This is a genomic window from Paenibacillus sp. FW104-T2, from assembly GCF_058789975.1.
In genome coordinates, this window is record NZ_JBYTCE010000009.1 from 57,672 (window position 1) to 115,342 (window position 57,671).

The following is a 57,671-nucleotide window of genomic DNA, read 5'->3' on the forward strand; positions in this document are numbered from 1 at the left end:
GTAAAATTACAACATTTTTTTAAACACGTCATTTTTCTTTTCAACTTGGCTAGAATGGGGTAATGATTAACGTTATATCTATTTTCTAGGGGAAGAAGGTGATCTCTTGGCCATTCAACCATTGGCAGATCCGGCCATTTCGCCGGAGGATATCTATTTGTTTCATGAAGGAAACCTTCATCACAGTTATCGAATATTAGGCGCACAGCCTGAGACTCAGGATCATCGTCAGGGGTATCGCTTCACCGTCTGGGCTCCAAATGCCAAAGAAGTAGGGCTGGCTCTTGACCGCAATGATTGGAAAGGTGAACAGGCACCTTTATATAAGATACCCGATTCTGGATTTTGGACTCGTTTTTTTCCGGAAATCAGTGAAGGAACTTTATACAAATTCCGTATTTTAACGGAAAACGGAGTAGAACTGCTGAAAGCAGATCCGTATGCATTTCACGCCGAAGTTAGGCCTCGCACGGCTTCCATTACAAGTTCCATCCAGGGATACAAATGGAACGATGGTGCATGGAGACGGAAACAGAGGGCTGTATATAACAAGCCTTTACATATTTATGAGATGCACATCGGAACATGGAAGCGCAAGGAAGACGGCTCTTTATACAGTTATAGAGAGATCGCGGATCTGCTCGTTCCTTACTTATTAGAAATGAAATACACACATGTGGAGATGATGCCGCTCAGTGAACACCCTTATGACCTTTCCTGGGGGTATCAGAGTACAGGCTTCTTCGCCCCGACAAGCCGTTTTGGAGGTCCTAAGGATCTAATGTATTTAGTGGATACACTGCATCAGGCTGGAATAGGTGTACTGCTTGATTGGGTGCCTGCACACTTTGCCAAGGATGCCCACGGTCTGCGTTTGTTTGATGGCACACCGCTGTTCGAATATGCAGATCCATTGCTGGCTGAGAAACCAGGGTGGGGTACACTAAGCTTTGATTATTCGAAACCGGAAGTTCGTTCCTTCCTTATCTCCAATGCGCTGTATTGGATGGAAATGTATCATTTTGATGGTCTGCGTGTAGACGCGGTTACCAGCATGCTAAGGCTTGACTTTGAAAAGCATTCTGGCCAATTTCGTCCCAATGCAGACGGAGGCTTGGAAAACAAAGAAGCTGTTGCCTTCTTGCAGCAACTCAATGAAACGATCTTTAAGTACTATCCTTATGCGCTGATGATGGCCGAAGAGTCCAGTGCATGGCCGATGGTCACGTCTCCTGTGGACGTAGGCGGACTGGGATTCAATTATAAATGGAACATGGGTTGGATGAACGATACGCTGGATTATATGAAAACCGATTTCCACGATCGTCCGTCGAAGCATCATTTGCTGACATTTCCTGTGGTTTACTCCTTCTCTGAAAATTATGTGCTGCCTCTGTCGCATGACGAAGTCGTACATGGCAAAAAGTCCTTGCTGGACAAGATGCCTGGATCGTACGAACAAAAGTTTGATGGCATGCGAGCTTTCTTGGGTTACTTCATGACTTTCCCAGGCAAGAAGCTGCTCTTTATGGGCGGAGAATTTGGCCAGTTTATTGAATGGAAAGATGAGGATGAACTGGATTGGTTCTTGCTGGATTATGACAGTCACCGCAAACTCCACAAGTTTGAACGTGACCTGTCTGAGCTGTACCTGAGCGAAAAAGCTTTGTGGGAGCTTGATCATTCCCTGGACGGATATGAATGGATCACTCCGGATGACCATGGCCAAAGTGTCATTTCATATGTACGCAAAGGAAAAAAACCTGCGGATACACTCCTTGTGCTTGTTAACTTCCAGCCGGTCAAGCGGGAGCGTTACCGGATTGGTGTCATGCGTCCCGGTATGTATGCCGAAGTTCTGAACAGTGATCATCCCGATTACGGGGGATCAGGTATATTGAATGATATGCAGATAGCTACCGAAAAGATTCCTTTTCATGGCCATCCCCACAGTCTGGAGATTGTTTTGCCTCCGCTAAGCGTGGTTATTCTAAAAAAGAATACACGTCGGAAAACGGATGAGACAGCAAATGAAGTCGCTTCTGTCAGACCAAAAGCACTCAAAAATACAAATACAAATAAGACCACTGCCAAATCAAAAAGGGGGAAAAATGCGTGAAACTTTTATTCGCTGCTGCCGAGGGCCATCCATTTATCAAAACAGGTGGACTCGCTGACGTTATTGGAGCTTTGCCTCAAGCCTTGAAAAAGGCTGGGGCAGATGTTCGTGTCATTTTACCCAAATATAAAGGGATCCCTGACGAATATAAGGAGGCCATGAAGCCGGTTATCGTGACCGATGTTCCACTCGGCTGGCGCAGACAATACTGCGGCATTGAAATGCTCGTCCATGACGGAATCCCGATTTATTTTGTCGATAACGAATATTACTTTGGCCGTGACGGTGTCTACGGGTATATGGATGATGGGGAGAGATTTGCTTTCTTTAATCGCGCGGTGCTCGAGGTATTGCCGTTGCTGGACTTCAAGCCGGATGTGCTTCATAGTCATGACTGGCATGCGGGAATGATTCCGCTGCTGCTGCAGGCGCATTATGCACATGAGCCATTCTATAGTGAGATACGTACCGTATTCACCATACATAATCTGTTGTATCAAGGTGTATTCCCGCATTCGTTATTCAGCGATCTGCTTGAACTGGACGACCGATATTTCACCATGGATGGCGCAGAGTATTATGGTAATGTCAATTTTTTAAAATCAGGTATTGTCTTTTCAGACCATGTAACAACAGTAAGCCCCACCTACGCACAGGAAGTGAAAACTTCCTATTATGGCTATGGCTTGGACGGTTTGCTTAGCTCGCTTGGCGAACGTTTTACCGGAATTGTGAATGGTATTGATACCAAGAGTTACAATCCGGCGACGGATAACAAAATCCCGGTTAAGTACAGAACAAGCCTATCGAAGAAAACGGAGAACAAGATTGAGCTGCAGAAGGAGCTTGGGCTCCCTGTCCGTCCGGATGCTCCATTGATGGTAATGGTTACCCGTCTTGTTGACTCCAAAGGACTTGATCTCGTTTGTCGCATATTGGATGAGCTGTTGTACTACGACGATATCCAGTTTGCCGTATTGGGAACTGGCGATCCTGCCTATGAGCATTGGTTCCGGGAGGCGTCCTATCGTTACCCACTGAAAATGTCAGCCCAAATCAAGTTCAACGATGGATTATCCCGTCGTTTCTATGCAGGAAGTGATATATTTCTCATGCCTTCCAAGTTTGAACCGTGCGGCATAAGTCAGCTGTTAGCACTCCGATATGGCAGTGTGCCGCTTGTCCGTGAAACGGGTGGTCTTAACGATACGGTGCAGGCATACAATGAGTTCAGCGGTGAAGGGAACGGTTTCTCGTTTACCAGCTTTAACGCACATGACATGATGAATACGATCCGTCGTGCAGAGAAGTTGTATCGCGAGCCCGACCACTGGAAGAAGATCGTGAAAAATGGCATGAACGGGGATTACAGCTGGGATGTTTCGGCTGATGAATACATGGACATTTATCGCAGCATTACTGTTGAGAATACAAAATAATAATTAAACCACGGAGCCGCAGTATATATCGTACTGTGGCTTTTTTGCAGAATAAATCCGGAGCCATGTTGGATGCCCTGTAGAGGTCGAATGAAGTGAATGAGGTTGAAAATGGGATGAAAGAGAGTTGGTAAAATGGCCAATCATATTAATTTCACCTCCACTTATAATCCGAATTTGGAGGCATGGGGTGGGAATGAAACATTTGATCCTCTCAAGATGAACGCAATGTTTAGTCAGATTTTGGGGAATATTGCAGCAGTTGAATCTTCTATCCCTGGAAATATCATTGACGTTAGAAACTTCGCTCCGGGGGATGGAACTGACCAATCCGCACAGATCAAAGCTTTTTTTGACTCAGCGCAAGAAGGTGATATTTTACTATTCACGCCGGGACACTACAAAGTCATAAAATCGGGATGGTTTTATACGTTTAATGGAAAAGCGGTAACCATCAGAGCTCATCCGGGAGCCATATTGGAAGTTTCGGACCAGGGTTTACGCTTTGAGAACAGCAACCACATTGAAGTAAGCGGTCTAACCTTAAGGCGTACAACTCAGGCTGGATGGGCCAAAGGAAGAACAGGCATTTACGTAGAGAATTCAAGCAACGTTATATTACAGAATAATGATATTAGCAAATTTACGGACGGGATTGGCGTGAATGGTTCAACCAGTCAGGAAAATCCTTCAAGAAATGTTATCATTAGAAACAACAAGCTTCACCACTTGGGGGAAGAGCCCATTGCAGTGAGGACCAATCTGGCCTTTGTCATCATTAGCCAAAATGACTGCTACCGATACTTGGGTGATGGGATCCTCATTAAAGCAACCTGGAACGTATTTGTAACGACAAACTTTCTTCATACACCCGTATTGTCAACCGATGCAGACTATACTACGTTTACAGCAGGCCAGCAAGGGTCTAATGTGCCCAAAGTAGGTGGAGGCATTACATGTAACAATGAAGGTGGCGAGACAGGGGCCCGGAGCCTGCATATTCATGATAACAGTGTGATTGGAACAGCTTTTGGCGTAGGACTTATCGGTTTTAGAGGCGCATTTGTCACTTCCAACTTCTTCAGTAATATTCGAAACAGCTCTGTAGTTTCTGTCTCCTTTCTCCCTTCCCAATTCAACCCAAATGATGAGAGCAACCATATTTTTGTGATTCAGGGCAATTATATTGATACCATTTTGAGGTCGAATCCTACAGCAGCCATTGAGGCAAGAACCAATAACGGGATTGAAGGCATGGATATTGGCGTTATCTCCGATAATATCGTGATTCCTAATGGCAATCATTGGGGGATCATTGCAGATGGAAACATCATTATCAAAGGCAATTATATTGCCAAAGCAGGTATTGCTATGGACTTGAGTAATGGGGTAGTCGCCACCGGCAATATCATTCAGCCTGGTTTTGTCACGACCAATCCTGACCGGATGGTCAGCATTAATGATCATGTGACATTCACAAGCAATTCCATTTCGGGTAAAGGCACATCACTGAAAATTCGTGGATCAAACAGTGTTATAACGGGCAATCGCATGAACTATGATGGCAATTGGTGGGCAGTCCATTTTGATTATGCCAATCGGGTTGTGGAAAATAACATTATCAAAGATAATGTGCTGCTGGTATCGTCTAGTGCCACTGGTCGATATTTATTCGGGTCCAGCGCCTTTTCGAATGGAAAAAACGTCGTGATTGATGTGGTTAAGGACAACAATGGTTCTGTCTACCAACTGGTGAACGACCTTGTACTGACAGGACCCAATTCCACCCGCTGGAGAGTCACTGTCGATGCCAATGGGAATATTAAGGGGACCAAGGTTTAGCATTTATCATAAAAAAACCTCCTAAACACCAGATCGATGAAGGGTGCATGGATCTGATGAATTAGGAGATTCCTTTATGAAGGATCTAGCTGTCTGTATAGAATTCGATAACCGTAAGGATCGAGCTTAATGTTCATGATGCCATCTGTGGGAATAACCGGATCTTCGGTAAGTGCATCTCTCCAGTCCCTGGTCTCCATAGGGTGAGAGAGGGTGCGTACATCGGGAGTGTTATTCATCCAAACGGTAAAGTGAAGCTGATCATCCATTCGCTCGTATACGATACAGGGGTCGTTGTGATCCGCTTTCAGGAAGCGGAAGCGCCCTTTGCGAAGTGCCTCATTGCTTTTGCGCAGATCAATCATCAGCCGGTAGAAGTCATAGAGCTCCCGATCTTGCTTGGCAGGGTCCCATTCCATACATTTGCGGCAATCGGGATCTCCTTCACCGCTGATGCCCACTTCATCTCCGTAGAAGATACACGGTGTACCGATGTAGGTAAACAGGAATACAACGGACAGTTTTAATCGCCGTTTGTCTTCACCGCATCGGGAGAGCAGACGAGGGGTATCGTGACTGCATAACATATTGAAGATCACTTCGTTGGTTTGCTGGGGATACCGCATAATGAGGGACCCCATCTCATTGGCAAAGTTGTAGCCATCCATGGATCCGCAGAAAAACTCCAGGACCTTGTCCGCAAAAGGGTAGTTCATAACGGAATCGAACTGGTCACCCATCAGCCATGTCAGGGAATCACTCCAAACCTCGCCCACAATATAGGCTTCCGGGTTCGCCGTTTTAACTACTTTGCGGAAATCTCGCCAGAAGTGGTTATCCACTTCGTTCGCTACATCCAATCTCCAGCCGTCGAGCTTGATCTCCTTAATCCAGTATTCGGCGACATCGAGCAGATACGCTTTCACTTCCGGATTGGCCGTGTTAAATTTCGGCATATTTCCATAAAAACCGAAGGTATCATAGGTAGGTATACCGTTCTTAATACTGACAGGAAATTCATTGATATGGAACCAGTCTACATACTTTGATTGTTTTCCATTTTGCAGCACATCCTGAAAAGGCGGAAAATCTTCACTGCAATGATTAAAAACGGCGTCAAGCATAACGCGGATACCACGCAGGTGGCATTCCTCTGTGACTTTTTTGAGCAAATCATTATCTCCAAAATGCGGATCTACTTTTTTATAATCAATGGTGTCATATTTATGGTAGGAGTTGGCTTGAAAGAGGGGGGTGAAATATATAGCATTTACGCCAAGTTTGGTTAGATCATCCAGATGATCGAGGACGCCTTGCAGGTCTCCGCCAAAGTAGTTATCCAGCTCGGGCGTACCTCCCCAGGCTTGAGTTCCTTCGGGATTGAGGTCTGGATTGCCATTGGCGAACCGTTCGGTCATGATCTGGTAAAACACAGCTTCTTTGGCCCATTCGGGAACCTTAAACACATCAATTTCATGAATGTACGAGAACTCGTAATATCCTCCAGTAGGGTAAGGGGGATCGCGGTGAATCCCATTGTCGGCCAGAAAGACATTTTCATGACCCGCTGTGACTCGAAAAATATAAGTAAGTCGTTTGAATTTGGGTTTAACCGCAGCCTCCCAGTAGTCGAACATCCTATCCGAAGCAGCTTTTTCCAGTTGAATTTCCCTGTAGGTTCCGTCCCAATCATATTTATCACCAGTCAGTGCAGTCACATAGTCTACATCATCTCTCTTCGTACGTACACGCAGATGAATCGTAGACGTGTTGTAGGCGTAAGCCCACTTGTCACGGGGAACGTGATACATCGCTTCGAGCAGCATGACGGCACCTCCTGTATCAAGATGAGTATAGCATTACATAACCAAGCTAGACAGCAAATGAACCATAAAAGGTTTACATAATTAGTGAAATTTTCATTACTTTCATCGATTTCATTTCACAAGCATCTCCAGGTTAGGCTTGAATATACGTATGCAAAATAAAGAAAAGAGGTGTTTTCTGCAGACCTGGTGATATCCATTCAATCTGTAGAGAACACCTCTTTGGTTGTCTCTATTACTTAAAACTTATATTATCGTAGGGCCTGTTCAAACTCTGTTCGAATCGTTTGCAGCAGCTCAGGCTTCGTTAGCACATCATAAGCTGTTGTGGCAAGTGCTTTTGCACCCAAGACCATGCCATCCAGTGCCCGTTCCTGTAATGCCAGATCGCGGAATTCGATGGAGTGCAGGGTGTGAACCTCATCAACGACCCGAATGTAAGGATGAATTGCAGGACAGCGTAAGGATACGTTACCGATATCCATGGAGCCATGATCATCTCCGCTAACGATCTCTTCTTGTGGAATACCGAGTTCCATGAGGTTTTCAGTGAATGTTGCAGATAAAGATTCATTGGTTACCATCTCATCATATGACGTTTCATAATTTGAAGTCACAAGACGACAGCCTGTTTGGAGCGCAGAACCTTCGGCAATTTGTATGACACGCTGCGTTAGTATATTAAGCTCTTTTCTGGTTGCGGCACGTACGTAAAACTGGGCTGAAGCATAGTCGGGAATGATGTTGGCAGCCTGACCACCGCTATTAATAACACCATGGATCCGGACACTACTTCTCACTTGCTGGCGGAATGCATTAATACCGTTAAAGGTTTGAATGACGGCATCGAGTGCATTGATCCCTTCATGCGGACTGGCCGCGGCGTGGGAGGATTTGCCGTGGAATTCAAATTGCACGGCATCAATGGCCAGAGAGCTGCCCGATTTCTCATAAGCATAATAAGGATGGGCCATTAGCGCGACATCACAATCATCAAACAGACCTGCTTCAGCCATTGGAACTTTGGCGCCACGAGTTTCCTCCGCAGGTGTGCCGAATACTTTTAACGTTCCTCCAACTTCATCCAAAATGGACTTTAGACCGACAGCAGCACCCAGACTCATCATACAGATCAGATGATGGCCGCAAGCATGACCAATCTCGGGAAGTGCATCGTATTCGCATAACAGCGCTATGGTTGGTCCTTTTTTGGCAGCAGCGTAGGTGCCGAAAAAAGCCGTATCCAATCCAAGTACGGGAGCTTCTACTTCGAAACCGTGAAATATCAGTTCTTCCTTTAGGCGGGCAGAAGCAAGGTATTCCTCGTTCCCGAGTTCGGGATTGGCACCAATGTATGATGAAATCTCCTTAAAACGGGAAGCATATTGATCAATAACCGACAAAATTTGTGATTTGGTATGTGTCATCGTGAACTCCTTCGTGCAAAATGAAAATAATTTAGTCATTATATCATGTTTGCTTGGTTTTTTCAGAAACAAGTCAGGATTTGTAAGTTGAAAACTCATTGCATAATCATGCATTGTACTTTATAATGACTCAGGCATCAACATGAGGAAGCACATAATGTATTGTAAGGGGAGAACAGGGTTGAAATTGATTAGTCGTTACACCATGATGCTGTTGACCTTTGTCGTTTTATTGACAGCTGCCGTTCCTTCGGCGCTGGCAAGTGGAACTACGGGCACTTCAGACAGTAAAAAATTGGTTCTCGGCACGAGTGCCGACTTTGCACCATATGAATTCCATAAAGTTATTAATGGCAAGGATGAGATTGTCGGATTTGATATTGCCATTGCCAAAGAGATTGCTGCCGATTTGGGCGTAGAACTTGTGATAGAAGATATGGGTTTCGACGGCCTTCTGCCTGCATTGCAGAGTGGACGCGTGGATATCGTTATTTCAGGCATGACACCGACAGAGGACCGCAAAAAAAGTATCGACTTCTCGGATACCTACTATAAATCGAAACAAGTCATCATGGTTCGCAATGAGGATAAAGACAAATACCCAACCATGGCTGAACTGGAAAATGAAAAGATCGGAGCACAAAAAGGTTCGATTCAGGAAACAATCGGACAGAAGATTCCTGGAGCCAAGCTGACGTCTCTAGATAAAATCTCGGACATTGTGCTTCAACTGCAAACTAAACGGATCAACGCTGCAATCGTTGAAGATACCGTTGCTGCAGGATACCTGGATGATATGATCGGACTAGCTCCTGCTGTTCCGGACGAAGAGCAGGTAGCAGCAGCGATCGGTATTCGCAAAGGCAATACGGAATTGCTGAATGCCGTTAATGGTACGCTTGAAAGATTGAAAAGTGAAAATAAAATTGATCAGATGGTAACCGAAGCCAGTCAATTGATGGCAGACCGTGAGGTCAAATCGCCAAATATTTTTGAAGTATTTTGGCAATACAAAAGCTTCTATGCTACGGGGGTTGGTTATACCCTCCTATTGTCAGCACTTGGGGTAATCTTCGGGGTAATCATCGGTTTGATCATTTGTTTATTCCGAATGCATGATACAGCAATTTTGCGGTGGATTGGTACGGCATATGTAGAAGTCATACGCGGTACGCCGATGCTGGTTCAATTGATGATTATTTATTATGGTCTTGCCTTGACATTTGGTATTACGTTCTCGCCTCTTCAGGCGGGTATTTTAACACTTTCCATCAATAGTGGTGCTTACCTGGCAGAGATCTTCCGTGCAGGGATTCAAGGCGTTGACCGTGGTCAACTGGAAGCAGCCCGTTCGCTTGGGATGGGTAGAGCCGCGGCCATGAGATTTATTATTTTGCCTCAGGCCTTCAAAGCTGTACTGCCTGCCATCGGTAATGAATTCGTAACCATCATCAAGGAATCTTCCATTATCTCGGTCATTGGTATGGTTGATATCATGTATCAGGCAAGTGTAGTCAAAAACATTACGTACCAAGGAATGAATCCGTTCCTTATTGCAGCAGCCATATACTTTGTATTGACATTCATTTTGTCCAAGCTGCTGGGTCGACTGGAAAGGAAGTTGAGTGCAAGTGATAGACGTTAGACAATTACACAAATCCTACGACAAAAATGAAGTACTTAAAGGCATAGATGTCTCAATTGGCAAGGGCGAGGTCGTTGTCGTGATTGGTCCTTCAGGATCAGGCAAAAGTACCTTCCTTCGCTGTCTTAACCTGTTGGAGCAGCCTACTTCAGGTGAAATTAATTTCGAAGGCGTATCGATCACGGATCCCAAACACAACATTAATGCAACGCGGGAGAAAATGGGGATGGTGTTCCAGCACTTTAATCTGTTTCCGCATAAAACCGTGGAGCAAAACATTACCATTGCCCCGATCAAAGTCAAAAAGCAGTCTGCACAGGAAGCCAAGCAGATCGCCGCAGACTTGCTTAAAACCGTGGGGCTATTGGATAAAAAAGATGCTTATCCAAGTCAGCTGTCTGGTGGGCAGAAGCAGCGGATTGCCATTGCCAGAGCGCTTGCGATGCAGCCGCATGTGATGCTGTTTGACGAGCCGACGTCTGCACTTGACCCTGAAATGGTTGGTGAAGTACTCGACGTTATGAAGCGCCTGGCTGAAGGCGGCATGACGATGGTTATTGTTACCCACGAGATGGGCTTTGCCCGTGAAGTCGGTGATCGCATCATCTTTATGGATGGCGGTGTAATTGTGGAGGAGGGAACACCAGATGAAGTATTTGGTCAACCTAAGCATCCACGTACGCGTGACTTTCTCGGTAAAGTTTTGTCATAGCCTTTGAGCATGATCCAGTCAGTGAACCGGATTAAATAGAATGAACAAAAAAACGAAATTAAACAACCTTGCTCACGTCACGTTAGCAGGGTTGTTTTTTTGTGCATGGGTAAGGATCCAGTGTCGTAAAAGTAACGTTTCTGTCATTGTTCCAGAGCTGCTTGATCGCTCTTTTTTAAGAAAAATCCTTATTTTTTAAGCATCATAATGTGTTGTTATAGACAGTTGGTAACATTTACTACGGACCCTGGTTACAAAATTGTGATATATTGTTCCTGCCGAAACTTCCTGAGGAGGAAGTGTGGAGGATGTAATGATGCAGACCGTGGAGGGGAAGATTGAAACGCACGCTGCTTGGGGTGAATTAGGGGTACATAACGCAAGACGAATGTAACAGAGACCTATAGGGTGGTTTCCTCCATCCGAATCCGACAACTAACTTCGCAGGCACAATGAGGGAGGAAGACCATGATTAAGAAGAGAACTATAGCCAAAACAGCAACAGCCCTGCTGACAGCAGCAATGCTCATTCAGGCCGTTCCAGCTCACGCTGATTCTGTTCACGTGGCCAAAGAGGGGGATACCTTCTATACCTTATCGAAACAATATGGAGTTGGACTGAACACTCTGGTTAAAGCAAACAGTGATATTTCACCTTACAACATTTATGGTGGTTTGAAAATTACGATTCCTGGAAAAGCAAACACGGCCTCAGCTGCTCCAGCAGCGAAAAGCTCGACGGGTGCTAAGACGATTACGACAGCTAGCCTTGATGTGAATGCTGATGATAAAGTCGTTCAGGCCTGGGGCAAAACGTTTGATTACAGTAAATCCATTGATGTGAAAGCAACAGCGTACTCTGCAGCCGCTTCCGAAAATGGTGGATGGGGTCCTGTTGATTACTTCGGTAATCCACTTGAACTCGGCACGATTGCAGTAGACCCTAGTGTGATCCCACTGGGTACGAAGGTTCTTGTTACAGGTCACTCCCATCCGGGGCTGCCTAAGCAGGCATTTGTGGCTACTGCCCGGGATATCGGCGGGGCGATCAAAGGGAAACGGATTGATATTTTCATTCCTGGAAGCCAGAAGTCTGTGAGCACATTTGGTTTTCAGGATGTTGAACTTTATATCTTGAAATAAGTATCAGCGCCAATAAAAGGGTGCCTTTATGACACGATTAACGTGAAATAAGGGTACCCTTTTTCTTTATTAAAACGCGCAAGATTGGTAGTTCTATAACTTGTGTGTTTGGTTTACGAAGCCGAGTATTATTTGCTTTTTGGCAATTGCAGCATTTCGTCCAAAGTCACCAGATTAAAGCCCCTGCATCGAAGTTCATCTATAATCTCCGGAAGTGCTCCAATGGTACCGGACAGATTGGAGCCCACGCCTCCGCCCGCGTGTTGAAGAATGATGGAGCCTGGCTTGACTGCAGATAGAACGTTCTGCTTCACTTGCTCTTTGCTGAGGCCTTTCCAATCGAGCGAATCCACATTCCAGTTGACGATGCTGTATTGCTGTCTTGCGGCCCATTGTAGCTGTTTCTCATTAATGTCCCCGTATGGAGGACGAATCATTTTAGGTGTATACCCGGTCAGTTTACGAATAATGTCGCCGGTATGTAGAATTTGTTTGCGAAAAGCATTCAAAGACAGCTTACTGAATTCAGGGTGGTTGTAACTGTGGTTCCCAACAATGTGACCTTCCCTAACGATCCGTCTGACGAGGTCGGGATGTTTCTCAGCCCGGTTGCCGACAATAAAAAAAGTCGCTTTTACATTATATTTCTTTAAAATATCCAATACCTGCGGAGTGAAGCGCGGATCAGGCACATCATCAAAAGTCAGTGCTACCTGTCTGGTTGAAGGTCCATTGGTCTTGAACGTATCGGCATATTTCTGCCTTAGCTGACCGAGTGTCAGTTGTTCATCCTCAGATAGATCCGGCTTTGCAGCAGGCATGCTCTCTGGAACGGGTTTGGCCAGCAGTTGTCCAGGTGAATAGCTTCCACTCATAAACATAAGGATCAACATGGAGAATGCGATGAGGCGAATACGCATGATACAGCCTCCTTTGTCAAATTGCGTTCTCTTTGGTATGCCCGCGGTGATGGTCCATTATGCATAAATGTGAGAAGTTTCATTGTCCAATTCAGTCGATAAGCTCATAATTCCACCATTACATATACACACAAAGGATGGGTGGACTAGGATGAGTACGTATGATTTGAAATCGGTTCGTTTGCAGGTCATTGAAGCTGGAGAGGATAAGATATTTTTGATCACGGGTGGGAAAGCTCATATAGGGGCTGTGGCGACCTTTTATCCCGAAAGAGAACGCGTGGTGGGAACGGCAGTCCATATTCCGGGGCATAAGGAACAGGAATTATGTGAGCGCCTTGCACGTAAGGCCGCAAATTCCCTCAAGGTGACCGTAACCGTTATTATGGGCTTTCATTTTGATGCCATTACACGTGTACAGATCGATGAGATCGTACAGACTGCGGAGAAGCTGCTGGGCGACCATTTAACCCTGGTGAATGATATAAAATAGTAGATTTTGGTTGACCCGGAATCGTGTTTTATGATTTTTTTTGGTAAAATTGAAACGGGATGAAAGTTACCACGTATGTATGATTATATACAAGGATGTAATATCGACTAGGAGGAATACCATAATGTCCATTTTCAAACGTTTGCGTGATTTAACGATGTCTAACATTAATGCCATTATTGACAAGGCAGAAGATCCAATCAAAATGACGGATCAATATATCCGTGATATGCAGGAAGATCTGGAAGATGCAGAGAAGGCTGTTGCTCAACAAATCGCGATTGAGAAAAAATTCAAGCAGCTGTTCGAGGAACAGGAAGCATTGGTGAAGAAACGTGAGGAGCAAGCTCATACCGCAGCACGTGCACAGAACATGGATCTGGCGCGCCGGGCTCTGGAAGAGAAAAAAGCTGCTGAAGTAAAAATGGCAGAATATAAAACAAGCTATGATCAAAACAAGGCTTCGGCAGACAATTTGCGCGGCAAGCTGGATGAAATGCGCAAGCAATTGACACAAATGAAAAACAAGCGTGAAACGTTGGTAGCGCGTTACAATGCAGCAAAAGCACAAACCGAAATCAACAAAGCGCTGAACGGATTTAGTTCCGACACAGCTAGTGCTGGCATGAAACGTATGGAAGAAAAAATGATGCAAATGGAAGCACAGGCTGAAGCGAGCAACGAAATGTCTTCCAAAGGAAAATCACTGGATGAAGAGTTCGAGAAACTTGGCAAGGATCAGGCCGTTGAGGATGAACTGGCGGCACTCATGAAGCAGTACGAAAATAAGAACTAAACCTTGCATCTTAGGCAGGGTTCACTAGCGGAGGAGAGACAGCGTTTCTCCTTCGCTTTTAAATGCGGTTCATGTTGATAAGTGGGGGCTGTGTAAATGGATTTGAACATTTTGGCGATGCTGGTCTGGACATTATCTGGCTCGGTTTTGCTTTTTGTATTGATGTATGTGGATTCATTATTTACGAAGTATAAGGATTTTGCGGAAGTTAAGGCAGGGAACATGGCGGTTACGACACGGATGGTCATGAAGCTCTTTGCTCAAGGGTATGTGCTTGCAACTTCGATTTCGACAGCGGGTCATCTGGGTGAAGCGCTGCTTGTATCGGTTGTTTCATTTGTCATCCTGCTTATTCTGGAGAGCGTTGTGCACTTTATGATTCGCACATGGGCCAATCTTGATTTGGACACAGGAATCCAGCAAGGGAAGACCGGATATGGCTTGTTCTCCGGTGCCTTGCACATCGTGGGCGCATTAATTATTGCAGCTTGTTTATAAGATAACGAACGGGAGTAATGGGTATGAGTGTATGGAAACGGATTAAAGGAATACTAGCCAAACCCGAACCACCACGAGCTGAGAAAACCATGCTGGACCTTGAGCCTGGAGATATCTGTGAGGTCTCGCTCGTTACGTATGAAGTCGTGGGGCGGGTGCAGCATCGTGCCCGAAGAGCGGTGGTACTAACACTGCAGGACGGTACAACGTTTAGACATCTGCATGTAGAAGAAAGAGAATTGACACGTTATTCCCTCTATACGCCAATTGATGGGCGTCTTGACGCACCAGACGAAGTACCAACCTTACTTGATCTGGACGGACGCGCGTATCATCTGGAGGAAGAATATGGAGGAATGGTTACCACTGCTGGCAGGACACCTTATGGTCAGGCTGGAGAGCAATTGGTTTGGCAGTATCAGTCTGATGATAACATGCTTCTGCGTGTGGAATGGCAAGACAGAAGATTTACTCTGTATGAAGGTGAGTCCATTCTTCCTGCGGATATCAAAGTGATTCGTTCGAGCTAGGAGAGGTTCCAATGAAAAAGCGCATGGCACTTGGATTAAAATTAATGCTGGTCCTCAGCCTTGTCATGTCCCTGTTGTCCGCGTGCGGGATGCCTTCCGTTCAGGACACTTATCCGCTTGAGTCTGTAAGTGGCAGTGGCAATACGACATCCTACGTGTATCGGGCTGCCGACCGTACTGTTCCGGAAGTTGCTCAGGAGTTATCCGAACAGCGTAAACCTGATCAGATCTCGGCGGAAAATGAAGAGCGGATGTTCCTGGTGTATCAGGACCAGTATTATCATTTGCAGCAGGACCCGAACAAGAAGGAAGATACCTTAATTGAGGTGGATTCCAAGGAATATGTACGTCAGAATTATGATTCTTCCTTTTTACAGGGGTATTTGACCGCAACGCTCATTGGCAATTTGTTTGATTCCTTTGGCGGCAGCGGATACGGAAAGTACAGAGGGTACACCGATCGTGATACGTACAAACCGAATCAAGGTACTTATCGTGCACCAACAAGCAATGACAAAAAAGCAGCTCCACCCATCACGGTTGACCGAAAAGGATCCATTACCCGGCGGGGAGGAGACACCGATACTAGTGTAGGTTCAGGCGGAGGATTATTTAGCCGTAAAAAGGAACCGAGCACCGGTACCGTCGAACGTAACAAGAGCGGTGGATTGTTCAATTCACCAAAGAGCTCTTATAAGAAGCCCAAAACAAGGGTAGGCGGCGGACGAATCATGAGGCGAAGGTAAAGATGAGATTTGCCAGCCTGAAGAGTATATAGAGAACAGCCACAAGGTAAGGCAGAATGAACCCTGCCATGCGCAAGCTCACCTTGTGGCTGTTCTTTTTGTTTTATAGTAGGAGGTATCGTTTTAATTAGGATCTGCGAACATGATTGGATTTGCGTGTCCGGGGAATGGTGGAAGGTGGCTGTTTGCGAATCCAGCGAACAAAAGGGGCCATTCGTTCATTCTCTCGTAGTGCCTGAAGTTCTGTTAAATGGAGCCTTATGAGATCCTGGTTGGTAAATAGCGAATGGATTTGTTTATGACACGGGATACATAGATCAGCTGTAGGCATGAAAGTACCGCCCAGTTCCTTGGGCGTGAGATGATGAACTGTTGTTTCCACAGGCTCTCTACCGCATAATTCGCATCGGCTGCTCATATCTGCTCCTCCGTTCTTACCCCTATTATGGGCATAAGCTCACAGTTTCATGTTACCCGCGAGGCGAGTACTTGTCACACCCCAGCTTTCACGCTACACTTTCTTAAACAAGTTCTGTCCCAAAGGAGGTTCTTTCCATTTTGAGAATCAATACACATTCAGATGATATGACAAGTCCCAAATTTAACCGTACAGCCGTGCAGGTCGAAGCTGCTCAGGCCAGAATATCACCTCATGTTACTACAGCTTTAGTTGAAAAAGTAACCTTGGAATCTGCGCATGGACGAACGCTGGCAGAAACGATTCATGCGCCGCATCCATACCCTTTCTTCAGAAGATCAGGTATGGATGGTTATGCGATTGTCAGCAGCGATACAGCTCACGCGTCCAGCGATCAACAGATCTGGCTGCGAGTTGTTGATGAAATTCCATGTGGATATACTTCGGATTTACTCATCACTCCAGGTACCACCGCGCGGATCATGACGGGTGCTCAAGTACCTGAAGGAGCAGATGCCGTTGTTATGCTGGAGATGACCGAAAGCAGGGAACAGGATGGAGAACAATGGATTGCATTAAAGCGCCATATCCAGCCCAATGCCAATATAACGCCAATTGGATTGGAAGTTCAGGAAGGACAACTGCTGCTTGAAGCCGGAACGATCATCCAGGCAGGAGAACAATCCGTATTGGCTACTTTTGGCGTGGCCGATGTACCGGTGTTTCGACGTCCGAAAGTCGCCATATTTGCAACGGGAACGGAATTGCTGGAGGTGGATGAGCCTTTGCAGCCTGGACGCATTCGTAACAGCAACAGTCATATGCTCCGATCCTTGGTCGTGGAGGCAGGTGGCGAACCTGTGATGTATGGATCTATAGCCGATGATGTGGATACGGCTCGTGCTAAACTGACAGAAGCAGTCGAGCATAACGATATCGTTGTGACCACTGGGGGCGTATCGGTTGGGGATTATGACATTATGGGGGATCTGGTACGGGAAGGCAGCATGGAGATGCTGTTTAATAAAGTGACGATGCGACCAGGAAGTGTTACGACAGCAGCGGTTGTGAGTGGGAAGTTACTATTTGCCCTATCCGGTAACCCGGGAGCTTGTTTTGTAGGATTCGGACTGTTCGTGCGGCCAACCATTCGTATGATGCAAAACGATGCCCGGCCTTATTTGGAAGAGTGGACAGCGACCCTGGATCAAGAATATACGAAAGTGAACAATTTTACGCGATTCGTACGGGGGCGCACAGAGATTCGGGATGGCAGGGTGTATGCGAAGCCCGCTGCGTCACGAGTGGATGAGTCCAGCGTCATGATTACGATCAAGGACAGTGATTGTCTGATCATCATTCCGCCTGACAAGAAAGGGATTGCTGCAGGAGAACAGGTACGCATACTCAAGCTGCAAAGTGGACAGGTGAGGTAGGGCACATGGTCAACAAAAGGACACTTCCACATATTGTGCAGATCGTGGGATACAAAAATACGGGGAAAAGCACCTTAACTGCAGAACTCACGAGATATCTTTCTTCGGAAGGGTTACGGGTTGCCGTCATTAAGCATGACGGACACGATCATTTCCAGATGGATCATGAAGGAACAGATTCATTTCGTTTCAATCAGGCGGGAGCTTCCGCCGTGGTAGTAATGTCGGAAAAGCGAACGGCTATCATCGAGCAGCAGCCAACCAGTCTGGAGACGATGCTGACTCGTCTATCGGATTACGACTGGATTCTGATTGAAGGATACAAAGCGGCACCTTACCCCAAACTGGTGATGATTCGTGAAGAACAACATCTAGCTATACTTCAGAAGCTAAAGGGAGTGATGGCAGTTGTTTCCTGGTTTCCGAGAGAATCCTTGCAATCCTCATGCAGTGAACCTGATCCGCTCAGCGATGTGGTTTGGCATTCTGTGCAGGAGCCAGAATTTATTGCTCGATGGTTGCTGGAACATGTGAATAAAGAGTAGTCAAGGACGTGGAAGAACTTGGTGTGATCGAAAGAGTAATCCAGGTTCATTTCAGCAAACTCTACAGTTCGTTATCAAAAATAATTTTGAATAAACGAAAAAACAGCGGATATTCTTACTGGTTATCAGTAAAAAGTATCCGCTGTTTTTTGGTATGGGAGCCTCTTATGAACCCGTACCTTCTGAACGACGCTCAATGGCTTCAGACATCGTTTTGTCCGTAAGATGTGCATAAATTTCGGTCGTTTCTGTCGAGGCGTGCCCAAGCTGTTCCTTTGTTTTATAAATATCATTTTGCAGGTAATAGTCTGTCGCAAAGGAATGCCGCAGCTTATGCACCGTCAGATACGGTTTGCCAAAACATTTGGCATATTTCATAATCATGGCCTGAATCGCACGTTTGGTCATTCGACTGCCTTCAGACTCACCGTTACGAAGCGCAATGAATAATCCTTTTTCCCGTTTGGGTGTGCGATACCTTGATTGCCGGAGCTGCATGTAGTTGGCCAGTTCATCCTTGGCCTGCTCCCTGAAATATACGGGTGTTTTGAACGTTTCATCGTTGTTACCTTTGCGGTAAACATATAACAGTTTATTATTCAAATCCAGATCATCGACATTTAGGTTAACCACTTCGGATACCCGCAGTCCGGAATTGAGAATAAGACTGGCGATGCAAGCATCCCGTTCTTTGTTGAGTTCATGGGAGTATAGAGCTTGTTTGTTTTTTTGCATGTCGACTGCATATCCTTCGAGGATATATCCGATGAACTCAAGCAGCTCCTCATCCTCTAATAGTTTCCCTTTGAGCTTCGCCGCAGTGTCCTTTGGCTTGTGTGTGCGTTTGATCTCAATCTTGGCCATAATATTTCGTTTCAGCAACGGATAGAAATCTTCATCTTCGGCAATTTGGCTCAAATAATGAAAGAGGGATCGCAGAGAGGACAGTTTGCGGGATACCGTAATTCTCGAATTGGCTCCTTCGCGTTTAGTAGCGAGGAACAATCGGAACGAGGTTACCGAATCCATCCGTAACACTTCAAGTTCAGTTAACGTCACTTCCCGGTTAGATTCTGCCTGGGATAATCCTTCAGCACGCAGCCAACTGAAAAAAGTATCATAGTCCCTTAAGTACTCCAGCAGGGTAGAGGGTGATAAATCGGGCAGCTTATAATCAATGAATTGCTGAACGAACCAAGGCATGGAAGGCAGTTTGTCATCCAGCTTGCGTCGATCAATCTCTTTTTGCACATTGGTCAAGTTCGGCACCTCCTGGTTAATTCTTCTTCGAATCTTCTATGTCCTAGTGTACCATAATTTGCTTGGTCACAGCCTGTTCACGGAATAGTACAGAAGAGGGCTGTATTCTTGCCCTTCGCTTTACAAACCTTTAAAGTAACTAGTATAAGTTAAGCAGAGGAGGTGAACCGGATGAATATGCAAATCGAGCTGGTTCCTCGGGAACGGAGTCAGGTAATTCGGCATTTAATGCAGTTTTATCTATATGATTTTACAAAATATCTGAATATCGATGTGGACAGCAATGGCATTTTTCCGGAGTATCCCGGTTTGGAAGCATTTTGGGAGGAGAAAGACCGTAAATTTGCATTTCTCATCACGTGTGATGGAGCCCCGGCCGGTTTTGCACTGGTGGAGCGCTTCGAGCCTGGCAGCAAGGATAACGATTATTATTTAACTGAGTTCTTTGTCATGCAAAAATATCGGCGGAGCGGAATAGGGACTCAAGCGGCACACGAGCTGTTTCATCGTTTTCCGGGAAGATGGAAAGTAACGCAGGTGCGCAACAATGTGATCGCTCAGGCGTTCTGGAGGAAAGTGATCGGAGCCTACACAGGAGGAAGATTTCGTGAGAAATTTCATCCGGAGCTCGGTAATCCGAGCCAGTTTTTTGTAACGTAACCGCAGGTGATGAACTAATCGACTGTCATTCATACATATTGGATTGAATTAGGAGCGTGTGACACGATTAGATCCTATCTGTCATTTGCAAGAAAAGAGGGCACTCTTCTTATACGGATTTTAAATGTTTGTTCGAGAAATTAGATCTAAAGTGGGTGCGATGTTCGTCTAACGGGTAATAACCCATAGAGTTGTCAAGCTTTCATAAGTTGTACCTATATTAACGAGGCTCGGAGGAATCAATCATGGAACTGCGCGAATATGGAAACACAGGCATGAAAGTAAGCACGCTCGGATTTGGTGGATCCGAAATCGGAAGCAACGTATCCAAACAAGACGTGGAAACACTTTTGAATACCGCTTTGGATGCCGGTTTAAATGTCATTGATACCGCCGAATGTTATGGGAACAGTGAGGAATTGATTGGGGATGTACTTTCGCATCGGCGTGATGACTATTATTTGTTTACCAAATGCGGACATGCTGCCGGGGTAGATGGACCTGATTGGGATCCCAAGGTGCTGGAGCAAACGATTGACCGCAGTCTGAGAAGACTCAAAACGGAATATGTGGATGTCATTCATTTGCATAGCTGCTCTGAGGAAGTTCTCCGGCAAGGGGCGGTAATTGAAGTGCTGCAGCGAGCCAAGGAAGCCGGAAAGACCAGGTTTATCGGGTACAGCGGGGACACAACGGACGCGTTGTACGCGATTGAAACCGGGGTGTTCGACAGTTTGGAAACTTCGCTAAATATTGCAGACCAGGAAGCGATTGATTTGACATTGCCGAAGGCGAGAAAAAGAAACATGGGTGTCATTGCCAAACGACCGATTGCCAATGCAGCATGGACGTTTGACACGCTCCCCGAAGATGCCTATCCATTCGTATATTGGAGACGGTTGCAGGAGCTGGGCTACGGTTTTCTGACAGGTAATGATGTGCAAGCGGCAGTTGAAACGGCCCTTCGTTTCACGTTAAGTACGGAGGGCGTCGATACAGCGATTGTTGGAACAACGAAGCCAAACCGGTGGCAGCAAAATGCTGATCTGGTCGCAAAAGGATCACTTCCGCAGGAGCTGTACGATGAAATCAGGGCACGATGGAAAGAAGTCGCCGGAGCGGATTGGACCGGACGTACGTAATGGAAGAATAGAGCAAACGGTTCGACAGAGAACCGTCCATTTTAGAAAAGCCGCCCTTGAGCGGCTTTTTTTAGTGGAATCCAGGCATCCAAGCTAAAGGAGACAGGCAAAACAATAGAAGAAAAATTTGAAAATATAATGATTATAATATTACAACATATGAAAAATTCACAATAATAAACGCTCTCTGTGTATCCGCACTAGATATAGATACTGTGAAAGCCAGTTACGAGAAAAAGGGTGAGGATTAAACCTAAACGTAAAAAGTCAAGTCCGTTTTTCAAATAAAATGTCCCTCTAGTAAGTCGACGGGCCGTATAATAGAATTCATACATATGTTGATAAGAACATGTAAAATCAGGAGTGGTCAACAAGGGGGAACAGCATGGCTTCACAGTTAAAACAAATTCATCCATTGGCATGGACGATTATCGTAGGTACCATTTTTGGACGTATGGCGACTTCCATGAGCATTCCATTTCTGTCCATCTATTTGACACAGCAGATGGGGGCGTCTCCAACCCAGACAGGTATAATCGTGGCCGTGAGCGCGCTCGTTGGTGTTTTTGCCAGCTTCTATGGTGGATACATCTCTGACCGAATTGGTCGTAAAAAAGTGTTGTTCATGTCAGTATTTGGCTGGGCGCTCGTATTTATTGGGTTTGCCCTATCGGATCAGATCTGGCTGTTCTTTATCATGAATGCACTCAACGGCATCTGCCGGGCGTTATTTGAACCGACATCCAGGGCGTTGTTATCGGATATCACACCACCGTCAAGCAAACTGCTAGTATTTAATCTGAGGTATGCAGCGATAAATCTGGGTGTTGTGTTTGGACCGCTGCTGGGACTGTATTTGGGATTATCGGATTCCAATTTGTCCTTTCTGGTCGCTGGAGGAGTATACATAGCTTACGGTATTCTATTAATTGTTCAGTTTATTCTTCATCCTCTGAAGCAGAACGAGCAGAGTACGGGGACGGCGGAGCCGATCCGTTTGAAACAAGCATTCCGCATAACAAGTGGGGATCCTGTTTTTATGTTTGTTTTGATTGGTACCATCTTTTGTGTGCTCGGGTACGGACACTTTAGCTCGACGCTACCTCAGTTCATGGCGATTAACCCGAATATGACTGATGGTGCGAAATGGTTTGGATACATGCTTTCCTTAAACGCAGTGGTTGTTCTTGCCGTTCAATTTCCGGTGGTTCGTATCGCGAGTCGCTTTCCACCTGTAGTGCCGCTTATTACAGGCAATATTATGGTATCTGTCAGTCTGCTGCTGTTTGGATTGGCGCAAAGCCCATGGATGCTGGTAGCGGCAGTTGTTATTTTTACGGTAGGAGAAGTACTCATGTTTACGCTGATGGATGTTCTGGTGGATCGGATTGCGAAGCCGGAACTGAAAGGGACATATTTCGGCATGATCGGATTCAACAATCTGGGCAACGTCAGTGCTCCAATCCTGGGCGGCTTTTTGCTGGACAGCTTCGGTGCTAACCAACCAATGCTAGTCTTTGCACCTATTGCGATAAGTTCCATATGTGGTGTTCCATTTTTATGGATTGCACATCAACGCATGCAGATAAGGGAACAGCAACGAACGAAGGAAAACGCAATGGAAAACTAGTAGGATGCGTATTTGTAAAAATTCAAAAACCTTCAAATCACTTTAATGTGAGTCCGAAGGTTCTTTTTTTGCTATATAACTATAATATTTCAACATATGAAAAATTCACAATAATAAAACCATTTTCCGTACCTTGTTGCGACCTACAATTAAGCTGCACTTGCGCTCCCGAAAAGTTAAAACGAACATCATTATCCATGAGTAAAAGTCAAGAAAAATATTCGAGAGTCTAACGAAAGTAGAATGAAAGTAAATTGTACCAATATTTTGGAACTTTAATAACGTCGTTGATGGGTGTCTTGATCATGCCGCATTCGCGGCTTTTTGCAGTTCATATTCAGTTCATATGGATGACACGGGCAGTACATTTTCCTTAAGTACACTAATTTTGAAGCCACCTGATGGTAGCCAACACAGAAAAACAGGAGATGATAAGATTGTCCATCAAGAAACGAACTTCAATTACAGCCGTAACGCTGGTGTTTGCCATACTTAGTCCAATGTCTGCTATGGCTGCTCCGGTAAGTAACGTCAATGATGTTACGTACGAGATGACTAAAAAAGCAGTGATTGAGAAAGCCCAAATTCTTACCGAAACCTATGGCACAACAAGCGTACAGTATGCACTCATAGATGATGGTGAAATCGTAATTTCCGGGCAAGCCGGCAAGAATGACCAGAATAACACCGTACCTCTTACCGCAGATACGATCTATGGCATAGGTTCAACCAGCAAAATGGTAGTTACTACTGCTGTGATGAAGTTGGTAGATGAAGGGGAAATCGATCTGGATGTACCAGTCATACATTATATCCCTGATTTCAAAATGGAGGATGAACGTTACAAAGAAATCACAACGCGAATGCTGTTGAATCATTCCTCCGGACTCCCTGGAACTTCAAGCAGCAGCGCCATCCTGTTCGGGGATAACGATACGTATGCACATGATACATTGTTGGATCAACTCGCAACGCAAAAGCTAAAGGCAGATCCCGGAGCATATTCGGTTTACAGTAACGACGGCTTTTCGTTAGCCGAGATTCTGGTTGAGCAAATTAGTGGAATGAGTTTTACTGCATTTATGCACCGCTATATTACCGAGCCTCTGGGTATGAACAACACCAAAACGCCACAGGATCTGATTAGTGACAACAAAATGGCCATGACGTATTCAGCCCTGCATAATGGACAACTTCCACAGGAAAACACAAACATGATTGCTTCGGGAGGCATTTATTCCACAGCCGAAGACTTGGTTCAGTTTGCGCAAATTTTTACGGGTGAGGTCGAAGGGATTCTCTCGCATGAATCAGCAGAAGCGATGGCAGAAGAAGAATACAAGAATGGCTTGTGGCCGGAAGACGCAGATTCATCTATTTCTTATGGCTTGGGCTGGGATAGTGTAAACCTTTTTCCTTTCAATGAATACGGCATCCAGGCCGTTGCCAAAGGCGGAAATACGATTTCGTACCATTCCTCTCTGATTGTGCTTCCCAAATACAACATGGCTGCAGCCGTTACTTCTTCGGGAGGAACAAGTACGACGGATCAATTGATTGCAACCGAACTACTGCTTGGTGCACTTGAGGAGAAGGATATCATTACGGAACGAAAGCCGGATAAGTCATTTGGGACACCTGTAAGCGCAACGATGCCTAACGGGTTATCAGCGTATTCGGGTATCTATGGAGGGGGAGCCAGCTCGCTACTGAATATTGATGTGCAGGCTGATGGACAACTAATTTTGTCCTCGCCTTTAACACCGAATAGTCCTGAACAAAAGTACATGTATACGTCGGATGGAACTTTCGCCAACAACGAAGGTACGGAAAAATTAGCATTCGTTGAAGAGGATAACGGAAAAATCTATTTATGGTCACGCTCGTATCAATCCATGCCTGGACTTGGACAGATTGCTTCTTCCGAATACAAGGCTGAGAAGCTGGAAACGAGTGAATTGTCCCCGAATGTTGCGGCGGCCTGGCAGAAACGTGATGGCAAAAGTTACTTTCTTGTGAATGAGAAATACACTTCAACGGTATATGACAGTGCTACACCGATCATCCCGATTCACCTGTTTGACGAGGTGCCAGGCTTGGTATACACCAATACAATCCTAGATGCCAACCTCGCTGTGAACCAGCTGCAAATTCCCGGTTTGGCCGGTCGTGATAGGATGGAATACGAATTCTTCAAGGAAAACGGAGTGGAATATGTCACAGCAGGGGGCAAGGTATACGCAAGCCAAGACGCGGTGAAGCCGCTCTATTCCGGAAATCAGTCGAAGACAACGATCCAGGCGAACGGTTATGCCACTTGGTACTCGATCCCTGCGACAGCCGCAGGTAAAGTTATGACGGTCCAAATGCCTTCAAAAGGTGCATTTACCGTGTATAACCAAGCAGGTATTTCCATTAATCACACCGTGGTCAGCGGTAAAAACGAGGTAGTTCTTCCTGAGAATGGAATCATTGTTTTTGCTGGTGATATCGGTTCAGCATTTGAAATTACACTCACCGACAACACAAATTAAACGTTAAAAAAATAATATAACAGCCAAAAAGCCGCGCTTGCCGTGGTTTTTTGGCTTCAACTATTCAATAGCAGCAGTAAACGCAGAACAACTTGGATAAATTTCCAGCAAGAAAATGATTGTCAAATAAAAAGATCTATGATAATTTAATGTCTGTAACCGGTTACACATAAGGAGAACAAAATCATGACAACAATCAAAGACGTAGCGAATCTGGCTGGCGTATCAGTAGCCACCGTATCAAGGGTCATCAATGACAGGGGTTATGTACATGCGGATACACGCAAAAAAGTAGAAGATGCCGTGAAGGCGCTTAACTTCTCCCCTAATGAAGTAGCTCGCTCATTATATAAACGTAAGTCCAAACTGATTGGTCTGCTGCTGCCGGATATTGCAAACCCCTACTTTCCTCAGTTAGCTAGGGGTGTAGAAGATCGAATGCAGGAGCAGGATTTCAGGCTCATTTTCGGAAATAGTGATGAGGATGAATCGAAGGAGCAGGATTACATCCAGACGTTTATCCAAAATAACGTAGTAGGTGTGATTTCATCCACGAACTACCCTCATTCTCCAATATATGAAAAATTAAAAATACCTGTTGTGTTTCTTGACAGGACTGCACTGGATAGTCCTTCTGTCTATGCGGACGGAAGAGAGGGCGGACGACTGGCAGCGAGAGAAATCATCAAGCGCGGTAGTCGCCGGATAACGGTTATGCAGGGTCCGTCACATATCAAGCCAGCACAGGATCGCTTCCAGGGAGCCATAGAAATTATCCAGGATGCCGGATTGGATTACCATGTGATCCAGACGACCTCGTTCTCTTTTAACGAAGCGGGATCATGGGCAGAAGAGCTGTTCAGCAAATTTGCTGACACGGATGGAGTCATTGCCAGCAATGACATTGCAGCTATGGCGGTACTGCATGAGGCTTCGCGAATCGGGAGAAAGGTTCCTGAAGATGTGCAAGTGATCGGATTCGACGACATTCCGATGAGCAGCCTGTTATCACCTGCATTGTCCACCATTCGCCAGCCTGCATACGAGATGGGCAGGGAAGCGGCGGGATTACTTATCGGGCTTGTGGAACAAGCTCCAATTGAGAACAAAAACATACAGATGCCCGTCAGTTTTATCGAACGAGGCACAACGAGAAAGGTGAATTCAGATGGCTAAAATATGCGTAATCGGAAGCAGTTCCATGGATCTGGTCGTTACTTCTTCAAGACGTCCTGGGGCGGGTGAAACCGTCCTCGGGGAAAGTTTCAAAACAGTACCTGGCGGTAAGGGAGCCAATCAGGCAGTTGCTGCTGCAAGACTGGGTGGTGAGGTAACGATGATTGGCCGGGTAGGAGACGATGCTTTTGGTCAAGACATTTTGAATAATTTCAAAGCAAATGCTGTAAATACGCAAAATGTGAAACCGGTTACACATTCAGAAAGCGGAACGGCTCATATCATATTGGCAGAAGGTGATAATAGTATCGTAGTCGTCGAGGCGGCAAATCGCGAAGTCACTCCTTCTTATGTAGATCTTGCGGCCGAGGTGCTTCGCGACGCCGATATCGTACTGATCCAGCAGGAAATTCCGGAAGAAACCGTTGTCCGTGTGAGCAGCCTGTGTGCTGAATACGGAACGCCACTGCTGCTTAATCCGGCTCCAGCGAGAACGGTGCCGCAGGAAGTCATTGACAATGCCGCCTACATCACGCCGAACGAGCATGAAGCCGAAATCCTTTTTCAAGGCATGAGTCCGGCTGAGGCATTGCGCAAATACCCAAACAAACTGTTCATAACGGAAGGCAGTAAAGGGGTTCGTTACTTTGACGGGGCGGAAGAAATCCTCGTGCCAACGTATAAAGTGGAGGCAGTGGATACCACGGGTGCAGGGGATACATTTAATGCTGCATTTGCGGTCGCCTTAGCGGAAGGCAAGCCGCTGCAGGAGAGCATCCGGTTCGCCAATCGTGCCGCATCGTTGTCCGTGACCAAGTTTGGAGCACAAGGCGGCATGCCGACGAGAGACGAAGTGGAGGAGAGTTTATCATGAAAAAAAACGGCATACTAAATAGTCACATTTCTAAAATACTATCTGATTTGGGTCATACGGACATGATTGCCATTGCGGATGCGGGTCTCCCCGTTCCGGAAGGGGTGCTCAAGATTGATGTGGCTTTGAAATTCGGAACGCCAAGTTTTCAGGAAGTGGTTGAACTGATCGCAGAAGACATGGTCATTGAGAGAGTAATTGTGGCAGAAGAGATCAAGGAAGACAATCCGGAAGCTCTGCAGTTCGTTACAGATAAATTTGGCAACGATGCCATTGATGCTTCCATCAACCACGAACAATTCAAAGCACTAACCCGGCAGGTTAAGGCGGTTGTTCGTACAGGTGAAGCTACACCCTATGCCAATTGCATTTTACAAGCAGGAGTCCATTTTGGTTAAAAGGAGGTTGCATGATGCATATTCAGATGCACAACATTCATAAAGCATTTGGCACCAACCAGGTGCTAAGCGGAGTGGATTTCGAACTGAGGGAAGGTGAAGTTCATGCCCTGATGGGTGAGAACGGAGCTGGCAAATCCACGCTGATGAACATTTTGATCGGACTTCACCAGCGTGATCAGGGAACGATCTCCATTGATGAAAAGGAAACCTATTTCGGCAGTCCGAAGGAAGCAGAGAAGTTAGGTATCGCATTTATTCATCAGGAGCTTCACGTTTGGCCCGAAATGACGGTGCTCGATAATCTTTTCATCGGTAAGGAGATGACATCTTCCTTAGGATTCCTCAATACAAAACAAATGAAAGCGCTCGCTTCAGAACAATTCGCCAAGCTGTCGGTACAAATCCCGCTCGAACGGCCCGCAGGAGAATGCTCCGTTGGACAGCAGCAGATGATAGAAATCGCCAAGGCGCTGCTGACGGATGCGAAGGTCATTATTATGGATGAACCCACTGCAGCGTTAACGGAACGCGAAATTCAGAAGTTGTTTGATGTGATTACTGCACTGAAGAAAAACGGAGTATCCATTGTGTATATTTCTCACCGTATGGAAGAGATCTTCACCATCTGCGACCGGATCACGGTAATGCGGGATGGCAGGACGGTAGATACCCAGCCGATTCCTGAGACAAGCTTCGATGAAGTGGTGCGGAAAATGGTTGGACGGGAGTTAACCGAGCGCTATCCGGCCCGTAATCCTTCCTATGGCGAAGTTGTTCTGGAAGTGCGGGACGCAAGCATTAAGGGATTGTTCCAACATGTCAGCTTCAACGTAAGAGCAGGTGAGATTGTTGGTTTCTCCGGACTTATGGGTTCGGGGCGAACAGAGATCATGAGAGCGATCTTTGGTCTGGATACCCTGGACAGTGGAGAAGTCTTGGTCCGTGGCAAAAAAGCGAACATTCGTAAACCCTCGGATGCAGTGAAACACGGCATCGGGTTCATCACAGAAGACCGTAAGGATGAAGGGCTTGTACTGGACTTCTCGATTCGGGAAAACATGGCGCTGACCAATCTGTTCAGCTTCTCAAGTAAAGGATTCATTTCAGCTCCAAAAGAACAGGACTTCGTCGATACCCTGATCAAGCGTCTGCAGATCAAGACGCAATCTTCGGAGACAGCTGCGCGTAACCTATCAGGGGGCAACCAGCAGAAGGTTGTTATTGCCAAATGGGTAGGTATCGGACCAAGCGTGCTCATTCTGGATGAACCAACGAGAGGTGTGGATGTTGGAGCAAAGCGTGAAATCTATCAGTTGATGAATGAACTGACAGAACGCGGCGTCGCCATCATCATGGTATCTTCGGAGCTTCCTGAAGTACTGGGTATGAGTGACCGAATTGTGGTTGTGCATGAAGGGCAGATCAGCGGAGAGCTGGCCAGGGAAGAAGCAACACAGGAAAACATTATGACATTGGCCACAGGGGGACAGTGAAATGACAACAATGCAGAACAACAAAACAACCGGAACGGGATTCCGCTTATCGAGCGTAACACAGAAATTAGGACCGCTGCTTGGTTTAATCATTCTCATTATTATCGTATCCGTACTCAATCCAAGCTTCTTGGAGCCGCTTAATATCTTGAACCTGCTGCGTCAGGTATCGATTAATGCACTGATTGCCTTCGGTATGACCTTTGTCATTCTGACAGGCGGGATCGACTTGTCCGTTGGCTCCATCCTGGCTTTATCCAGCGCATTTGTCGCAAACATGATGTTATCTGGCCTGGATCCGATTTTGTCCATCATCATCGGGGTAGCACTTGGTGGTGTGATGGGTATGGTGAACGGACTCATGATTACGAAGGGTAAAATGGCTCCATTTATCGCAACATTGGCGACAATGACCATATTCCGCGGATTAACGCTTGTATATACGAATGGTAATCCGATCACAGGACTAGGGGACAGTCTGCTGTTCCAACTGTTTGGACGCGGCTATCTGCTGGGTATTCCGGTACCTGCCATAACGATGCTGATTACATTTGTGATTCTATGGACGATTCTGCATAAAACGGCTTTTGGCCGCAAAACGTATGCTATTGGTGGTAATGAGAAAGCATCCATCATCTCGGGTATCAAAGTCACACGTGTGAAGATCATGATCTATTCCCTTGCAGGTATGCTGGCAGCTCTAGCAGGTGCAATTCTGACATCTCGCTTGAATTCCGCACAGCCAACAGCAGGTACTTCTTATGAACTGGATGCGATCGCAGCCGTTGTTCTGGGCGGAACTAGCCTGACAGGCGGACGCGGACGGATTGTCGGTACATTAATTGGTGTTCTGATTATCGGCGTGCTGAACAATGGTTTGAACCTACTCGGCGTGAACTCCTTCTATCAAATGGTGGTCAAAGGTGTCGTCATTGCGATTGCTGTCCTGCTGGACCGCAAGAAAACGGCTTAAGGGGAGAAACAATTATGAAAAAATGGACATTAACACTTGTAAGCATGATCATGATTATTGTTCTGGCCGGGTGCTCTCTGGAACCGCCTGAATGGGCGAAGCCGGACGGTGCCGGAAATAAAGGACAGAAGAAAGTAGGTCTCTCGATTTCAACACTGAACAATCCGTTCTTCGTTTCATTGAAAGACGGAGTCGTTGCCGAAGCTCAAAAGCAAGGCATTGAGGTTATCGTGGTGGATGCACAAAATGATTCGGCCAAGCAGACCAACGATGTGGATGACCTTATTCAGCAGGGTGTTGATGCACTCCTGATTAACCCAGCGGACTCCGCGGCTATCTCTACAGCAGTTCAATCTGCCAACAGCGTAGGCATTCCCGTAATTACACTGGATCGTTCCGCAGACAAAGGTGAGGTAGCGGCTCTGGTAGCCTCCGATAATGTTAAAGGCGGACAGATGGCAGCAGAATATTTCGTTGAACAGCTCGGTGAAGGTGCTAAAGTCATTGAACTAGAAGGAGTGCCTGGGGCTTCCGCTACACGTGAACGGGGTAAAGGGTTCCACGAGGTAGCTGACCAGAAGCTTGACGTGGTTGCCAAACAGTCGGCCGATTTCGACCGCTCCAAAGGTTTGAATGTGATGGAAAACCTGCTGCAGGGAAATCCGGATGTACAGGCTGTATTTGCCCACAACGATGAGATGGCACTTGGTGCGATCGAAGCGATCCAAAGCTCGGGCAAAGACATTCCAGTGATCGGGTTTGACGGCAACGACGATGCAATCAAATCCATTCAAGACGGAAAACTGACAGCAACCGTCGCTCAGCAGCCGGTACTGATTGGCCAGCTGGCCGTACAAGCTGCTCTGGATGTCCTGGACGGCAAACAGGTGGAGAAGTCCATCCCGGCAGAATTGAAGCTGGTAACCAAGGAAAATGCAAACAACTAAACATCCCGTCCTGGCCAGATGAGCCAGGGCGGTTTTTTTGTTTATTCTTTGGGGCTAGGTTGCCTGAGCATAAATATTCAAACTTTCTAAGAAGGGAACTTCAGACGAAGTTTGCTTTATTCAGAGGTTGATTCGGCCATCACCATTTCCTTTTGTCTGAAAAGTTTTGGGGACAACCCGTACGTTTTGGTAAATAGTCTCGTAAAATAGTTGCTGTCATTAAATCCGGACTGGTATGAAACTTGTGTGATAGGAAGATTCGTTAACCTCAAGAGCTGGCACGCACGCTCCATGCGTAAACGTTGAAGATAGGCAATGGGAGACGTTTGATAAAAGGATTTGAAAATTCGATTTAGATGTCTTACAGAAATGTTGGCATATAATGCGATATCCTCCAAAGTGATATGTTCTAAATAATGATCTTCAATATAGGAGACTGCCGCAGCCAGATGCATGACTTGGCCTTCTATCGTTTTTCCACTCGATTCATGGTGCCTGGATAAATAGACTATGAGCTCGGTAAATTTGGAAGTCAGTAACGTTTTGTACCCCGGCCTTTTCCCGTGATATTCGTCGATCATGTCAGCAATAAACTCTTCAATAAAATCCATATTGTTTAACGACAGATACATATGTTTGTTGATTGATTTCTTGTTATGATAAAGCGGTTCCAATACAAACATCGCATGATAACCTTCAAACGAACGCAAATCGGAACCAAGTTGAATCATCATTTCCGGCTTATACATGATATTACATATCTCAAAGCTACAAGGGTCTTTATAGGCATGCGTGGTTTCCCCGTTAATGACGAACACGTGCCCCTTTTTAATAAAAGAAATTTCATCATTAACGATATGAGTCGCATGACCGTTAAGCACAATGACGAGTTCAGAGAAGTCCGTATGTTTATGAAGGGAAAAGTCTTCTGCATGCTCCCCGTATTGAATGAAAAATGGAAATTCCTCGTCTCTCGTAAACCATCTTAGACGAACGTTCTTCAAGAAATCACCACCACAGCCTCGAGATTTGTCTATATCATGCTACATTTCTGACTGAATAATCAAGGTTTGAATGGATGCACACATACTACTATATAGAAAAAACGGGGAGTGAGGCGAGAGATTAAAGAGATTCAAGCAGTATAGTCGAAAACGTATTCTTGAAAGCGATATCAATAAAAGGACAGCCGTTTGGAAACAAGTCAATCCAGATACAGGGGGTCAAAATAACATGCGCACATTATCCAAAGTAATAGGAACATGTCTTTTAACGGGCACATTACTGATCTCGGCCGGATGCAGTAACACAGTGAACAATTCCAGTTCGGAGGGTGGCGATTCGGATAGCCCAATTACGTTCACTTTTTTCGGGGCAGATGCGAGTCCTAACTGGAACAAAATGCAGGACGCTGTAGGTAAAAAAATTACTGAAAAAACAGGCGTCACCATTGATGCAGAATATGATATATCAAGCGGAGGAGGCAATGACCGGATCTCCCTCATGGCTGCAAGTGGTGATTATCCCGATTTGATCTTTCCAAAAGGAAATTTAACGAGATTGGTAGATGCAGGTGCCATGCTGGACTTGACGGACCTAATCGAAGAGCATGCGCCAAACCTGAAGAAAATCTATGGGGAGCAGTTCAATCGATTGAAATACAGCAATGAAGACCCATCCATTTACTGGATTCCTACCAACGGTGCTATCGACCAGATCAGCTTTGATGCGAACAATGGCACTGCCATCCAGCATCGTGTCGTCAAAGAGCTGGGATATCCAGAGATCAAAACGCTGGATGATTATGAGAAGGTGCTAAGAGAATATTATGAAAAGCATCCGACAACTGAAGACGGACAGCCAACCATTCCGCTGACACTCAGCGCAGACGGATGGCGCCGAATGATCACCGTGACCGATCCGGCGGCCATGGCAACCGGAGGCCCAGGAGACGGGGAATACTTTATTGATCCTGAAACCTACGAAGCTAAGCTTCATTACAAGCGCCCAGAGGAGAAGGAATATTTCCGTTGGCTGAACAAAATGTTCAATGAGGGGCTTCTGGACAAAGATAGTTTTGTTCAGAAAGACGATCAGTATAAGGCCAAAATTGCCAGTGGGCGAGTATTGTCTCTGCTTGACCCGAACTGGGGTTACAGTGATGCAGAAAATGCACTTAAAAGTGTGGGGAAAGATGACATGACTTATGGATACTATCCTGTAACGCTCGATGAGACATTCCAGCGTAAAGACTTCCAGAATATTGGTTTTGACGGCTATGGAATTGGCATTACGGTGGACTGCCCAGACCCTGTTCGGGCGATTAAATTTTTGGACTGGATGTCTTCCGAAGAAGGCCAGATTCTAAGAAACTGGGGAATTGAGGGAGAGCATTATGTCCTGGAAGATGGAGTTCGATCCATGCCGGCAGACATTCAGGAAAAGAAAAACAAAGACAATAATACTTTTACCAAGGACTCTGGTGTGGGTCTGTACTACATTTTCGGAGCTCACTACGGTGATGGAGTGAAGGATTCCACTGGAAATTATTTTACAACCAATTATCCTGAGCAAATACAGCAAAGTTATTCGGAAGCAGAGAAGGAGGCCCTTGCGGGTTACGGAATCAGTACGTGGAAGGATCTATTCCCTTCGGAAGAAGAGTTTCCGGTCAAAGAATGGGGAGCAGCGTATAACATGCCTATACCTTCGGATAGCGGCGATTACAACGTGATTTCGCAGAAAACGCAGGATATCATTCAGAAACGAATCGCCGAAGCGATCACTGCTACGCCGAGTGCGTTTGATGGCATCTATGATGGGATGCTTGCTGAAATTGATCAGGCTGGAGCCGTCGAGATGGAACAGCAATATACGGAATGGATTAAAGATCGGGTCAGATTGTGGACAGGTAAGGACATTAAATAGCGAACTACAAGGTCTGCAGAGGAAGCATGCTCAACCATATATACTAGAGAGACCGTTGAACATATTTAAGCCATTCAACGGTCTTTTGTAGTTGTTGGAAAACTCCCAAGGTGGTCAATTGCGATATGCTATCAGTTGATAGATAAGTCCGAGCGTGGTCGAGTTGCTCGAAACCGGTGTGAACATAAGATTATGATCAAAAGGAGAACAATCATATCACCACCATAGTACATGAGCATGGCTCAGAGCTTTGCCTGGCTCAGAGATACACCATCAGGCGGTTGAACATAGATCATTTTCGAGTCATTAAGTATATTATCCAATATACCCATTTAAACCAGTTATACAGGAACGAAGATAAAGCTGTGGCATATAGGACAACAGTTTATTGAAGCGAACTCATACACTCTTATAAGAAGCCGCTTATAAAGCGGCTCTTTTTGTATGTAGTTTCTAAGTTGAAGTGCTCACTCGGTAATAGAGTCCAGCTTGTTCCCCACATAATGAAAAGATTGAATATGCGTTTTGGTGAGTTCAATTACATTATGGATAAACGCGTCCCGTGACTCACGAAATCCGCTTAAAATCCAATTGTTCAATAGTCCAAAAAAACCGTATGCAGTATAGTACTTGAAATACTCCATGTTAACCGGGGTGTTATTGATCGTTTCGAATACAAATTGCTCCTCATAAATTTTGAGCATGGTTTGTGGAAAGCCTGTATGCAGACCAGGTAATGTATCATCGTATTGGATTAATTCGAAGAAGTCACGGTGTTCATAAATATAATCCACGATTTGGAAAGATTCCACGTTAAGTTTGTTTGTAAAGACCTTGTGACCGTGCCAGTAGGGTTTGCCTGTGGCTTCTTTTAAGCCTTCCAGCTTCATGATCAACAACTCTTCGGCAAGGACATACTTATCCTGATAATGCAAATAAAACGTGCTTCGATTGTAGCCCGCTTGGTCGACGATGTCTTTGACAGACACTGCATGGAAGCCTTTTTTCTTAATAAGCTGAATCAAAGCCGTTTTGAGATGCTCTTTGGTACGATTACGATGTTGAGAAGTCACAATAAGTTCATCATTCATTCAAAAAATCTCCTATATATTTAGACATTGTGTAGAGAAGTGTCTAGAAGGTAGACACTTGGCTTTATCTTAATGATTGGATTGTTACAATTTTAAGCATACAATTAGTTTTGTAAACATCATATAGCACTATTGATATAGGCGCTATTCAAAATAGTATACTGGAGGATATAGTCATGAGCAAACTACAAGACAAAGTTGCAATTATCACAGGAGGAGCATCCGGAATTGGTGCAGCGACAGCTCGTCTATTCGTTTCCGAAGGAGCCAAAGTCGTCCTGGTTGACTTGAATGAAGAAAAAGGCAAAGCGTTTGAGCAGGAGCTGAAAGCGCTTAACGCGGAGGCTCTATTTATCAAAGCCAACATCACAAGCGAACAAGAGGTTGCTGAGATTTTCAAACAAACCGTTGAAGCTTTTGGCAAAGTGGACATCGTATTCAACAACGCAGGAATCGGACGTGTTCATCCGTCGCACGAGCTGGACTATGCCGAGTGGCGTAATACGGTTAATGTCGATCTGGATGGAGTATTCCTGGTTGCGCGTGAATCCATTCGTGAAATGCTCAAAATCGGTGGAGGCACAATCGTTAACACGGCATCCATGTATGGATGGGTTGGTTCACCTGGTTCTGCAGCTTACAATGCAGCCAAAGGCGGCGTTGTGAATTTGACTCGTTCGCTGGCGCTGGAATATGCAGAGAAAAACATTCGCGTCAACGCACTATGCCCAGGTTTTATCGATACACCGATTATTCCTGAAGAGAGCAAACAGGCTCTTTCGGCAGCAACACCGATGAAACGTCTTGGTCAAGCGGAAGAGATGGCTAAAGCCGTTCTGTTCCTGGCCAGCGATGATTCGTCTTACATGACAGGAAACAGCCTGATCGTGGATGGTGGATACACTGCTCAATAAGAGCTGGTGACTTCTGAATAGTGGATTATTGAGATGAAGCTGTACATGAATGAAAGTCAGTGATAATTCACATCATAGAAAAGTAGTATCACTCTAATTTCCTGAGGAGGAGATCTTTTATGGCTCGCCAGAAGAAAAGGCAGGAAGCTGCTTGGAAGTCACGAAAGCAAGAACAGCATCCTCATGGTAAAATCAGATCGCTTAAAGAAATATCGAGCGAATATGACGAGAAGAATACTACGGTATAAATGTAAGACTGCCGGCGACAATGCTGGCAGTCTTCTCAATTCGAATATTAAAATCTGAAGATGACAAATGCTTGGCGCAGCAAGCGAGCATTATCATATTCAAGAAACGGATTTATTCAAAGTCGCAAACGAGCGGCTTTTTTTGTTTTACGGAACAATGTCAATTTCACCAGAGAAAATTAAATTAGTAAGTAGAGGAGCAGAAGATAAAATCTAGAGGATTGGTAAAAATGGTTGAGTGCACTATATTGTTATGGGTAATAGTCTATTGTAGGCATCATAAGCAAGTTTTGGTGTTTTTGGCATGTTGAACACATCCTATCCAGACCAATAGGTCAGGTTTGAGAGGAGCGTTGTTATGAAAAATCGCTATCCCTTCCGGCTAAACATTCCGATTTTTATCATGGTCGTCATGATTTCCGCTTGTACAGGTGAGACAGAACCTGTCGCCACCCCGGAAACGGCAGCTCCAGAAGCTGAAGCCGTATCGCCACCTACATCAGAACAGGGACAGGAAGAATCCGTTGAAGCGAATCGCCCGGAGACGGAGAGTTTTGAACTAATGACCGCTGAAGGTAATCAATCCATGGAGGCGGTCCTGCATCAGGGTGAAGGATTTTCCTTGTATGTCTTTGAAAAGTTTGCCTTCGATGAGACAGCAGGTCGCTTGTCGTTAAGAAGTAATCCCGATTATTATGTGGACATTGAACCGCTGCCCTCCGATTACGATGTGACTCAGCTTGAAGCCGAAGGCAAGGAGGAGCTCAGCACAGTTGGTGAGGTATCTGATTACAGTGGTGAACTAGTTGAACATCCTCTAGGTTTCGCGGAACTCTATCTTCAAGCTTCCGGAGAGGAAGGAATAAGTGATTATATGGTATGGAAGTCTGAAGCGGGAGATGTTTTTCTGTTCCGGCTTCATAATCCAAAAGGGGAAGAAGCCCCCGATTTTGCCGGACCCGTTCTTGTTTCCCTGGCAACCGTACAAAGTGATAAGTAATTTTGAACTTCTTTTATATGCCCAAATTCTGTTGATTCTCATAGAAAGTCACTAATATAGTGGCTTTCTTTGTTATGTTATAACGAAGTTCTTTTCCCGGGTTGAGTGCAGAAATGTGTGCCTATTACCGTAAGGATTTTATCAGTTTGCGGACAAACCATATGAATAAAAGAATGACTAAGAGCAGAATGATGATTCCAGGAAAACCAATACTACTAAACATGATACCCCTCCAATATTATCCAAGAATTACTTTGGTTCATTATAACATAGGAAATAGATTGATCATTTCAAGCTTCAGATCCAACTCACAGATGTTTCTGAATTTTACGTTCACCATTACGCAGGCTGCTCGAAGCAGAGGTGGGGGAGCTTTCCGGTAATTGCCTCCTAACTCTGGACTTACAGAAGCCGTTATCGCACATCTTAATTCCAAAATTAAAAACACAGTCTGCACTTCGCATGCAGGCTGTGCTTGATTTATAAGCTCTTCTTCATGATATTTGTCTGAAATGGGCGACGTAAGGGAGGTACTATTGATGGAAAGTAAGCTGGAGGATATCTCTAGCTCATGATCAAGCCAGTTCTAGGGCGAGTTGCTCTAAACCAATGCAAACATAATATGAAGATAATGACTATATCAACAGCATCTCCACCATAGTACATAAGCATGCCTCCAACCCTGGCTTGATCCAAAGGTACACCGGTAGGTGGGTATGCATAGATCAGCTTGGACAACATGCCATGACCCGCTAAAGAAATCACTAGTATGATGGAGCGGTACAAAAAGGAGAGCCGGTGGGGCATGGGGTCTATGTAAATAATGGACATGGTAAACAGATAACCTGCTGCGAATATGTGGAAATGAACAACGAGATACAGAAGCGTATTCTCATGCATGAATGAGTATACGTTTGTAGTGTATAGTATCCAGAGTCCTCCAATATTAAGGAGCGAAGTGATCATAGGGTGAGTCAATATCCGGGACGGCCAACTTCGCAGAAGACGTGTAAGACGCCTGGCTAATGGTGTGCTTAGCGATTTCAGCAGCAGAGTCATCGGTGCGGATAACACCATAAGCAGTGGTGCAAGCATACCCAAAAGTAAATGACTGATCATGTGGGCCACGAAATCAGTATGGGCCAGATCTGCAAGAGGTCCCGCAACGGCCATAACTGCCAAAAGAGTGCCGATGGACCAGAGAACAGTCCGGTATATTGGCCAGGATCTCTTACGAATGGAACGTACTGCAGCATAAATATACATCCCAAACGCAAGTGCAAAAGGTAGTGCCAGAATCAGCTGAGGTACGATCCCGGCCAAATGATCCAGCTCAGTTCCATGGTGATAATGATTGTGAGTATTAATGTTCATAGGAGTGAGCCTTCCCTGAGAATGGTCTGCTTCTTGTGCGGTACATAAGACTGAGCCCCGTCAAGACCATAAGAGCAGCAAGGACGTTCCATACCAGGTCGTAGAGAATAACATTTTCCACATAACGAATCTGATGGATTTCCATGAGTTTGTGTTGAATGAGTCCATCATACAATTGGAAGCTACCCGCTCCAAGAAGAAGGCCTCCCCACCATCTCGTAAGCCAAAATGCGTTTCGTCTTCGAAGATCTGCATACATAAACAATCCTCCGATAGTAGCGAACCAACTAAAAGCGTGAAAAAGACCATCTGATATTAGACCAACCTCTGTGGTCGCCTTGTCATAAAAATGATGCCAATGCAGCAGCTGATGGAAAACGGTCTCATCGATAAAGGCAACCAAACCAATGCCGAAGAGAATCCCAGACCATAGGTTACGATTGGAATAAACGAAGCGATTCATTATCTTCGGGTCCGAATTTTCGTTTTGAGTTTTGCTCGGCATGATCATTCACCTCCACCAATAAAATACTTTATTATCCAATATACCCATATGAATGGATTGTACTCAGTTTTAAAACAAACCATATGAAAATTCTGGAATAAACATTTAGACCGCTAATACAGCGGCTTTTTGTTATTAAGGACCAAGTCACTGTCCTTGTCTCAGGCGAACTTGCATCCGGAGGCTTTCTTTTAAAAGGACTTTAAACTTAGGGCAAGGATAGTTCCATAAGTTGTATAATCAAGGTAGTAAACAGGTATGTATTGATGTCGAAATTAGGTGTCTAACAAAGGTGATCTTTTAAAATATGGGCGGAGGCGGTATATGATGAAAGAAGCCATTTATTTAATTACAGGAGTAATGGCCTCTGGCAAGTCAACGGTATCGGAGCTGCTGGCTTCCAAGCTGGGAAAAGGTGTTCATCTACGTGGGGATGTATTCCGTCGCATGATTAGTTCAGGACGCGAAGAAATGTCCGCTGAGCCTTCCGAAGAAGCAGTCCGTCAATTATATTTACGTTACCGGTTAGCTGCGAATGCCGCAAAAACCTATTATGACTATGGATTTTCTGTTATTTTGCAAGATAATTACTATGGAGGGGCACTATCCTATATGATGGAGCAGCTAAAAGATTACCCGCTTCAGGTGGTTGTGCTGTGTCCAAATGTTGAGGTGGTAAAAGAGCGTGAAAAAGGAAGGGGAAAAGTCGGGTACACCGGATTTACGGTAGAAAACTTGTATTCGGATTTTTTGAAGGAAACACCGAAAATCGGATTTTGGCTGGACAGTTCGGAGCAGTCACCAGAGCAATCGGTGAAGGATATTTTACTGCACTTCGGCGAAAATGAATCCATTTAATATCATCGACATGTGACTCGTTTTCAACTCAAGGTTATGTGTAAGTTTAAGGCCCACATATGCTGCTTAATAAGAGCATACGTGGGCCTTTTGGTTGTATTGCTGCATGCTTGCATGAAGCAATAAAGGTTGTTCATTGGCATTCAACAAAGCCTACAGAAGGGAAGTAAATCAAGGGGCTATTTATACCTGAGCAAAGGATGGAAAAAACGCAGCAGCAGAAATTGAACCTGGGAAGCTAATTGTAAAGAGATTAATCTGCTAAAGATAATTAAATTAATAATGTTATCGAAGGAAGGTACAATCCAGGTTTTTTAGATCATTTAGGGGTGTGACCTTGAGTCATACTTAGAAGCTGAGCTGATAAGTTCTCATACCCGCTTTTTATAAACTCTCATTGCAAGGATATAGGCAACTACAAGGACTCCAGCACACCACGCGAGAGCAATCCAGATCTCATTGCCTGCCGGCTGGCCCAGCATCAGTGCACGGATCGCTTCAACAATGGAGGTTACCGGTTGGTTTTCTGCAAAAACGCGAACGACCGAAGGCATCGATTCTGTTGGCACAAATGCAGAGCTGATAAAAGGAAGGAAGATAATGGGGTAGGAGAATGCACTTGCTCCATCCACCGATTTGGCGGACAGACCCGCAATCACTGCGACCCAGGTTAATGCAAGCGTAAACAGAGCGAGTATACCCGCCACGCCAAGCCATGACAGTATTCCAGTCGGCGAACGAAAGCCCATGACAAGCGCGACGAGAAGGATGACAACAACCGATATAAAGTTGGATACCAGCGAGGTCAACACATGTCCCCAAAGTAAGGTGGAACGGGAGATCGGCATGGAGTTAAACCGTTCGAATATGCCTCGCTGCACATCAATGAACAGACGGTAAGATGTGTAGGATATACCGCTGGCAATAGCAATCAACAGGATACCAGGCAGCAGATAATTGACATAGTTATCCGTTCCGGTTTGAATAGCACCGCCAAACACATAGACAAACAGCAGCATAAACGCAATGGGCATAATGGTAACCGTAATAATGGTGTCCATACTGCGGAAGATATGCCGCATGGAACGTCCAAGCATAACACTCATATCGCTAAAAAAATGTTTTTTCACCGTTTCCATTTAGTTAGCCTCCTTTTTGCCGATGATGGAGAGGAATATATCTTCGAGTGTCGGCTGCTTTTCGACATACTCCACTTTTGCGGAGGGGATCAACTTTTTAAGATCCGAGAGTGTGCCGCTGGCGATAATTCTGCCCTCATGGAGAATGGCAATACGGTCGGCAAGCTGTTCCGCTTCCTCTAAATACTGCGTGGTCAGGAACACCGTTGTACCGCCATCCGACAACTCTTTTACGATCTTCCAGACCTCAATGCGTGCCTCAGGGTCAAGTCCGGTGGTTGGCTCGTCGAGGAAGATAATCTGTGGTTTTCCTACAAGGCTCAAAGCAATGTCCAGCCTCCGACGCATGCCACCCGAGTAAGTAGACACCCTGCGGTCGGCAGCGTCTGTCAGGCCGAAGCGTGTCAGCAAATCCTCCGCAACCTGACGCGGATTTTGAAGGTATCGCAGCTTGGCAATCATGATCAGATTTTCCCGTCCGGTTAAAATTTCGTCCACCGAGGCAAATTGACCGGTCAGGCTGATCGCCTGCCGTACATGGTCGGGATTGGTTGCAACATCGAATCCGTTCACGGTCGCAGTTCCACTGTCTTTTTGAAGCAGTGTGGCGAGAATTTTGACAACGGTTGTTTTGCCAGCACCATTGGAACCGAGAAGGGCGAAGATGCTGCCCTTTTCCACTTCGAAATCCACGCCCTTAAGGACGTGCAGCTGTTTGTAGGATTTTTGCAGGCCAATCACTTGAATGGACTTGTTTTGCACAGGATCTCCTCCTTAGATAACCGTAACTTTGGACACATTGGCTTCCATACCTTTGAGAGCAGCATAAGTGAGTTTATCCATCATTGCACCGTCAAAGCAGACGGTCTTGATCACCCGATAATACTTGTTGGACCATGAAGACGTTGGAAAGGATACGTTTTTGAGTGTAGCGTTTTGAAATGAAACTTCGTTCAATGCCACCTTGTCAAACTTGACCCCGGTAAAGGTTTGCCCATCAAAACGCTGCCCGCTCAGATCGGAGGACTTGAACTCCACACCGTCAAAGATACAGTTACGGAAAATGGCCTTTCTAAGATCAGTTAAGGAGAACACAACGTCAGTCAGTCTGACATTTGTGAATTTGGCCCCGTCCATACCCGACTTACTGAAGTTCGTGCGTACAAGAACGGATTGACTGAAGCTTGCATTTGCTAGGTCAAGTGTAGAGAGGGTGCAGTCCGTCAGATTGGCGCGGTCGAAATTGGCATCCCGGACATCGCTGCTAATAAAAGAACTACCAGTCAAATCTGCATCCCTGAAATTGGAGCCTCGCAGCGCACTGGACTTGAATTGTCCTTTATGCGCGGTAACACCAGCAAAATCGCTTGTTGACAGGTTACTTGCGTTAAAGTTTGTCACTACCTGCCGTTCCAGTGAACGGGAGAGGTTGGCAACCTCCTGCACGGTCTGTTCAATATCGCCGATGCTTTCAATGGTCATCTCAAAAGCAGTTTCATCATCTTTGCCCTCAGCCTTGAGGTCACGGAACCTTTCTTGCAAATCGGAGTGCAGGTCTGCTTTTAATTCGGTGACACTTTTTACCTCATCGTACGGTGCAAAGACTCCGTTCAAATAGTGAGTGAGCTTTTCATTCATAACCTCAACACTCCTTATAATAAGTTTTCAAGCACGCGCTTCGCGTACTCCCAGTTTTCTTTGTTGCTGGCATGTGTTGCCTTGCCCTTTTCGGTAATCCTGAAATACTTACGGCGTCCACCTTGAGATTCATCGCCCCAATACCACTCGATATCACCCTCCGCTTCAAGTCGCCGAACGCTGGAATACATGGTGGCTTCTTTTAATTCGTACTCACCGCCTGAGCGCTCGGCAATCATTTTGACAATCTCGTACCCATATCTGTCAGCTTCGGATAAGAGCCTTAGAATCATTGTATCGGTATGGCCGCGTAGTAGGTCGGATGTAATTTTGTTTTGGCTCATGTAATCACCTCGCAATTGTATAATACGTCATACTACTGTGACTGTCAAGGTAGTATTATAATCAAATTACCTTGAGTGGAAAATTGTACGTTTATCCCATCATGTTATTCAATCGTTCCTTTTCGTTATAGAAATTATCCCGACATGGATTGGTGCATGGGCTGAGAGTAGAGAGGGAGTGATAAACATGAAAAAACCTCTCTTGACGTTCATGTAATCATGACGATAGGAGAGGTTGGTTTTTCACTTGTTATTGAGTAATGAAATGATAAGAGATGAATTAAAAGATGAGTCGGTTTAGCCGACTGGACTTAACGTCAGCAACCGTTTCAGATTGTCATCAATAAATTTGTTATCGGAAGGGTTAATCCCACGACCGGCGAAATGTCCCCAAATCGAATGAATCGGCTTGTAGTCAGCATTAGGAATAAGGCCAGCCTCGTACTCGTTGTCTTCCGCCGTGCAGAAGAGATCCGTGCTACCTGGCATAATGCAGGCGAGCGCTTTAATACTGCTTAGCGCATGCTCGAAATTTCCGTTATAGAGGGGATTATCACTAATATCGGCATGTTGGCCTGTCCATGACATGGCGAGAACATTGTGCGGATCCATAGTCATGAAGACCTCTTCCCAGAAGCCTGCCATAAAATCTGTTAATGAGTCGAAACCAAGCTCACGGTAGAGTTTCCTTCTATAGAAAGCCTGTGAAAATCCCCATCCCGCGTAAACCCGGCCAGCCCCGCGCATGTCTGCAGTGGTCAAATGATTGAGTTGATTCGAATCAAATTGCACGGCTGACAGGAGGGGGGCACATACTCCTTCCATGACCGCAAACGTGTGAGGCCATGTTTTGGCCACGCCGGCAAAAGGCGCGATTCGCTCCACCATATCGGGATAACTTGCCCCCCACTGGAATGCTTGAATCCCTCCCATGGACCACCCTACGACGAGTGCAATCTTTTGAATGCCGAATAGTTCGGTAACCAGCCGATGCTGCATAACAACATTGTCATAGATGGTTACTCTGGGGAAATTCGTCCGGTCAAATGGAGGAGGCGTGTTACTGGGAGACGAGGACAATCCGTTACCTAACAGATTCGGAACGATGATAAAATATTTTTCCGGATCGAGTGCCATGCCATTTCCGATTAACCATTCATTTTGTACATGCTGGTCGCCAAAAGCCGTTGGATAAACGACAACATTATCTTTCTCCTCATTCAATTTACCGTAAGTCTTGTAAGCAAGAAAAGCATTTGGTAACGTCACGCCCGATTGCAAGGTTACATCACCCAAATTAAAAATGTCGTAGTCCATGATTTAATCTCTCCCTTCAAATATAACCAATCCTTAAGTGTGTTTCTTGTACTCAGTATAGGACCGTGGTACTCTCAATAAAAGTGATTAAAAATTAATATAGTGTTCAATATTATTGATAGTAAGAGGAGGATAAACGGATGGAATTACGCCAATTAAATATGTTCCGGACTGTCGCATCGACCCTTAATTTCAGCCGGGCAGCTGAAGCTATGGGTTATGTACCTTCGAATGTCACAATGCAGATCAAGGCTTTGGAAGATGAGCTCGGTGTTCGGCTTTTTGACCGCTTGGGCAAGCAGCTTGTTCTCACGGGAGCGGGAGAACGCTTCTTAAATCATATTCAGAGTGCTCTCGATAAACTGGATGAAGCTCGAAGCGCCGTTCATGACGATGAACAATTAAGTGGAACCTTAACGATTAGTGCCAATGAGGTTCTATGTGCCTACCGGCTTCCGGTGGTCTTTCGTCTTTTCCGCTCACGGCATCCGGGAGTTCGCCTGATCTTCCGCTCTGTTCCCAACCAACAACTGAAGCAAACGCTTTTTGAGGGGACCGCAGATGTGGTATTTATGTTGGATGAACCCATCCGCTCTACAGGACTTGCAGTGGAACCGTTGATGGAAGAGACATTCCGTTTCTACGCTGCGCCGGATCACCCACTTGCGCAGCATACGGTATTAAAGCTTGAAGATTTTCACGGTCAAGTGTTCCTGACCAATGAGAAGGGCTGTACATATCGAACGATGTTTGACCGGGCATTTGAGAAAAAGGGGATAGACACCATTACACATTTGGAATTTCAGAATGCCGAAGCGATTAAGCAATGTGCCATGGCCGGAATAGGTATTGCATTCCTGCCGGAATTGACTACAGAAGCTGAAGTACATCGGGCGGAACTTGTTGCTCTTCCATGGGGAATTGCTGATTTGCACGTATATACTCAAATGTTATGGCATAAGGACAAGTGGCTGTCACCAATTCTGTTATCTTTCCTGGAAGCGGCAAGGGAGGTTATTGCGATAGAGGAAGGGGTTGAGACCTTTTATAACTAATGTCCCTGATACCTAGAAGATTGGTAAAAGCCAACACAAAATGAGCTGTAACTTAGAGCTGAAATCAGCTCTGAACAGCTCATCGAAATGAATATAAAATTCATCAGAAGCGTGGTGCTTATACCGGGAAGGGATTCGGTTCTCCAAAGTGGTCTGGTCACTTGTTTGATCCTTTTATTGGTGTATCATATTCCTACGGTATTGATAAGGGGTAACTCCGAACTCTTCCTTGAACAACTGGATAAAATACTGATTTTTTTTGTACCCGACCATTTGGGATATATCGGCTATGCGGAGTTCAGAATCCAGCAGCAGCCGGGCGGCTTTATCCAACCGTTTCCGCGAAATGTAGTTGGACACATTTTCTCCGGTCTCCTGTTTGAACAGTTTGGAAAGGTAGACAGGGTGAAGATGTGCGACTTTTCCCAGTTCATCCAGGCTGAGGCCATGTGCAATATGATCTTCGATGTACTTTTGCACTTTACCCACGATTGTTTGAATGGACATCTCTTTGTTGTTCCTGATCTCGCTGACGGTCTCCATGAGCGTCGGCCATAACTCGTCTGGATTCCGCAGCCGATGGAATATCCAATCCGCCGTTTCAGAAGTACTCCGTTCCTTATCCACCAGATATACATAAACGATGGTTTCCATCAGGAAGAGGATTTTTTCCTTTCGCAGACTGATTGGATCATAGCTTTTCATAATGTTGCCTGCCAACTCCCATTCCCCGCATGATGGAGGTAGGTTAAATGTTCGGTCGAAGTCTCCGGGCTGCACATGTTCATTCAGGAAGAATTCGTAAAACAGGTGGCGGGTTTCGTTTCGGTCACTCAGCGAAAACGGTCGGGACAAGATCAAGTGGTGCAGTTTGCTGGTTAGTATCTCAGCAGCTTCTTGCGGCACTAAAGCGACCAGTTGCGTTCCTGTAGACCAGATGAAACGGTCCCCATTGCTTCCAACCATACATTTTACTTCGGCTACCTCAGCTGGTGTGTAATGTTCCAGTCTCAAGCAGCAAAACTGGTGTTTTCCTAAAAAATCTCTATAAACCTCAAACTCCTTCCTTAAAGTCTCGTTTCCTCCAAGCAGGGAAAGCAGATACCCCATACCATCGAATTTTTCCCAACTGATGGGTGGACTTGGGTTGGATTTCTTAATATTCTTGATGGCTTTGGACATGGCTTTCTCGACATCATCCTTGTCTACTGGTTTAAGCAAATAATCTAGTGCGCCCAAACGAATTCCTTGCTGTGCATATTCGAACTGGGAGTAGCCTGAAAGAATAATAACTTTGGTTAGCAAGTTTTTCTGGTGGATATGTTGAAGTAGATCGATGCCCGACACCTCCGGCATTCGGATATCGGTAATTAATATATCGATATGGTGCTGATTCAACCATTCTCTGGCTTCAATAGAATTGGTTGTTGTCTCGATCTGATCGATTCCGAAGGATCTCCAATCAAGCAAGTGCTTCATGTACTCCAGTACGTAGTGACCGTCATCAACGATTAATAGTCGCATACGTTTTCTCCTTTCTCCGCAGAAATATCGATTAGCAGCTGGACAGACAAGCCGCCCCAGTCATTGGTGAAAAATTGAAGACCGCTCAGCTCGCCGTACGTATTTTTGAGACGCCGGTTTACATTCCAGAGCCCGACGCCTTTTGTTCCTTCAGGTGGTGTGTCGCTCTCCATCTGAGCTTCCAGCCTGCTGATTTCCTCCGGTCCGAGCCCCTTTCCATCATCCGAGATCCTGATCGTGACTGCAGCTTCCGTCCGGTTTACATCGATAGTTACCCGATGGGCTCCCTGTCTTCCTTCAATTCCGTGTTGAATGGCATTCTCGACTACGGGCTGAATGATCAGCGGCGTCAGGGGAAGGGAGGCAAGTTCGGGCGGCAGGTCAATCTTGTACTCCATTTTTTTGCTGAGCGTCATAATAACCAGGAAATGTTCAGCAAACTGGAGTTCGCTCTCCAGCGTGACCTCGTGTCGGTCCAATTTGGTTAAATACCGATAATATTCTGCCAGATGCTTGCTCATTCGCATGACGGCATCCGGCGAAAACTGGGCGACCGACATGATATAAAACAGACTGTTGTACAAAAAATGAGGATTTATTTGCGCTTGTAGTTGTTTTAATTCTGCACTTCTTCTCAGATTTGTCTCGGTTTTCAAGGATACGAACAGATCCTGAATCTCAGCAACCATATGATTGAAGCTGCGGAACAGGCTGTAAAATTCCTTATCTGTGTTCTGGGTGATACGTGTGTTGTGATTGCCTTGCTCCACCTGCAGGAACTTTTTCTCCAGTAAACGGATGTTACGGTAGTAATTCCGGTAAAACGTGAAAATAACAAACAGGCCGAGTGTCAAAACCGCTAAAATGCTCCCAAGAAAAACTTTACGGCTGCGGTCCAGCGGCTGCAGAAAATCATTCGTTCGTGTGTATGTAATCAGGTAGGCGTCGATTGGTTCAATGTACCTTGAAAGAACGTAGTAATCATCCGATTTGGTATGATAATCATACTTTACAGTGGACTCCACTTGAGGCGTAAGCATGTTGGTAACCGCTTTCAATAGATCATGGTCGACTTCTTTCTCGGTCCATAATTGCCGTTGGTTAAACAGGAAAAAAGCATTTGAACTGTCATTGTTGACTGCCTTCTTGAGCAGGCTTTTCAAATAATCGGTTTTCAGTTTCACGCCAACCACATACTGGGCAGGTTCAGCCATTCCCGATTTTTGGATATAAGGGTAGACGGCAAAATAATACAAGCTGCCTTCGACAATACGCCATCCACGATCCACAACCTCCTTAAACGGAAGTCTTGCCTCCAGCGTATTGTTGGTGGACAGGAACGATCCTTCAGACTTCCAGTAGATGCCGATGGATTCAATAGAACGGCTGGAAAGCAGAATCTGACGCAAGCGATCGACAATTTCATTCTTTTTCATTTGGGAATCGTAGTTGCTCAGCTCGATCACGTGGCTCTGATAAAACCGGACGTCACTGTCGGCAGCTAACTGGACCCCGTACATATTAGCCTCATACATAATTCCGTCAAGAATGCCTTTCACATAATCGAGCTGGTTCTTGGAGGCTTGGATCAGATTATCCTCCAGCGTCTTGGAGCTTAAGCGGTTCATTACGAAGAATAAACTCAACGTCAGCAGCAGAAAGAAAACAAAAAAATAGATAAATCGCTTCATGTACATTTTTCTTAGCATGTTTGTTTCCCTTTCCTAACGAGAAGCTTGGGAGTTAAAAGTCCATTTAGATTTACTTTAATATAAGCCAAACGACCAAAAAGCGGAAGACCAGCATGAGCACTAAAATGAAAGCGGTTTAAAGTAGTTCAGGATGGGGTGATGATCTTGAAATTTTGGCATTTTGGAGTGAAAGCGCTTTTGTTAAGCTTAATTGCGAGGGTTGATTACAAGGAATGTCGTAGAGGAGGTATGCAGCATTAACGAGATTGGTTCTGTTACATCCGCAAAAAAAGTTAAATCCAAGGCTTCCCATCGCAGTTCATGGAAAACGGAAATCAAGAAAAGCTGGCCTTTGTACGTACTGTGTATTCCCGCTTTCGTATTTGTCTGTATTTTTTCGTATGGACCCATGGTTGGTTTGCTCATGGCATTTCAGGACTACAAACCATGGCTTGGCATCTCAGGTTCCCGGTGGATCGGACTAGCCAATTTCGAAAGGATCTTTCAGTATGATGAAGCGACTCAAGCGATCGTCAATACGCTGATTATCGCGGTTTCCAAAATTATCGTCGGTATTATCGTTCCGATCATCATGGCGATTTTGCTGAGCGAGATACGAAATATCGGGATTAAGAAGAGTGTACAGACCTTGGTGTATCTGCCGCACTTTTTGTCCTGGGTTACTGTCGCGGGACTGATGATTGACATTCTGGGATTGGACGGAGGCGTCAATCAAATATTGACCTGGATGTTCGGGAACGATCCGATTTACTTTTTGGGTGATCCGGATCTCTTTCGGTACACCGTCGTTGTGAGTGACGTTTGGAAGAGCTTTGGCTTCGGTATGATTGTCTATTTGGCTACCATAGCGGGAATCAACCCTTCCTATTACGAAGCGGCCGAGATTGACGGAGCGACACGCCGGCAGCAGATTCGATACGTCACCTTGCCCAGCATGCTGCCGATGATTATCGTCATATCCACACTCAGCCTGGGTAACATTCTGGATGCCGGTTTTGACCAGGTTTTCAATCTGTACAACCCGCTTGTCTACAGTACGGGAGATATCATCGATACGTATGTATATCGTTCTTCCTTGTTAAACGGGCAATACGGATTCGGGACAGCAGTAGGACTGTTCAAATCAGGGATCAGCCTGATCCTGATCGTTGTATCCTACAGGCTGGCCTACAAGTATGCCAATTATAAAATATTCTAACAAGGAGGGAGAGCGATCATGTACCATAAAACGACAGGCTATCGAGTATTCTCCATATTTAATTATACTTTCATGATACTGGCGGGACTGGCGTGTTTTCTTCCACTGCTTCATTTATTGGCGCAATCGCTCAGCAGCAAAGCAGCCATTAGTGGTAACCTGGTGTCGTTCTGGCCAGTCGGGTTCAATGTGGATGCCTATGTAAAAACGTTCAGCAATTCCAATTTCATCGGTTCGATGCTGACATCGATTACCCGAACCGTATTGGGGACGACCATCAGCATGTTTGTCCTGACCTGCGCAGGTTATGCCCTTTCCAAAGAATTTAGGGGCCGCAACGCGCTCATGTGGTTTTTTATCTTCACCATGCTGTTCTCCGGAGGACTGATACCTTCTTACATATTGGTGACCAGTCTTGGGTTGAAAGATACCATCTGGGCCCTTGTCCTCCCGGGAGCTTTCGGAGCTTATAATCTCATTCTTCTCGTCAATTTCTTCAAAACGATTCCAAAAGCTTTGGAAGAAGCGGCGTTCATTGACGGAGCATCTTTCTTCGTGATCCTCAGCAAAATCTACCTGCCGCTATCTCTGCCAGGAATCGCTACCGTTTCCTTATTCATCATGGTTGGACACTGGAATTCTTGGTTTGACGGAATTTTGTATATGTCGGATGCGAGCAGGTATCCGCTGGCTTCCTTCCTGCAGACGGTCGTAGTGCAAAGCAACATGCAGAATATGGCCATGAGCCAGTCTGAGGTCGCAGCGATGTCGGAACAAAGCATCAAGGCCGCCCAAATTTTTGTCAGTACGCTGCCTATTATTTTGGTCTATCCTTTTTTGCAGCGATATTTCGTGAAGGGGATTGTGTTAGGGGCTGTCAAAGAGTAATTCTCATCATGATCATGAACAAATGAATGAATAGAAAACTGTACGATATGAGCGAGGGGGCATGTTTTTATGAAAGAAGGAAGAAATCTATGGAAAATGGTTAGTGTGGTTATCCTGTCGGCGATGGTTGTAGCTGGTTGCAGCAGCAAGGAGAGTGTATCTGAGACCGCACCGGCATCCGTGCTCAAGGATGGAAAATATGATCCGCCCTTTAAAATGACGATCGCGAAGCAGCAGGATGAAAATGCCGGTAAATATATTAATGGTGAAAGTTTGAATGACAATGTACTAACCCGCTGGGGAGAAGAAAATCTCGGCATCAAGATCGAAACTACGCTGCTGGGTGGCGATGCTTCCCAATATAATACCAAGCTCCGGCTGGCGTTAACCGGTTCCGAGAAGCTGCCTGATGTTCTGCCGGTGTATGACACCATGCTGGTCAATGATTTGATCGAATCGGGGCGGGTCAAGGAGATAACGGAAGATATAGCGACCTACATGCCAGAACGGATGAGAGAGATCTATAAACAATATCCAACGACGTTTAATCCTGTGGTCAGGGACGGCAAAGTTTACGGAATGGCAATCGCACCGAATCTGACGGAGGGCGAAGTCATGCTGATCCGCCAGGACTGGCTGGATAACCTGAAATTGAAAGCGCCAACAACCATAGAGGAGTTTGAGAACGTCATCGCGGCATTTACCACGGAGGACCCGGATGGGAATGGCAAGCAGGACACCTACGGGTTTACTTTCTCGGGTAAGGATTCTTACAATACGGGCTGGGTCAGTGATCCGGTCATGATTTTCAGCGCATACACAGGTAAGCACCTTCCGCGGCAGTGGGTTAACGACAATGGTAAGTTAACCTATGGATCCGTGGCTGAAGGAAACAGGGAGGCACTTGCCAAGCTGCGGGATTGGTATGCCGAAGGGTATCTGAACAAGGAATTGGCCACTCAGGGGGCATGGGACGCACTCTCCGATTTTACGGAAGGAAAGGCAGGCATCATCATCGGCCGCCCTTGGCTGTATGACAGCGTGAAGGATGTGGAGAAAAATATTGAGGGCGCTAAAATCAATGCTTATCCTACGATTCAAGGCGTAAACGGGGATAAGACGTATCAGTCCGCTCAGCTCAACGATGGTGTGTTCATGTTCAACAAGGATTTTCAAAACATGGAGGCATTCTTCCTGTACTACGATAAGATGTACGATGCTGCGTTCAGCACCGGTGAATTCAAATATGGCTACGCTCAGGGATACGATTACGATATCGTCAATGACGAGGTGACGTTCGATCCGCAAAAGTTCAATAAGCCATTGGAAGCAATACAAAGTGTTGGGAAAATGGCATTTACCAAAAATACGCCGAGTGTTGATGGCCCCGGCAAATCGTACTACGATCTGGCGAATGGCGCCAAGCCCGATACAGGTGTTCTCATCCAAAGCGATTCCAAGGATCAAACGACCAAAGACGGATATCGTATCTCTTATGAAAACCGTGAGGCACTGCTTCCAAACGAGTTTAACGGTCCGCCTACCCCAACGATGCAGAATGTGTGGGAGCAATTGACTACCATGGAGCAAGAAACGTTTACCAAAATTATATACGGCAATGAGCCGATTGAGGCTTTCGATACCTTTGTGAAGCAGTGGCACGAAAAAGGCGGAGACCAAGTCATTGAAGAAGTGAACGAGTGGTACACCCAAACCAGCGAGACGGATGTCATGGCATTGATGAAGCTGAAATAAAAGTCATATTCCACCAAGATCAGCCTTCCGAATAAGGAAGGTTGGTCTACTAAAAAAGGAGATGATGAGACATGGTTAAAGGTAAACAAGGAATGGTTGTCGTCGCTGCACTGATATTGCTGACTTGCCATCTACTGTTCTCTACTCAAAACGTTCACGCTGCGGATAGCGAGGAGACCCAGATTGCAGCAACACTTTTCATGCTTAAGAATGATTCTGAGGTATCCAATGCCAAAATACACTGGCCGCCTGTCGGGGGAGCTGACGAATATGAGTTGTACAGATCGGAGAACAATGGGCCCTTTACGTTATTGCAGAACTTGACCGGAACAACGGCAGATGATTATGACCTTGCCATAGGCAGCACATACAGGTATCAAGTGAAAGCATATGAGGGAACCTCCTTGTTAACCTCTGCTGTCTCACCCGAATATGCACCTTACACTCTCCCGGGTAACCTCACCACATTTGACAACACAGTGCAGTCTACCTTGAATCTCCCGAATGAACTTAAAGTCGGAGATACCTACTACAAATTTAATTTTGTTCAAAAGTCATCAGGCGGTTTTGGCCAAATGATACAACAGACGTCGACCGACGATATCACTTATGGGAATGACAAGGTGGTACTTTCCTACACGGATCATCCGGATCTGGCTGATTCCAAATTTGAAGGAATTAATATCCTGTATCATGCGCCTACCAACAAATTTGTGTTTTGGGCCCATTATGAGAACAGCTCCGATTATACACTGGCCAGAGTGTCGGTGGCATCGGCCACGCCTGGAGAGCACTTTACTTTTCACAAAAGCTTCCGTCCGGAAGGGAATGAGTCACGGGATATTTCCATTTTCAAGGATGACGACGATTCGGCTTATTTGATTTCGACAGCCAATAATAATTCTGACACCATTCTGTACAAGTTGACCTCTGATTGGCTGGATGTGGCATCCCAAGTTTCGGTGATATATGAAAATCAGCATCGGGAACTGCCCAAGGTGATCAAGAAAGATGGCATTTATTATCTGTTCTCTTCCCAAGCGGCAGGTTGGTACCCGAGCATACCGATGTATTCTTCAGCAACCAGCATGGATGGGGAGTGGTCCGAACTGCGGACAATAGGCAACACGTCAACCTTCTCGGCGCAATCGGGTTCGGTCATGCGAGTAAAACCCAATACGGGCAACCATGTGGTAATGATAGCTTATCGATGGATGTTCGGTTGGGCTGGCACGGAAAACGGGACAACAGAGGAGCGGCTGCTTCCCGTTTGGTTCTCGAATGGTTACGCATTCTATGATTATTTTGACCAAATCCTGTACAATGCGAGCGATGATGTCGTAATCCCTGTCCAGAACGGAAGGCTGCTGTCTCAAGGCAAACCTGCAACAGCGCAAACAAGTGCCGGAACTAACCCGGCGGGTTATGCGAACGATGGCAGCTATCAAACGGAATGGATCGGTACAGGCGGTTCCTGGCCACATTGGTGGAAGGTTGATCTTGGTTCTGTCCAGGACATCCATAACGTGCAAATCTCCTGGTGGATGCAGAAGGGCTCCGAAGGATTTTATAAATATAAAATTGAGACGAGTACGGACAATGTTAATTGGACCGAAGCATTGGACCGAACCAATAATACCTCTTACGGCTTCACCTCGGATACGTTATCAGGTACAGCCAGGTATGTAAGAATCAATATGCTGAATGCCACGCTTCACAATAACCCTAACAACTGGTATACACCACGTTTGTGGGAAGTGAAGGTATTTGGAGCAGGTGCAGAGTAACGAGGTGTCCAACGTGAATAATAAAAGAAGAGAGTGGGGTAGCGTTGTGAATCATCGACTAATCAATGGTACTCTATGGAAGGATACAAGGGGCCAGCCGATCCATGCCCATGGCGGACATATTATATTCCACGACAAGTATTATTACTGGTACGGGGAAGATCGTAGAGACGATATTTATGTGAGTTGTTACCGTTCCAGAGATCTGTTCCATTGGGAGTTTCGAAACCATATCCTTACCACTTCAACTCCGGTTGCCCCGATCAGAGTAAGGAGCAATACGAAATTGATGAATGACAGCGGTGGAAAGGTGAACCTTGAACGACCCAAAGTACTATTTAATCAAAAAACTAAAAAATTTGTTCTTTGGGTCCACTATGAGAACGGGACAAATTACAATGACGCTGCATGCGCCATTGCCACATCCGATTCTCCGGATAGCCATTTTACCTATCATGGCAGCTTCAACCCATATGGCTATATGTCGCGTGATTGCACGCTCTTTCAGGATGATGACGGGACGGCCTACTTTATTTCAGCTGCCAGGGACAATGCGGATCTTCATATCTATCGTCTGCAGGAAGATTATCTTAATGTCGAAAGTCTAATCGGAAAGCTGTGGCAGGGAGAATACCGGGAGGCGCCAGCGGTCTTCAAGCGGAACGGAAAATACTATATGCTGACCTCTTTTTGTACAGGTTGGGAGCCGAATCAAGGCAAGGTAGCTATGGCGGATACTATGGATGGTCCATGGGGGATGCTTCGTGATTTCGGGGACGATACGACATACCGAACACAGCCTTCTTTTGTATTGAAGCGATCGGAGCAGGAATATCTTTACTTTGCGGATCGCTGGAATGCAGCAGATTATTTTCAATCCAGCTATGTGGCACTACCCATTGAATTTGAAGGCGATATGCCGATACTGAATAATTACTCCGCCTTAACTTTGAGTAAGGATGCAAATTCGATTACTTTTGAAAAGTAAATTTTAAGGAATCAACGCAAGAGTGGATGGACGGATGAAAGGTTGCCGGACAGAAGCTGACTTTCGGATAACGAAGGTTCAGCGTCTGTCCGTTCACACAAATGGAAATACACTTCAGCAGATCGGGTTAATTATAATTTTACATCTACCGCATACCGATCACGAAGAATCGACAGATGGTGCAGTTCATGTCCAACCAAAACATAAGCGATGGATCGAGCCGAAGCTGGGTTATCACTAACAATTCCTTTGCGAAGCCATGCTTCCGGCGCGATGTGACGAAGCATAAGAATAGTAGATCGGCGTGCAACCGCATATTCTTCTCTCAGATCAGCCACGGTGTACGTATCGAATGGGTGACTTTGCATCAGGACGTCCTGGTCATAGCCGGGATGATTCGCTTGATCACCTCTGGCGATGCGCAGGAGCCGGCTGCTCATGATGCGTTCGTTGTCTGTGAGGTGGCCGATAACTTCTTTCACACTCCACTTGCCTTCGGAATAACGGTAGTTGGCTTGCTCCTCGGTCAATGAAGACAGAAGAGCTTGTACGATATTGGACTGCTGCTCCAACTGTTCGAGGATGCTCCCTTCCGGAACAAGGTTTATGTACCCTTCATAATATGCTGCATACTCCTCTTTCACTGGTCTTTCAAGCATGTTGGCGCCTCCTTTGGATTCCTAGCTCTGGGTTTTATTGTAGTATAGGCTTGAACCAATTCTCAACCTTTCATTGGCAGGATTCTGCTATTTAATGAGGTTAATATTTAATAGGGTGATAAAGGGTCAAGTAGAATTACGACGAGATTATAATCATGCTTGAAATATGCCCCTCCGCTTAGTGGGCGGAAGGGCATATTTTGGGTTCTGGCATCTCATTTGCAACGTGTCCGATCTCGTTGTAAGAGCCTTTTCACATATTCCAGATGTTCATTTCTTCTTCGTACAGGTTCATTCATTTATCGTTTGCAGGTGTAATGGAAGCGCCTAAGGTTCCATTGTCTACCTTCAAATTCGGCAGCTCATCCAGCGTAATGACATAATCACTTTGATAGAGTGTTTTTAGCGTGGTCGGATTGTTGAATGCAGAACTCATAAGATGTTCGCCATACCAGGGACAGAAGTAGAGCCATCCCGATTTCTCCTCCACCAGATTCTGCACGCTAGGGACCGTGTCATTCTCCGTCATGGCCACCATTTTTTGGCCGCCTGTCAAATCAACAAGCTGATAGAAAATGGATGTAATGGCATCTTCATTGGGAACGCCGGACAAACCGTCATAGCGATTGTAAATCGTATTGTATTTGTCATAACCGACAAGATCCACCTGATCGTCGCCAGGATACCATGCAGGAGATGTGCTGTACACGTAGCTGTTATAGGTCCAGATTAAGTTGTGCAGATCATATGTCTCCGTGAGCTCGGTATACAAAAGGTCCCACAGCTGCTTATACACATCTGCGCCAGCTGAAGCCCACCAGAACCAAGCTCCTTCGCCATTCAACCCGCCATTGCCCTCAGCCTCATGGTAGGGCCGGAAAATGACAGGTACATCATTATCCTGTAAAATCTGCAGCTGCTCCGCCAAATCCTCAATGGTCATCATCACGTATTGATATTCTTTCGTCCCGGGGATGACTGCATTCGCTGTGTTGAAATTGGTTTCGGTCGGTTTGTAGGTTGCTTCTTTCCAATCGACGGAATCTCCAATTTCATAAGTGTCGAATTGGCGCGGGACATTGATATGCCATGCAGCTGTTGCAATCCCGCCACGGTTGTTAACC

The 57,671-nt window shown here is 45.7% G+C and carries 51 protein-coding genes, 1 pseudogene and 1 riboswitch (1 of these 53 only partly in view); of the genes and pseudogenes, 34 read left to right on the forward strand and 18 right to left on the reverse strand.

Annotation, left to right across the window (positions count from 1 at the left end; genetic code table 11):
• Positions 1–106: 106 nt before the first annotated feature.
• The 3 genes from glgB (at position 107) to AC3WQ3_RS13340 (ending at position 5,400) form a co-directional block, all read left to right on the forward strand.
• Entirely contained in the window at positions 107–2,119 is a 2,013-nt protein-coding gene (gene glgB / locus AC3WQ3_RS13330; RefSeq protein ID WP_492472485.1) for a 1,4-alpha-glucan branching protein GlgB, read from the forward strand.
• Complete coding sequence (gene glgA, locus AC3WQ3_RS13335) at positions 2,116–3,558, forward strand: glycogen synthase GlgA (RefSeq protein WP_492472486.1); 1,443 nt, start codon at positions 2,116–2,118, stop codon at positions 3,556–3,558. The genes glgB and glgA overlap by 4 nt, the downstream gene beginning before the upstream one ends.
• Before the next feature lie 219 nt (positions 3,559–3,777).
• Complete coding sequence (locus AC3WQ3_RS13340) at positions 3,778–5,400, forward strand: hypothetical protein (protein ID WP_492472487.1); 1,623 nt, start codon at positions 3,778–3,780, stop codon at positions 5,398–5,400.
• 74 nt (positions 5,401–5,474) lie between these two features.
• On the opposite strand, the gene AC3WQ3_RS13345 is transcribed toward AC3WQ3_RS13340, so the two are convergent.
• Together AC3WQ3_RS13345 and AC3WQ3_RS13350 are read right to left on the reverse strand one after the other, a co-directional pair.
• Positions 5,475–7,226: an alpha-glycosidase gene (locus tag AC3WQ3_RS13345; protein ID WP_336781961.1), complete on the reverse strand. Its 1,752-nt coding sequence runs from the start codon at positions 7,224–7,226 to the stop codon at positions 5,475–5,477.
• A 251-nt stretch (positions 7,227–7,477) separates the two neighbouring features.
• Positions 7,478–8,653, reverse strand: a complete 1,176-nt coding sequence (locus AC3WQ3_RS13350) for a M20 family metallopeptidase (protein ID WP_336781960.1) — start codon at positions 8,651–8,653, stop codon at positions 7,478–7,480.
• A 205-nt stretch (positions 8,654–8,858) separates the two neighbouring features.
• Between AC3WQ3_RS13350 and AC3WQ3_RS13355 the strand changes: the two genes are divergently transcribed.
• The 3 genes from AC3WQ3_RS13355 to AC3WQ3_RS13365 all read left to right on the forward strand — a co-directional run bounded on the left by AC3WQ3_RS13355 (position 8,859) and on the right by AC3WQ3_RS13365 (position 12,153).
• Entirely contained in the window at positions 8,859–10,298 is a 1,440-nt protein-coding gene (locus tag AC3WQ3_RS13355; RefSeq protein ID WP_419720037.1) for an ABC transporter substrate-binding protein/permease, read from the forward strand.
• Positions 10,285–11,010 carry an amino acid ABC transporter ATP-binding protein gene (locus tag AC3WQ3_RS13360; RefSeq protein WP_153978998.1) on the forward strand — a complete coding sequence of 242 codons (726 nt, stop codon included), beginning with the start codon at positions 10,285–10,287 and terminating at the stop codon, positions 11,008–11,010. Before AC3WQ3_RS13355 ends, AC3WQ3_RS13360 begins: the two co-directional genes overlap by 14 nt.
• A 266-nt stretch (positions 11,011–11,276) precedes the next feature.
• Positions 11,277–11,476: riboswitch (cyclic di-AMP (ydaO/yuaA leader) on the forward strand.
• 2 nt (positions 11,477–11,478) lie between these two features.
• Positions 11,479–12,153, forward strand: a complete 675-nt coding sequence (locus tag AC3WQ3_RS13365) for a 3D domain-containing protein (protein WP_336781958.1) — start codon at positions 11,479–11,481, stop codon at positions 12,151–12,153.
• A gap of 128 nt (positions 12,154–12,281) precedes the next feature.
• Here AC3WQ3_RS13365 and AC3WQ3_RS13370 read toward each other — a convergent pair whose 3' ends face one another.
• Positions 12,282–13,073 (reverse strand): polysaccharide deacetylase family protein, encoded by a 792-nt coding sequence (locus AC3WQ3_RS13370; RefSeq protein WP_336781957.1) that lies wholly within the window; start codon positions 13,071–13,073, stop codon positions 12,282–12,284.
• A 151-nt stretch (positions 13,074–13,224) separates the two neighbouring features.
• Here AC3WQ3_RS13370 and lpdD point away from each other — a divergent pair, with 151 nt between their 5' ends.
• From lpdD to AC3WQ3_RS13395, 5 genes are all read left to right on the forward strand, one after another.
• Entirely contained in the window at positions 13,225–13,566 is a 342-nt protein-coding gene (gene lpdD, locus AC3WQ3_RS13375) for a prenylated flavin chaperone LpdD (RefSeq protein ID WP_492472488.1), read from the forward strand.
• A 124-nt stretch (positions 13,567–13,690) separates the two neighbouring features.
• Complete coding sequence (locus AC3WQ3_RS13380) at positions 13,691–14,362, forward strand: PspA/IM30 family protein (protein WP_095286502.1); 672 nt, start codon at positions 13,691–13,693, stop codon at positions 14,360–14,362.
• A 96-nt stretch (positions 14,363–14,458) separates the two neighbouring features.
• Positions 14,459–14,860 (forward strand): DUF350 domain-containing protein, encoded by a 402-nt coding sequence (locus AC3WQ3_RS13385; protein WP_095286503.1) that lies wholly within the window; start codon positions 14,459–14,461, stop codon positions 14,858–14,860.
• 23 nt (positions 14,861–14,883) lie between these two features.
• Positions 14,884–15,390, forward strand: coding sequence for a DUF4178 domain-containing protein (locus AC3WQ3_RS13390; protein WP_095357418.1), 507 nt, complete (start codon positions 14,884–14,886; stop codon positions 15,388–15,390).
• Between the two features lie 11 nt (positions 15,391–15,401).
• Positions 15,402–16,136 carry a DUF4247 domain-containing protein gene (locus AC3WQ3_RS13395; protein WP_336781953.1) on the forward strand — a complete coding sequence of 245 codons (735 nt, stop codon included), beginning with the start codon at positions 15,402–15,404 and terminating at the stop codon, positions 16,134–16,136.
• A 127-nt stretch (positions 16,137–16,263) separates the two neighbouring features.
• On the opposite strand, the gene hlpB is transcribed toward AC3WQ3_RS13395, so the two are convergent.
• On the reverse strand, positions 16,264–16,554 hold the full coding sequence (gene hlpB, locus AC3WQ3_RS13400) for an HNH nuclease-like protein HlpB (RefSeq protein WP_154893837.1): 291 nt from the start codon (positions 16,552–16,554) through the stop codon (positions 16,264–16,266).
• Between the two features lie 167 nt (positions 16,555–16,721).
• On the opposite strand from hlpB, the gene AC3WQ3_RS13405 reads away from it, so the two are divergent.
• Both AC3WQ3_RS13405 and mobB read left to right on the forward strand, forming a co-directional pair.
• Positions 16,722–17,990, forward strand: coding sequence for a molybdopterin molybdotransferase MoeA (locus AC3WQ3_RS13405; RefSeq protein WP_492472572.1), 1,269 nt, complete (start codon positions 16,722–16,724; stop codon positions 17,988–17,990).
• Positions 17,991–17,995: 5 nt separating this feature from the next.
• Complete coding sequence (gene mobB, locus AC3WQ3_RS13410) at positions 17,996–18,535, forward strand: molybdopterin-guanine dinucleotide biosynthesis protein B (RefSeq protein ID WP_336781952.1); 540 nt, start codon at positions 17,996–17,998, stop codon at positions 18,533–18,535.
• A gap of 165 nt (positions 18,536–18,700) precedes the next feature.
• Here mobB and xerS read toward each other — a convergent pair whose 3' ends face one another.
• Positions 18,701–19,795 (reverse strand): tyrosine recombinase XerS, encoded by a 1,095-nt coding sequence (xerS, locus tag AC3WQ3_RS13415; RefSeq protein WP_095357422.1) that lies wholly within the window; start codon positions 19,793–19,795, stop codon positions 18,701–18,703.
• Between the two features lie 171 nt (positions 19,796–19,966).
• Here xerS and AC3WQ3_RS13420 point away from each other — a divergent pair, with 171 nt between their 5' ends.
• From AC3WQ3_RS13420 to rbsB, 10 genes are all read left to right on the forward strand, one after another.
• On the forward strand, positions 19,967–20,455 hold the full coding sequence (locus AC3WQ3_RS13420; RefSeq protein ID WP_336781951.1) for a GNAT family N-acetyltransferase: 489 nt from the start codon (positions 19,967–19,969) through the stop codon (positions 20,453–20,455).
• Between the two features lie 245 nt (positions 20,456–20,700).
• On the forward strand, positions 20,701–21,597 hold the full coding sequence (locus AC3WQ3_RS13425) for an aldo/keto reductase (RefSeq protein ID WP_336781950.1): 897 nt from the start codon (positions 20,701–20,703) through the stop codon (positions 21,595–21,597).
• 385 nt (positions 21,598–21,982) lie between these two features.
• Positions 21,983–23,227, forward strand: a complete 1,245-nt coding sequence (locus tag AC3WQ3_RS13430) for an MDR family MFS transporter (protein ID WP_492472489.1) — start codon at positions 21,983–21,985, stop codon at positions 23,225–23,227.
• A gap of 428 nt (positions 23,228–23,655) precedes the next feature.
• Positions 23,656–25,761, forward strand: coding sequence for a serine hydrolase domain-containing protein (locus AC3WQ3_RS13435; protein WP_492472573.1), 2,106 nt, complete (start codon positions 23,656–23,658; stop codon positions 25,759–25,761).
• 186 nt (positions 25,762–25,947) lie between these two features.
• On the forward strand, positions 25,948–26,937 hold the full coding sequence (locus AC3WQ3_RS13440) for a LacI family DNA-binding transcriptional regulator (RefSeq protein WP_492472490.1): 990 nt from the start codon (positions 25,948–25,950) through the stop codon (positions 26,935–26,937).
• Entirely contained in the window at positions 26,930–27,811 is an 882-nt protein-coding gene (rbsK, locus tag AC3WQ3_RS13445) for a ribokinase (protein WP_336781947.1), read from the forward strand. The genes AC3WQ3_RS13440 and rbsK overlap by 8 nt, the downstream gene beginning before the upstream one ends.
• Complete coding sequence (gene rbsD / locus AC3WQ3_RS13450) at positions 27,808–28,209, forward strand: D-ribose pyranase (protein WP_492472491.1); 402 nt, start codon at positions 27,808–27,810, stop codon at positions 28,207–28,209. The genes rbsK and rbsD overlap by 4 nt, the downstream gene beginning before the upstream one ends.
• 14 nt (positions 28,210–28,223) lie before the next feature.
• Positions 28,224–29,705, forward strand: a complete 1,482-nt coding sequence (locus AC3WQ3_RS13455) for a sugar ABC transporter ATP-binding protein (protein WP_492472492.1) — start codon at positions 28,224–28,226, stop codon at positions 29,703–29,705.
• A gap of 10 nt (positions 29,706–29,715) precedes the next feature.
• Positions 29,716–30,678, forward strand: coding sequence for a ribose ABC transporter permease RbsC (gene rbsC / locus AC3WQ3_RS13460; protein WP_371859932.1), 963 nt, complete (start codon positions 29,716–29,718; stop codon positions 30,676–30,678).
• 14 nt (positions 30,679–30,692) lie between these two features.
• Positions 30,693–31,625, forward strand: coding sequence for a ribose ABC transporter substrate-binding protein RbsB (rbsB, locus tag AC3WQ3_RS13465; protein WP_492472493.1), 933 nt, complete (start codon positions 30,693–30,695; stop codon positions 31,623–31,625).
• A gap of 116 nt (positions 31,626–31,741) precedes the next feature.
• On the opposite strand, the gene AC3WQ3_RS13470 is transcribed toward rbsB, so the two are convergent.
• Entirely contained in the window at positions 31,742–32,629 is an 888-nt protein-coding gene (locus AC3WQ3_RS13470) for an AraC family transcriptional regulator (protein ID WP_492472494.1), read from the reverse strand.
• Between the two features lie 229 nt (positions 32,630–32,858).
• Between AC3WQ3_RS13470 and AC3WQ3_RS13475 the strand changes: the two genes are divergently transcribed.
• Positions 32,859–34,553: an ABC transporter substrate-binding protein gene (locus AC3WQ3_RS13475; protein WP_492472495.1), complete on the forward strand. Its 1,695-nt coding sequence runs from the start codon at positions 32,859–32,861 to the stop codon at positions 34,551–34,553.
• Between the two features lie 467 nt (positions 34,554–35,020).
• Here the strand turns inward: AC3WQ3_RS13475 and AC3WQ3_RS13480 are convergent, their stop codons facing one another.
• Positions 35,021–35,644, reverse strand: coding sequence for a TetR/AcrR family transcriptional regulator (locus tag AC3WQ3_RS13480; protein ID WP_492472496.1), 624 nt, complete (start codon positions 35,642–35,644; stop codon positions 35,021–35,023).
• Positions 35,645–35,820: 176 nt separating this feature from the next.
• Between AC3WQ3_RS13480 and AC3WQ3_RS13485 the strand changes: the two genes are divergently transcribed.
• From AC3WQ3_RS13485 to AC3WQ3_RS13495, 3 genes are all read left to right on the forward strand, one after another.
• On the forward strand, positions 35,821–36,558 hold the full coding sequence (locus tag AC3WQ3_RS13485) for an SDR family NAD(P)-dependent oxidoreductase (protein ID WP_336781942.1): 738 nt from the start codon (positions 35,821–35,823) through the stop codon (positions 36,556–36,558).
• A gap of 119 nt (positions 36,559–36,677) precedes the next feature.
• Positions 36,678–36,806, forward strand: a complete 129-nt coding sequence (locus tag AC3WQ3_RS13490; RefSeq protein ID WP_222592015.1) for a DUF6254 family protein — start codon at positions 36,678–36,680, stop codon at positions 36,804–36,806.
• 358 nt (positions 36,807–37,164) lie between these two features.
• A complete protein-coding gene (locus tag AC3WQ3_RS13495) occupies positions 37,165–37,806 on the forward strand; it encodes a DUF8580 domain-containing lipoprotein (RefSeq protein WP_492472497.1) in 642 nt (213 codons plus the stop codon).
• A gap of 564 nt (positions 37,807–38,370) precedes the next feature.
• Here the strand turns inward: AC3WQ3_RS13495 and AC3WQ3_RS13500 are convergent.
• Together AC3WQ3_RS13500 and AC3WQ3_RS13505 are read right to left on the reverse strand one after the other, a co-directional pair.
• On the reverse strand, positions 38,371–39,180 hold the full coding sequence (locus AC3WQ3_RS13500) for a cytochrome c oxidase assembly protein (protein WP_492472498.1): 810 nt from the start codon (positions 39,178–39,180) through the stop codon (positions 38,371–38,373).
• A complete protein-coding gene (locus AC3WQ3_RS13505) occupies positions 39,170–39,685 on the reverse strand; it encodes a DUF2243 domain-containing protein (RefSeq protein WP_419720029.1) in 516 nt (171 codons plus the stop codon). The genes AC3WQ3_RS13500 and AC3WQ3_RS13505 overlap by 11 nt, the downstream gene beginning before the upstream one ends.
• Before the next feature lie 327 nt (positions 39,686–40,012).
• On the opposite strand from AC3WQ3_RS13505, the gene AC3WQ3_RS13510 reads away from it, so the two are divergent.
• Positions 40,013–40,543 carry an AAA family ATPase gene (locus AC3WQ3_RS13510; protein WP_336782073.1) on the forward strand — a complete coding sequence of 177 codons (531 nt, stop codon included), beginning with the start codon at positions 40,013–40,015 and terminating at the stop codon, positions 40,541–40,543.
• A 371-nt stretch (positions 40,544–40,914) separates the two neighbouring features.
• Here the strand turns inward: AC3WQ3_RS13510 and AC3WQ3_RS13515 are convergent, their stop codons facing one another.
• The 5 genes from AC3WQ3_RS13515 to AC3WQ3_RS13535 form a co-directional block, all read right to left on the reverse strand.
• Positions 40,915–41,682 carry an ABC transporter permease gene (locus tag AC3WQ3_RS13515; protein WP_336781938.1) on the reverse strand — a complete coding sequence of 256 codons (768 nt, stop codon included), beginning with the start codon at positions 41,680–41,682 and terminating at the stop codon, positions 40,915–40,917.
• Complete coding sequence (locus AC3WQ3_RS13520) at positions 41,683–42,444, reverse strand: ABC transporter ATP-binding protein (RefSeq protein ID WP_336781937.1); 762 nt, start codon at positions 42,442–42,444, stop codon at positions 41,683–41,685.
• A 12-nt stretch (positions 42,445–42,456) separates the two neighbouring features.
• Positions 42,457–43,320, reverse strand: a complete 864-nt coding sequence (locus AC3WQ3_RS13525; RefSeq protein ID WP_336781936.1) for a pentapeptide repeat-containing protein — start codon at positions 43,318–43,320, stop codon at positions 42,457–42,459.
• 14 nt (positions 43,321–43,334) lie between these two features.
• Positions 43,335–43,664, reverse strand: coding sequence for a PadR family transcriptional regulator (locus AC3WQ3_RS13530; RefSeq protein WP_095286527.1), 330 nt, complete (start codon positions 43,662–43,664; stop codon positions 43,335–43,337).
• Between the two features lie 297 nt (positions 43,665–43,961).
• Positions 43,962–44,981 (reverse strand): alpha/beta fold hydrolase, encoded by a 1,020-nt coding sequence (locus tag AC3WQ3_RS13535; protein ID WP_492472499.1) that lies wholly within the window; start codon positions 44,979–44,981, stop codon positions 43,962–43,964.
• Positions 44,982–45,121: 140 nt separating this feature from the next.
• On the opposite strand from AC3WQ3_RS13535, the gene AC3WQ3_RS13540 reads away from it, so the two are divergent.
• Positions 45,122–46,036, forward strand: coding sequence for a LysR family transcriptional regulator (locus AC3WQ3_RS13540; RefSeq protein WP_492472500.1), 915 nt, complete (start codon positions 45,122–45,124; stop codon positions 46,034–46,036).
• A 174-nt stretch (positions 46,037–46,210) separates the two neighbouring features.
• Here AC3WQ3_RS13540 and AC3WQ3_RS13545 read toward each other — a convergent pair whose 3' ends face one another.
• Complete coding sequence (locus AC3WQ3_RS13545) at positions 46,211–47,560, reverse strand: response regulator (RefSeq protein WP_492472501.1); 1,350 nt, start codon at positions 47,558–47,560, stop codon at positions 46,211–46,213.
• Complete coding sequence (locus tag AC3WQ3_RS13550; protein WP_492472502.1) at positions 47,548–49,251, reverse strand: sensor histidine kinase; 1,704 nt, start codon at positions 49,249–49,251, stop codon at positions 47,548–47,550. Before AC3WQ3_RS13550 ends, AC3WQ3_RS13545 begins: the two co-directional genes overlap by 13 nt.
• 334 nt (positions 49,252–49,585) lie before the next feature.
• Here AC3WQ3_RS13550 and AC3WQ3_RS13555 point away from each other — a divergent pair, with 334 nt between their 5' ends.
• From AC3WQ3_RS13555 to AC3WQ3_RS13575, 5 genes are all read left to right on the forward strand, one after another.
• Positions 49,586–50,470, forward strand: coding sequence for an ABC transporter permease subunit (locus AC3WQ3_RS13555; protein WP_154894365.1), 885 nt, complete (start codon positions 49,586–49,588; stop codon positions 50,468–50,470).
• 18 nt (positions 50,471–50,488) lie between these two features.
• A complete protein-coding gene (locus AC3WQ3_RS13560; protein WP_336781929.1) occupies positions 50,489–51,358 on the forward strand; it encodes a carbohydrate ABC transporter permease in 870 nt (289 codons plus the stop codon).
• A 69-nt stretch (positions 51,359–51,427) separates the two neighbouring features.
• A complete protein-coding gene (locus AC3WQ3_RS13565) occupies positions 51,428–53,113 on the forward strand; it encodes a type 2 periplasmic-binding domain-containing protein (protein WP_492472503.1) in 1,686 nt (561 codons plus the stop codon).
• 71 nt (positions 53,114–53,184) lie between these two features.
• A complete protein-coding gene (locus AC3WQ3_RS13570; protein ID WP_492472504.1) occupies positions 53,185–54,900 on the forward strand; it encodes a discoidin domain-containing protein in 1,716 nt (571 codons plus the stop codon).
• A gap of 4 nt (positions 54,901–54,904) precedes the next feature.
• The gene (locus AC3WQ3_RS13575; RefSeq protein ID WP_492472505.1) at positions 54,905–55,888 is read left to right on the forward strand and encodes a family 43 glycosylhydrolase; all 984 of its coding nucleotides are present in this window, start codon (positions 54,905–54,907) and stop codon (positions 55,886–55,888) included.
• Positions 55,889–56,019: 131 nt separating this feature from the next.
• On the opposite strand, the gene AC3WQ3_RS13580 is transcribed toward AC3WQ3_RS13575, so the two are convergent.
• On the reverse strand, positions 56,020–56,547 hold the full coding sequence (locus AC3WQ3_RS13580) for a DinB family protein (RefSeq protein WP_154893873.1): 528 nt from the start codon (positions 56,545–56,547) through the stop codon (positions 56,020–56,022).
• Between the two features lie 304 nt (positions 56,548–56,851).
• Positions 56,852–57,671, reverse strand: a pseudogene (locus AC3WQ3_RS13585) (glycosyl hydrolase) (its annotated part continues 755 nt past the right edge of the window); the annotation flags it as partial.

Bases quoted from the DNA above. Each gene is read 5' to 3' on its own strand.
- AC3WQ3_RS13440 (WP_492472490.1), top strand. From the start codon at position 25,948: ATGACAACAATCAAAGACGTAGCGAATCTGGCTGGCGTATCAGTAGCC.
- AC3WQ3_RS13550 (WP_492472502.1), bottom strand. From the start codon at position 49,251: ATGAAGCGATTTATCTATTTTTTTGTTTTCTTTCTGCTGCTGACGTTG.
- AC3WQ3_RS13385 (WP_095286503.1), top strand. From the start codon at position 14,459: ATGGATTTGAACATTTTGGCGATGCTGGTCTGGACATTATCTGGCTCG.
- AC3WQ3_RS13515 (WP_336781938.1), bottom strand. From the start codon at position 41,682: ATGGAAACGGTGAAAAAACATTTTTTTAGCGATATGAGTGTTATGCTT.
- AC3WQ3_RS13485 (WP_336781942.1), top strand. From the start codon at position 35,821: ATGAGCAAACTACAAGACAAAGTTGCAATTATCACAGGAGGAGCATCC.
- lpdD (WP_492472488.1), top strand. From the start codon at position 13,225: ATGAGTACGTATGATTTGAAATCGGTTCGTTTGCAGGTCATTGAAGCT.
- AC3WQ3_RS13570 (WP_492472504.1), top strand. From the start codon at position 53,185: ATGGTTAAAGGTAAACAAGGAATGGTTGTCGTCGCTGCACTGATATTG.
- AC3WQ3_RS13370 (WP_336781957.1), bottom strand. From the start codon at position 13,073: ATGCGTATTCGCCTCATCGCATTCTCCATGTTGATCCTTATGTTTATG.
- AC3WQ3_RS13535 (WP_492472499.1), bottom strand. From the start codon at position 44,981: ATGGACTACGACATTTTTAATTTGGGTGATGTAACCTTGCAATCGGGC.
- AC3WQ3_RS13505 (WP_419720029.1), bottom strand. From the start codon at position 39,685: ATGCCGAGCAAAACTCAAAACGAAAATTCGGACCCGAAGATAATGAAT.
- rbsB (WP_492472493.1), top strand. From the start codon at position 30,693: ATGAAAAAATGGACATTAACACTTGTAAGCATGATCATGATTATTGTT.
- AC3WQ3_RS13350 (WP_336781960.1), bottom strand. From the start codon at position 8,653: ATGACACATACCAAATCACAAATTTTGTCGGTTATTGATCAATATGCT.
- AC3WQ3_RS13395 (WP_336781953.1), top strand. From the start codon at position 15,402: ATGAAAAAGCGCATGGCACTTGGATTAAAATTAATGCTGGTCCTCAGC.
- AC3WQ3_RS13480 (WP_492472496.1), bottom strand. From the start codon at position 35,644: ATGAATGATGAACTTATTGTGACTTCTCAACATCGTAATCGTACCAAA.
- mobB (WP_336781952.1), top strand. From the start codon at position 17,996: ATGGTCAACAAAAGGACACTTCCACATATTGTGCAGATCGTGGGATAC.
- AC3WQ3_RS13475 (WP_492472495.1), top strand. From the start codon at position 32,859: ATGCGCACATTATCCAAAGTAATAGGAACATGTCTTTTAACGGGCACA.
- AC3WQ3_RS13435 (WP_492472573.1), top strand. From the start codon at position 23,656: ATGATAAGATTGTCCATCAAGAAACGAACTTCAATTACAGCCGTAACG.
- AC3WQ3_RS13340 (WP_492472487.1), top strand. From the start codon at position 3,778: ATGAACGCAATGTTTAGTCAGATTTTGGGGAATATTGCAGCAGTTGAA.
- AC3WQ3_RS13525 (WP_336781936.1), bottom strand. From the start codon at position 43,320: ATGAATGAAAAGCTCACTCACTATTTGAACGGAGTCTTTGCACCGTAC.
- AC3WQ3_RS13490 (WP_222592015.1), top strand. From the start codon at position 36,678: ATGGCTCGCCAGAAGAAAAGGCAGGAAGCTGCTTGGAAGTCACGAAAG.
- rbsC (WP_371859932.1), top strand. From the start codon at position 29,716: ATGCAGAACAACAAAACAACCGGAACGGGATTCCGCTTATCGAGCGTA.
- AC3WQ3_RS13495 (WP_492472497.1), top strand. From the start codon at position 37,165: ATGAAAAATCGCTATCCCTTCCGGCTAAACATTCCGATTTTTATCATG.
- AC3WQ3_RS13430 (WP_492472489.1), top strand. From the start codon at position 21,983: ATGGCTTCACAGTTAAAACAAATTCATCCATTGGCATGGACGATTATC.
- AC3WQ3_RS13425 (WP_336781950.1), top strand. From the start codon at position 20,701: ATGGAACTGCGCGAATATGGAAACACAGGCATGAAAGTAAGCACGCTC.
- AC3WQ3_RS13365 (WP_336781958.1), top strand. From the start codon at position 11,479: ATGATTAAGAAGAGAACTATAGCCAAAACAGCAACAGCCCTGCTGACA.
- AC3WQ3_RS13545 (WP_492472501.1), bottom strand. From the start codon at position 47,560: ATGCGACTATTAATCGTTGATGACGGTCACTACGTACTGGAGTACATG.
- AC3WQ3_RS13530 (WP_095286527.1), bottom strand. From the start codon at position 43,664: ATGAGCCAAAACAAAATTACATCCGACCTACTACGCGGCCATACCGAT.
- AC3WQ3_RS13510 (WP_336782073.1), top strand. From the start codon at position 40,013: ATGAAAGAAGCCATTTATTTAATTACAGGAGTAATGGCCTCTGGCAAG.
- AC3WQ3_RS13380 (WP_095286502.1), top strand. From the start codon at position 13,691: ATGTCCATTTTCAAACGTTTGCGTGATTTAACGATGTCTAACATTAAT.
- AC3WQ3_RS13355 (WP_419720037.1), top strand. From the start codon at position 8,859: ATGATGCTGTTGACCTTTGTCGTTTTATTGACAGCTGCCGTTCCTTCG.
- AC3WQ3_RS13540 (WP_492472500.1), top strand. From the start codon at position 45,122: ATGGAATTACGCCAATTAAATATGTTCCGGACTGTCGCATCGACCCTT.
- hlpB (WP_154893837.1), bottom strand. From the start codon at position 16,554: ATGAGCAGCCGATGCGAATTATGCGGTAGAGAGCCTGTGGAAACAACA.
- AC3WQ3_RS13500 (WP_492472498.1), bottom strand. From the start codon at position 39,180: ATGAACATTAATACTCACAATCATTATCACCATGGAACTGAGCTGGAT.
- AC3WQ3_RS13580 (WP_154893873.1), bottom strand. From the start codon at position 56,547: ATGCTTGAAAGACCAGTGAAAGAGGAGTATGCAGCATATTATGAAGGG.
- rbsD (WP_492472491.1), top strand. From the start codon at position 27,808: ATGAAAAAAAACGGCATACTAAATAGTCACATTTCTAAAATACTATCT.
- AC3WQ3_RS13420 (WP_336781951.1), top strand. From the start codon at position 19,967: ATGAATATGCAAATCGAGCTGGTTCCTCGGGAACGGAGTCAGGTAATT.
- AC3WQ3_RS13405 (WP_492472572.1), top strand. From the start codon at position 16,722: ATGACAAGTCCCAAATTTAACCGTACAGCCGTGCAGGTCGAAGCTGCT.
- AC3WQ3_RS13455 (WP_492472492.1), top strand. From the start codon at position 28,224: ATGCATATTCAGATGCACAACATTCATAAAGCATTTGGCACCAACCAG.
- AC3WQ3_RS13390 (WP_095357418.1), top strand. From the start codon at position 14,884: ATGAGTGTATGGAAACGGATTAAAGGAATACTAGCCAAACCCGAACCA.
- AC3WQ3_RS13345 (WP_336781961.1), bottom strand. From the start codon at position 7,226: ATGCTGCTCGAAGCGATGTATCACGTTCCCCGTGACAAGTGGGCTTAC.
- rbsK (WP_336781947.1), top strand. From the start codon at position 26,930: ATGGCTAAAATATGCGTAATCGGAAGCAGTTCCATGGATCTGGTCGTT.
- AC3WQ3_RS13560 (WP_336781929.1), top strand. From the start codon at position 50,489: ATGTACCATAAAACGACAGGCTATCGAGTATTCTCCATATTTAATTAT.
- AC3WQ3_RS13565 (WP_492472503.1), top strand. From the start codon at position 51,428: ATGAAAGAAGGAAGAAATCTATGGAAAATGGTTAGTGTGGTTATCCTG.